General features: G+C 65.6%; 53 protein-coding genes and 1 tRNA gene (2 of these 54 running past the window's edge). 26 read left to right on the forward strand and 28 right to left on the reverse strand.

The annotated features are described in order from the left end of the window. From F467_RS0103755 to F467_RS0103765, 3 genes are all read right to left on the reverse strand, one after another. Positions 1-438, reverse strand: partial view of an ABC transporter ATP-binding protein gene (locus tag F467_RS0103755; protein WP_018139064.1) — the 5' portion only. 678 nt of this gene lie to the left of the window's left edge; 438 of the gene's 1,116 nt are visible here — the first part of the coding sequence; the start codon lies at positions 436-438; its stop codon lies beyond the left edge, outside the window. 1 nt (position 439) lies between these two features. Further along, positions 440-2,119, reverse strand: coding sequence for an ABC transporter permease subunit (locus F467_RS0103760; protein WP_018139065.1), 1,680 nt, complete (start codon positions 2,117-2,119; stop codon positions 440-442). A 217-nt stretch (positions 2,120-2,336) separates the two neighbouring features. After that, positions 2,337-3,374 carry a Fe(3+) ABC transporter substrate-binding protein gene (locus F467_RS0103765; protein ID WP_018139066.1) on the reverse strand — a complete coding sequence of 346 codons (1,038 nt, stop codon included), beginning with the start codon at positions 3,372-3,374 and terminating at the stop codon, positions 2,337-2,339. 418 nt (positions 3,375-3,792) lie between these two features. Between F467_RS0103765 and glnE the strand changes: the two genes are divergently transcribed. The 5 genes from glnE (at position 3,793) to F467_RS0103790 (ending at position 10,500) form a co-directional block, all read left to right on the forward strand. Further along, the gene (glnE, locus tag F467_RS0103770) at positions 3,793-6,720 is read left to right on the forward strand and encodes a bifunctional [glutamate--ammonia ligase]-adenylyl-L-tyrosine phosphorylase/[glutamate--ammonia-ligase] adenylyltransferase (protein ID WP_018139067.1); all 2,928 of its coding nucleotides are present in this window, start codon (positions 3,793-3,795) and stop codon (positions 6,718-6,720) included. 13 nt (positions 6,721-6,733) lie between these two features. Then, entirely contained in the window at positions 6,734-7,654 is a 921-nt protein-coding gene (locus F467_RS0103775; RefSeq protein ID WP_018139068.1) for a branched-chain amino acid transaminase, read from the forward strand. A 302-nt stretch (positions 7,655-7,956) separates the two neighbouring features. Continuing rightward, positions 7,957-8,181 carry a zinc-finger domain-containing protein gene (locus F467_RS0103780; RefSeq protein ID WP_018137983.1) on the forward strand — a complete coding sequence of 75 codons (225 nt, stop codon included), beginning with the start codon at positions 7,957-7,959 and terminating at the stop codon, positions 8,179-8,181. 76 nt (positions 8,182-8,257) lie between these two features. Next, positions 8,258-9,694: a bifunctional D-glycero-beta-D-manno-heptose-7-phosphate kinase/D-glycero-beta-D-manno-heptose 1-phosphate adenylyltransferase HldE gene (gene hldE, locus F467_RS0103785; RefSeq protein WP_018137982.1), complete on the forward strand. Its 1,437-nt coding sequence runs from the start codon at positions 8,258-8,260 to the stop codon at positions 9,692-9,694. Further along, the gene (locus tag F467_RS0103790; RefSeq protein ID WP_018137981.1) at positions 9,691-10,500 is read left to right on the forward strand and encodes a sulfotransferase; all 810 of its coding nucleotides are present in this window, start codon (positions 9,691-9,693) and stop codon (positions 10,498-10,500) included. Before hldE ends, F467_RS0103790 begins: the two co-directional genes overlap by 4 nt. A gap of 12 nt (positions 10,501-10,512) precedes the next feature. On the opposite strand, the gene F467_RS0103795 is transcribed toward F467_RS0103790, so the two are convergent. The 14 genes from F467_RS0103795 to msbA form a co-directional block, all read right to left on the reverse strand. Further along, positions 10,513-11,805: a hypothetical protein gene (locus tag F467_RS0103795; protein ID WP_018137980.1), complete on the reverse strand. Its 1,293-nt coding sequence runs from the start codon at positions 11,803-11,805 to the stop codon at positions 10,513-10,515. Next, complete coding sequence (locus F467_RS0103800; RefSeq protein WP_018137979.1) at positions 11,780-12,460, reverse strand: sulfotransferase family 2 domain-containing protein; 681 nt, start codon at positions 12,458-12,460, stop codon at positions 11,780-11,782. The genes F467_RS0103795 and F467_RS0103800 overlap by 26 nt, the downstream gene beginning before the upstream one ends. Positions 12,461-12,530: 70 nt before the next feature. Beyond that, positions 12,531-13,133 (reverse strand): hypothetical protein, encoded by a 603-nt coding sequence (locus tag F467_RS0103805; protein WP_018137978.1) that lies wholly within the window; start codon positions 13,131-13,133, stop codon positions 12,531-12,533. Continuing rightward, a complete protein-coding gene (locus F467_RS0103810) occupies positions 13,130-14,266 on the reverse strand; it encodes a glycosyltransferase (protein ID WP_018137977.1) in 1,137 nt (378 codons plus the stop codon). Before F467_RS0103810 ends, F467_RS0103805 begins: the two co-directional genes overlap by 4 nt. Beyond that, positions 14,259-15,005 carry a 3-deoxy-D-manno-octulosonic acid kinase gene (locus tag F467_RS13145; protein WP_018137976.1) on the reverse strand — a complete coding sequence of 249 codons (747 nt, stop codon included), beginning with the start codon at positions 15,003-15,005 and terminating at the stop codon, positions 14,259-14,261. Before F467_RS13145 ends, F467_RS0103810 begins: the two co-directional genes overlap by 8 nt. After that, complete coding sequence (locus tag F467_RS0103820) at positions 14,998-16,113, reverse strand: glycosyltransferase (protein ID WP_026182183.1); 1,116 nt, start codon at positions 16,111-16,113, stop codon at positions 14,998-15,000. Before F467_RS0103820 ends, F467_RS13145 begins: the two co-directional genes overlap by 8 nt. A gap of 19 nt (positions 16,114-16,132) precedes the next feature. Continuing rightward, complete coding sequence (locus F467_RS0103825) at positions 16,133-17,035, reverse strand: sulfotransferase (RefSeq protein ID WP_196799684.1); 903 nt, start codon at positions 17,033-17,035, stop codon at positions 16,133-16,135. Then, entirely contained in the window at positions 17,032-18,168 is a 1,137-nt protein-coding gene (locus F467_RS0103830; protein WP_018137973.1) for a glycosyltransferase, read from the reverse strand. Before F467_RS0103830 ends, F467_RS0103825 begins: the two co-directional genes overlap by 4 nt. After that, complete coding sequence (locus tag F467_RS0103835) at positions 18,155-19,546, reverse strand: O-antigen ligase (RefSeq protein WP_018137972.1); 1,392 nt, start codon at positions 19,544-19,546, stop codon at positions 18,155-18,157. Before F467_RS0103835 ends, F467_RS0103830 begins: the two co-directional genes overlap by 14 nt. Further along, a complete protein-coding gene (locus tag F467_RS0103840; RefSeq protein WP_026182181.1) occupies positions 19,543-20,385 on the reverse strand; it encodes a sulfotransferase domain-containing protein in 843 nt (280 codons plus the stop codon). Before F467_RS0103840 ends, F467_RS0103835 begins: the two co-directional genes overlap by 4 nt. A gap of 130 nt (positions 20,386-20,515) precedes the next feature. Beyond that, on the reverse strand, positions 20,516-21,649 hold the full coding sequence (locus F467_RS0103845) for a glycosyltransferase (protein ID WP_018137970.1): 1,134 nt from the start codon (positions 21,647-21,649) through the stop codon (positions 20,516-20,518). Then, complete coding sequence (locus tag F467_RS0103850) at positions 21,642-22,739, reverse strand: glycosyltransferase family 9 protein (RefSeq protein ID WP_018137969.1); 1,098 nt, start codon at positions 22,737-22,739, stop codon at positions 21,642-21,644. Before F467_RS0103850 ends, F467_RS0103845 begins: the two co-directional genes overlap by 8 nt. After that, positions 22,726-23,733: a lysophospholipid acyltransferase family protein gene (locus tag F467_RS0103855; protein ID WP_018137968.1), complete on the reverse strand. Its 1,008-nt coding sequence runs from the start codon at positions 23,731-23,733 to the stop codon at positions 22,726-22,728. The genes F467_RS0103850 and F467_RS0103855 overlap by 14 nt, the downstream gene beginning before the upstream one ends. A gap of 71 nt (positions 23,734-23,804) precedes the next feature. Further along, entirely contained in the window at positions 23,805-25,625 is a 1,821-nt protein-coding gene (msbA, locus tag F467_RS0103860) for a lipid A export permease/ATP-binding protein MsbA (protein ID WP_018137967.1), read from the reverse strand. Between the two features lie 175 nt (positions 25,626-25,800). Here msbA and F467_RS0103865 point away from each other — a divergent pair, with 175 nt between their 5' ends. Genes F467_RS0103865 through waaA form a run of 3 tightly spaced genes read left to right on the forward strand, consistent with a single transcriptional unit; the run spans position 25,801 to position 28,236 of the window. Next, complete coding sequence (locus F467_RS0103865; RefSeq protein WP_018137966.1) at positions 25,801-26,415, forward strand: D-sedoheptulose 7-phosphate isomerase; 615 nt, start codon at positions 25,801-25,803, stop codon at positions 26,413-26,415. After that, entirely contained in the window at positions 26,412-26,957 is a 546-nt protein-coding gene (locus tag F467_RS0103870; protein WP_018137965.1) for a D-glycero-beta-D-manno-heptose 1,7-bisphosphate 7-phosphatase, read from the forward strand. Before F467_RS0103865 ends, F467_RS0103870 begins: the two co-directional genes overlap by 4 nt. A 13-nt stretch (positions 26,958-26,970) precedes the next feature. Next, on the forward strand, positions 26,971-28,236 hold the full coding sequence (waaA, locus tag F467_RS0103875) for a lipid IV(A) 3-deoxy-D-manno-octulosonic acid transferase (protein WP_018137964.1): 1,266 nt from the start codon (positions 26,971-26,973) through the stop codon (positions 28,234-28,236). A 27-nt stretch (positions 28,237-28,263) separates the two neighbouring features. Here the strand turns inward: waaA and F467_RS13350 are convergent, their stop codons facing one another. Next, entirely contained in the window at positions 28,264-28,854 is a 591-nt protein-coding gene (locus tag F467_RS13350) for a SprT-like domain-containing protein (RefSeq protein ID WP_081601194.1), read from the reverse strand. A gap of 28 nt (positions 28,855-28,882) precedes the next feature. On the opposite strand from F467_RS13350, the gene F467_RS0103880 reads away from it, so the two are divergent. Next, complete coding sequence (locus F467_RS0103880) at positions 28,883-29,320, forward strand: hypothetical protein (protein WP_018137963.1); 438 nt, start codon at positions 28,883-28,885, stop codon at positions 29,318-29,320. A 36-nt stretch (positions 29,321-29,356) separates the two neighbouring features. Here the strand turns inward: F467_RS0103880 and rnd are convergent, their stop codons facing one another. From rnd to F467_RS0103905, 5 genes are all read right to left on the reverse strand, one after another. Continuing rightward, complete coding sequence (rnd, locus tag F467_RS0103885) at positions 29,357-30,532, reverse strand: ribonuclease D (RefSeq protein ID WP_018137962.1); 1,176 nt, start codon at positions 30,530-30,532, stop codon at positions 29,357-29,359. Then, a complete protein-coding gene (locus F467_RS0103890) occupies positions 30,525-30,827 on the reverse strand; it encodes a DUF1244 domain-containing protein (protein ID WP_018137961.1) in 303 nt (100 codons plus the stop codon). The genes rnd and F467_RS0103890 overlap by 8 nt, the downstream gene beginning before the upstream one ends. Positions 30,828-30,924: 97 nt before the next feature. Continuing rightward, a complete protein-coding gene (gene mreD, locus F467_RS0103895) occupies positions 30,925-31,416 on the reverse strand; it encodes a rod shape-determining protein MreD (protein ID WP_018137960.1) in 492 nt (163 codons plus the stop codon). Continuing rightward, on the reverse strand, positions 31,413-32,345 hold the full coding sequence (gene mreC, locus F467_RS0103900) for a rod shape-determining protein MreC (protein WP_155987365.1): 933 nt from the start codon (positions 32,343-32,345) through the stop codon (positions 31,413-31,415). Before mreC ends, mreD begins: the two co-directional genes overlap by 4 nt. Before the next feature lie 128 nt (positions 32,346-32,473). Further along, positions 32,474-33,520, reverse strand: coding sequence for a rod shape-determining protein (locus F467_RS0103905; protein WP_018137958.1), 1,047 nt, complete (start codon positions 33,518-33,520; stop codon positions 32,474-32,476). A gap of 143 nt (positions 33,521-33,663) precedes the next feature. Between F467_RS0103905 and gatC the strand changes: the two genes are divergently transcribed. From gatC to F467_RS0103930, 5 genes are all read left to right on the forward strand, one after another. Further along, positions 33,664-33,951: an Asp-tRNA(Asn)/Glu-tRNA(Gln) amidotransferase subunit GatC gene (gatC, locus tag F467_RS0103910; protein ID WP_018137957.1), complete on the forward strand. Its 288-nt coding sequence runs from the start codon at positions 33,664-33,666 to the stop codon at positions 33,949-33,951. Between the two features lie 67 nt (positions 33,952-34,018). After that, the gene (gene gatA / locus F467_RS0103915; RefSeq protein WP_018137956.1) at positions 34,019-35,470 is read left to right on the forward strand and encodes an Asp-tRNA(Asn)/Glu-tRNA(Gln) amidotransferase subunit GatA; all 1,452 of its coding nucleotides are present in this window, start codon (positions 34,019-34,021) and stop codon (positions 35,468-35,470) included. Positions 35,471-35,480: 10 nt separating this feature from the next. Next, on the forward strand, positions 35,481-36,914 hold the full coding sequence (gene gatB / locus F467_RS0103920) for an Asp-tRNA(Asn)/Glu-tRNA(Gln) amidotransferase subunit GatB (RefSeq protein ID WP_018137955.1): 1,434 nt from the start codon (positions 35,481-35,483) through the stop codon (positions 36,912-36,914). An 18-nt stretch (positions 36,915-36,932) separates the two neighbouring features. Then, the gene (gene hslO, locus F467_RS0103925; RefSeq protein ID WP_018137954.1) at positions 36,933-37,829 is read left to right on the forward strand and encodes an Hsp33 family molecular chaperone HslO; all 897 of its coding nucleotides are present in this window, start codon (positions 36,933-36,935) and stop codon (positions 37,827-37,829) included. A 100-nt stretch (positions 37,830-37,929) separates the two neighbouring features. Next, on the forward strand, positions 37,930-38,346 hold the full coding sequence (locus F467_RS0103930) for a hypothetical protein (protein ID WP_018137953.1): 417 nt from the start codon (positions 37,930-37,932) through the stop codon (positions 38,344-38,346). A gap of 13 nt (positions 38,347-38,359) precedes the next feature. Here the strand turns inward: F467_RS0103930 and F467_RS0103935 are convergent, their stop codons facing one another. Beyond that, positions 38,360-39,115 (reverse strand): molybdopterin-synthase adenylyltransferase MoeB, encoded by a 756-nt coding sequence (locus tag F467_RS0103935; RefSeq protein ID WP_018137952.1) that lies wholly within the window; start codon positions 39,113-39,115, stop codon positions 38,360-38,362. A 163-nt stretch (positions 39,116-39,278) separates the two neighbouring features. Between F467_RS0103935 and F467_RS0103940 the strand changes: the two genes are divergently transcribed. Then, the gene (locus F467_RS0103940) at positions 39,279-39,638 is read left to right on the forward strand and encodes a hypothetical protein (protein ID WP_026182178.1); all 360 of its coding nucleotides are present in this window, start codon (positions 39,279-39,281) and stop codon (positions 39,636-39,638) included. A 56-nt stretch (positions 39,639-39,694) separates the two neighbouring features. Here F467_RS0103940 and prmC read toward each other — a convergent pair whose 3' ends face one another. From prmC to hemA, 3 genes are read right to left on the reverse strand one after another with little or no spacing between them, the layout of a single operon-like run. After that, on the reverse strand, positions 39,695-40,552 hold the full coding sequence (gene prmC, locus F467_RS0103945) for a peptide chain release factor N(5)-glutamine methyltransferase (protein WP_018137951.1): 858 nt from the start codon (positions 40,550-40,552) through the stop codon (positions 39,695-39,697). Next, on the reverse strand, positions 40,552-41,637 hold the full coding sequence (gene prfA, locus F467_RS0103950; RefSeq protein WP_018137950.1) for a peptide chain release factor 1: 1,086 nt from the start codon (positions 41,635-41,637) through the stop codon (positions 40,552-40,554). The genes prmC and prfA overlap by 1 nt, the downstream gene beginning before the upstream one ends. Next, positions 41,634-42,932: a glutamyl-tRNA reductase gene (hemA, locus tag F467_RS0103955; protein WP_018137949.1), complete on the reverse strand. Its 1,299-nt coding sequence runs from the start codon at positions 42,930-42,932 to the stop codon at positions 41,634-41,636. Before hemA ends, prfA begins: the two co-directional genes overlap by 4 nt. Before the next feature lie 256 nt (positions 42,933-43,188). Between hemA and F467_RS0103960 the strand changes: the two genes are divergently transcribed. The 9 genes from F467_RS0103960 (at position 43,189) to grxD (ending at position 50,767) form a co-directional block, all read left to right on the forward strand. Continuing rightward, positions 43,189-44,907 (forward strand): tetratricopeptide repeat protein, encoded by a 1,719-nt coding sequence (locus tag F467_RS0103960; RefSeq protein ID WP_018137948.1) that lies wholly within the window; start codon positions 43,189-43,191, stop codon positions 44,905-44,907. A 44-nt stretch (positions 44,908-44,951) separates the two neighbouring features. Beyond that, a complete protein-coding gene (lolB, locus tag F467_RS0103965; protein ID WP_038049499.1) occupies positions 44,952-45,557 on the forward strand; it encodes a lipoprotein insertase outer membrane protein LolB in 606 nt (201 codons plus the stop codon). Continuing rightward, on the forward strand, positions 45,554-46,444 hold the full coding sequence (gene ispE / locus F467_RS0103970) for a 4-(cytidine 5'-diphospho)-2-C-methyl-D-erythritol kinase (protein WP_018137946.1): 891 nt from the start codon (positions 45,554-45,556) through the stop codon (positions 46,442-46,444). The genes lolB and ispE overlap by 4 nt, the downstream gene beginning before the upstream one ends. Positions 46,445-46,649: 205 nt before the next feature. Continuing rightward, a tRNA-Gln gene (locus F467_RS0103975) sits at positions 46,650-46,724 on the forward strand. 130 nt (positions 46,725-46,854) lie between these two features. Then, on the forward strand, positions 46,855-47,811 hold the full coding sequence (locus F467_RS0103980) for a ribose-phosphate diphosphokinase (protein ID WP_026182170.1): 957 nt from the start codon (positions 46,855-46,857) through the stop codon (positions 47,809-47,811). A gap of 107 nt (positions 47,812-47,918) precedes the next feature. Continuing rightward, positions 47,919-48,620, forward strand: coding sequence for a 50S ribosomal protein L25/general stress protein Ctc (locus F467_RS0103985; RefSeq protein ID WP_018137630.1), 702 nt, complete (start codon positions 47,919-47,921; stop codon positions 48,618-48,620). A gap of 32 nt (positions 48,621-48,652) precedes the next feature. Next, the gene (gene pth / locus F467_RS0103990; RefSeq protein WP_018137629.1) at positions 48,653-49,264 is read left to right on the forward strand and encodes an aminoacyl-tRNA hydrolase; all 612 of its coding nucleotides are present in this window, start codon (positions 48,653-48,655) and stop codon (positions 49,262-49,264) included. Next, on the forward strand, positions 49,261-50,355 hold the full coding sequence (gene ychF / locus F467_RS0103995) for a redox-regulated ATPase YchF (RefSeq protein ID WP_018137628.1): 1,095 nt from the start codon (positions 49,261-49,263) through the stop codon (positions 50,353-50,355). The genes pth and ychF overlap by 4 nt, the downstream gene beginning before the upstream one ends. An 82-nt stretch (positions 50,356-50,437) precedes the next feature. Next, complete coding sequence (gene grxD / locus F467_RS0104000) at positions 50,438-50,767, forward strand: Grx4 family monothiol glutaredoxin (RefSeq protein WP_018875229.1); 330 nt, start codon at positions 50,438-50,440, stop codon at positions 50,765-50,767. A 228-nt stretch (positions 50,768-50,995) separates the two neighbouring features. Here grxD and rnt read toward each other — a convergent pair whose 3' ends face one another. Beyond that, a complete protein-coding gene (rnt, locus tag F467_RS0104005; protein ID WP_018137626.1) occupies positions 50,996-51,682 on the reverse strand; it encodes a ribonuclease T in 687 nt (228 codons plus the stop codon). A gap of 274 nt (positions 51,683-51,956) precedes the next feature. Here rnt and aceE point away from each other — a divergent pair, with 274 nt between their 5' ends. Both aceE and aceF read left to right on the forward strand, forming a co-directional pair. After that, positions 51,957-54,620, forward strand: a complete 2,664-nt coding sequence (aceE, locus tag F467_RS0104010) for a pyruvate dehydrogenase (acetyl-transferring), homodimeric type (RefSeq protein WP_018137625.1) — start codon at positions 51,957-51,959, stop codon at positions 54,618-54,620. Then, positions 54,532-55,851 carry the 5' portion of a dihydrolipoyllysine-residue acetyltransferase gene (aceF, locus tag F467_RS0104015; RefSeq protein ID WP_081601186.1) on the forward strand. Its footprint extends 123 nt past the window's final position, so only the first 1,320 of its 1,443 coding nucleotides appear in the window; the start codon lies at positions 54,532-54,534; the stop codon falls past the right edge of the window. The genes aceE and aceF overlap by 89 nt, the downstream gene beginning before the upstream one ends.

The raw sequence follows: 55,851 nt of genomic DNA on the forward strand, positions 1-55,851 counted from the left end.
GGACTCGCCGTATCCGGACAGGCCGACGAGCTTCAGCAGTGTCTGAACGCGATCGGTACGTGCATCGCGGCTCCAGTCGCGGATGCCGAAGGCGATGTTGTCGGCGACACTCAGGTGCGGAAACAGCGCGAAATCCTGGAACACCATGCCGACGCCACGGCGTTCCGGGGGCACCGTGTGTCCGGGCTCGCTGACGGCCCGCCCGCCCAGATGAATGGCCCCGCGCATCACCGGTTCGAAGCCCGCAATCGCGCGCAGCAGGGTGGTCTTGCCGCAGCCGGAGGGGCCCAGCAGGCAGCCGATCTGCCCCTCGGGCAGGGCCAGCGAGACCCCGTGCACCACAGCCTTGCCGTCATAGCCGATGTCGATGCCATCCAGTTCCAGCAGTGGCGTATGGGTGACCTGGATGGCGGCGTTGGAAGTAGCGGCTTGTGTCATGTCAGGTCGTACCGGCGGGCATGGGGAGCGGTTTCTGTGGCGCGTCGGCCTCGGTGTCCGGGCGCTGGTCGGGTGCGCCCTGACCGGGTCGCGAGCGACCGATGGTCATCGACAGCAGGATAACGGGAACCAGCCCGACCAGCACGATGGCCAGTGCGGCACTGGAGGATTCCGCCAGCCGTTCGTCGCCGGCCAGCTCGAAGGCGCGCACCGCGAGGGTGTTGAAATCGAACGGGCGCAGGATCAGCGTCGCAGGCAGCTCCTTGAGTACATCGACAAAGACCAGCAACAGTGCCGTCAGCAGGGTGCCGCGCATGATCGGCAGGTGTACGCGGGTCAGGGTCTGCAGGGGACGCATGCCGAGCGAACGGGCGGCGTCGTCCATGCTTGGCTGGATCTTGCCCAGCCCCGCCTCCACGGTCTGCAGCGAGACCGCGAGAAAGCGCACCGCGTAGGCGAACAGCAGAGCGAACACGGTGCCGGACAGCAGCAGCCCGGTCGACAGCCCGAAGGTGTCGCGCATGAAGCCGTCCAAGGCGTTGTCGAAGGCGGCGAACGGGATCATCACGCCAATCGCGATCACCGTGCCGGGGATCGCGTAGCCCATGCCCGCTACGCGCACGGCGAGGTTGGTAAAGGTCCCGCCTTGCATGCGCTTGGCGTAGGCCAGAACCAGGGCCAGGACTACTGCGATCACGGCAGCGGCCACCGCCAGCCAGAAGGTGTTGAACACCAGCTCGGCGAAGCGGGCGTTCATCCAGTGGTCGGTGGTTTGTGCCGCCCAGATCGTGAGCTGGGCGGCGGGCAGCAGGAACCCGAGCACCACCGGCAGCAGGCAGGCGGTGAACGCCGCCGCGGCCTTCCAGCCCTGCAGGTGATAGCGCGGCAGGGTGGAATAGCGACGGCTGGTGTGATGGAAGCGGGCCTTTGCGCGCGACCAGCGCTCCAGCACGATGAGTATGAAGACGAAGGTCAGCAGCACCGCCGAAAGCTGCGCGGCGGCGGCCGGGTCGCCCAGTCCGTACCAGGTGCGGAACACGCCGGTGGTAAAGGTGCTGATGCCGAAATAGGCGACCGTGCCGTAGTCCGCGAGCACCTCCATTAGCGCAAGGGTCAGCCCGGCGATAATCGCCGGACGGGCCAGCGGCAGGGCCACGCGACGAAATCCGCCGAATGGCCCCTGACCGAGCGTGCGCGAGACCTCCAGCACACAGACCGATTGTTCGAGAAAGGCCGCGCGACTGAGCAGGTACACATACGGATAGAGCACCAGCATCAGCATGACCATCGCCCCGCCGAGCGAGCGGATCTCGGGGAAGAAGTACTCCCCGTAGCCCAGCCCGGTCAGGTCGCGGATCAGGCTCTGCACCGGCCCGGAGAAGTCCAGCATGCCGGTATAGGTGTAGGCGATGATGTAGGCCGGCATCGCCAGCGGCAGCATCAGCGCCCACTGAAAGATGCTGCGTCCGGGGAACTCGCACATGCTCACCAGCCAGGCGACCGGGACGCCGATCAGCAGCACCCCGATGCCGACACCGACCAGCAGGGCCAGGGAGTTGGTGACGTAATCGGCCAGTACCGTCTGGCGCAGGTGTTCCCAGACCTCGCCCGCGGGGATGAACACGTGCCCGAAGATCACCAGCACCGGCAGTGCGAGCACCAGCGCCACCGTAATCGCCACGACCGACCACAGACTGAACGACAGTCGCGGCCGGCCCCGAGAAATGGTTCGCGTAGCGGGCAGGGCTGGGTTGGAGGGCTGGGCGCTCATGGAGTGCGAATAATAAAGGTTCTTGTTTCGAATACCACCAAGACCGCTCCTCCATTAAAGGCTTCGCAGAAACAGTAAGCCCCCGGACGGAGCCGGGGGCTTGCGAAACGCGTGGACCCGAAGGGCATCAGCGCCAGCGTACGCGGTCCATGATTCGCACCGCCTCGCTATTGTTGTCGCCCAGCAGGTGCAGCTCGATGTCGTCGGACTTGAACTCGCCAAAGCCCTGCAGGATCTCGCTGGCCGGCACGTCATCCCGGATCGGGTATTCCTGGTTGGCCTCGGCGTACCACTGTTGCGCCTCCTGCGAGGTCAGGAACTCGATCAGGCGGATGGCGTTGTCGCGGTTCGGGGCATGTGCCGTCACGCCCGCACCACTGATGTTCACGTGTGTGCCGCGGTCGTCCTGGTTGGGCCAGAAGACGCCGATCTGTTCGGCGACATCGCGGTCGCTGCCATCGCCGTCCAGCATCAGCCCCAAGTAGTAGGTGTTGGCGATGGCAACATCACAGACCCCGTCGGCCACTGCGCGAATCTGGTCCCGGTCGCCGCCCTGCGGTCGGCGCGCCATGTTGTTCACGATGCCGGCGGCCCAGGCCTCGGCGGCCTCCGCGCCCTCGGTCGCGATCATCGCGGCCACCAGCGACTGGTTGTAGACGTTGTCGGACGAGCGGATGCAGATACGACCTTCCCATTTCTCGTCGGTCAGGGCCTCGTAGGTGGACAGGTCATCCGGATCGACCCGGTCCTTGTGATAGAGGATTGGGCGCGCGCGCAGCGACAGGCCGTACCACTCGCCTTCCGGATCGCGATAGCGCTCGGGGATGTTTTCGGTCAGCGTGTCGGATTCCACGGCCTGCAGCACGCCCGCCTGCTGGGCGTGGTGCAGGCGCCCGGCGTCCACGGTGATCAGCACGTCCGCGGGCGAGTTGCGTCCCTCGTGGCGCAGGCGTTGCAGCAGGCTGTCCGCGCTGCCGGTGACCAGATTCACCTTGATCCCGGTCTCCTCGGTGAACTGCTCGAGCAGGGGCTGGATCAGATTCTCCTGCCGCGCCGAGTAGAGGTTCACTTCATCTTCGTCGGCCGGGCTGCAGCCGACCAGGGGCATGGAGACGGCCACGGCTGCGGCGGCCATCACCAGCCAGGAAAGGGGGCGAAACGACATACTGAATCTTCCATTGATCAAATTAGACGAGAACGATTGTTATTTGTGTTCTCATCCTTGTCAACGATTTTCTGCTGCCGAGTTGGGGCTTTGCACCTTTCCAAGGGGGTGGCATGCACGTCGGCCGGTGTTTCCTAAGGGAAACACTGATCAATTTACACGCTCGCGCTCGAGTCGCTTTTGCGTGCGAACAAGGCGCGGCGACTGCCGTGCAGTCATTCTGCACAAGGGAGCCGCAACGCCGTTCCCACGCAACAGCGGCCGAGCCCCTTCGGGGTTGGCACCCCAGGTTCCCCGATCCTGCGTTGCGCCGCTTGCGGGTAGAACCACTACCCGCTGAACGACGCGCCTTGTCTCGGAAAACCTGGGGTGCCAACGCGAGTGTGTAAATTGGTCAGTGTTTCCCTAAGCTTGGCCCATGGACAAGCCCCTGCCTGATACCCCCGAAGCCCTGCCCCCCTTCCTGGACGAGGAGGTCGAGCACCTATTGCAGGACCTTGGCGAAAAGGCCGACTGGCCCGGCAGCCTGTCGGGTCAGTCGGCCAGCCCGCTGGCCTTCAGCCATTACCTCGCCCAGACGGTGGGTCGGCATCCGGACTATCTGCTCGACACCCTGGATGACAAGGGGCGGGTGCCCGCGCGGGATGACGACGCCTTTGCCGCGATGCTGGGCGCCGCGCTGGAGAAGGCCGAGGGCGAGGGGCCGCTGAAGCACGCGCTGCGGGAGGTGCGCCATCGCGAGATGATCCGCATCGCCTGGCGGGACCTGGAAGGGCGCGCGGACCTGGACGAGGTCATGCATGACCTCAGTCGTCTTGCCCAGGGCCTGATCCAGGGCGCGCTGGACTGGCTCGACCGCCACTACCAGGGTCGCCACGGGCAGCCGCGTGGGGCCGACGGCGCACCTCAGTCGCTGGTCGTGCTGGGGCTCGGGAAGCTCGGTGGTGGTGAGCTGAATTTTTCCTCCGATATCGACCTGATCTTCGCCTACGCCCAGTCCGGCGAGACTGATGGCGAGCGGGTCCTGGATAACGGTGCGTACTTTCAGAAGCTGGGGCGTGCCCTGATCGCGGCGCTGTCCGAGGTGACCGCCGACGGTTTTTGCTATCGCGTGGACATGCGCCTGCGCCCGTTCGGCGACTCGGGCCCGCTGGTAATGCACTTCGATGCGATGGAGGACTACTACCAGGCGCATGGCCGCGAGTGGGAGCGCTACGCCCTGATCAAGGCGCGTCCGCTGGCGGGCGATGCGGCCGCGGGGGATGCGCTGATGAAGCGTCTGCGTCCGTTCATCTACCGCCGCTATCTGGACTACGGCACGCTCGCGAACCTGCGCGAACTCAAGCAGATGATCAACGACGAGTCCGCCCGGCGGGGGCGCTACGAGGACGTCAAGCATGGCGAGGGCGGGATCCGCGAGATCGAGTTCATCGCCCAGTCGTTCCAGTTGATTCGCGGCGGGCGCGACCAGGCCCTCCAACGGCGAGACCTGCTGGGCGTGATGGAGGTGCTGCGAGCGCGCGACCTGCTGCCGGGCTACGCGGTCGACCAACTGGAGCGCAGTTATCGCTTTCTGCGCCGGGTCGAAAACCGCCTGCAGATGCTCAACGATCAGCAGACCCACCGTCTGCCGCGCTCTGCCGGCGACCGGACCCGCCTGGCCCTGTCGCTGGGATTCGACAGCGAGGTGACCTTCGAGGCGGCGCTGGTGCGCGAGCAGCGCCGGGTGCATGCGCACTTCGAACAGGTGTTTACCGCCCCGCAGCGCGACGATGCCGAGTCCATGGACAGCTCGCCCGAGGCGGACCGCGAACAGCAGTTGCATCGCCTGTGGCAAGGCTCGCTGGATGACGATGTGGCACGGGAGGCCTTGTCCTCCCTCGGCTTCGACGACCCCGGAGCGGCCCTGGAGGGGCTCGTGGATTTGCGCGAGAGCCCCGGCGTGCGCGCGATGAGCACCACGGGACGCCAACGGCTGGATCGTCTGATGCCGCTGCTGATCGGGGCCCTGGCCGAGATGGATGCCCCGGACGCAGTGCTGCCCCGCGCCCTTCAGATGGTACGTACCATCGCCCGCCGCTCGGTGTATCTGTCGCTGCTGGTCGAGAATCCGCTGGCGCTGTCGCAGCTGGTCAAGCTGGTCGCGGCCAGCCCCTGGATCAGCGAGCAGCTGACGCGCTTCCCCGTCCTGCTGGACGAGTTGCTCGACCCGCGTGCCCTGTATGCCCCGCCGGACCGGGACGGGATGCGCGAGGAACTGGAGGCGGAGCTCGCGCAGTTCCCGGGTGAGGACCACGAGCAGATGCTGGACCGCCTGCGCCAGTTCAAGCAGGTGCAGACGCTGCGCGTGGCGGCGGCCGACATCATGGGCTTTCTGCCGTTGATGAAGGTCTCCGACCACCTGACCTGGCTGGCGGAGGTGATGCTCGAGCGTGTGCTCAAGCTCGCCTGGGACAAGCTGGTCGAGCGTCACGGCGCGCCGCGCTGCGGCGAGGGCGACGACCTGCGCCCGGCGCGCTTCGCGGTGATCGGCTACGGCAAGCTGGGCGGCTTCGAGCTCGGATATGGCTCCGATCTGGACGTCGTATTCCTGCATGATTCCGAGGGCGAGGACGCGCAGACCGCCGGGCCGAAGGTGATCGACAACACCGAGTTCTTTGCCCGGGTCGCGCAGCGCGTGGTCCATCTGCTGGGGGCCTTTACCGCGGCCGGCAGGCTGTACGAGGTGGATACGCGGCTGCGCCCGAGCGGCACCTCCGGTCTGCTGGTCAGCGGGCTGCAGGCCTTCCGGCGTTATCAGGACGAATCCGCCTGGACCTGGGAACATCAGGCACTGGTGCGCGCCCGCTTCGTCGCCGGTGATCCTGAGCTGGGCAAGCGGTTCGATGCCCTGCGCCGCGAGGTGCTGACCCGCGAACGCGACACCGATGCCCTGCGGGCGGAGGTCGTCGAGATGCGCCAGCGCATGCTGGCCGAGCACGCCTCGAAAAAGGGCCAGGGCTTCCATCTCAAGCGCGATCGGGGCGGTATCACTGATATCGAATTCATGGTTCAATACTGGGTTTTGGTATCCGCCCACGACCATCCCGCCGTCTGCAACTGGCCGGACAAGATCCGCACGCTGGAGACCCTCGGGCGCGAGGGCGTGATCGGCGAGGACCTGAGCGAGGTGCTGGCGGATGCCTATCGGGATTTGCGCAACCGCATCCATCGCCTGACGCTGGCGGGCCGGGAGGCCCGGGTCGAGGAGCCGGACGACGAGCTGCTGGCGGTGCGCGACCGCATAATCGAAACTTGGAATGACCTGTTCGGCGCGCCGGATCCGGTCGCCAACAAGAACGCCTAGAGGGATACAAGACATGTCGATGGCCGACCGCGACGGGGTGATCTGGCTGGACGGGCAGATGGTGCCCTGGCGCGAGGCGCAGACCCACGTGCTGACCCACACCCTGCATTACGGCATGGGCGTGTTCGAGGGCGTGCGCGCCTACAAGACCGAGCGCGGCCCGGCGATCTTTCGCCTGCAGGACCACACCCGGCGCCTGTTCAACTCCGCCAAGATCCTCGGCATGACCATCCCGTACTCGGCCGACGACCTGAACGAGGCACAGATCGCCTCGGTCCGCGACAACGGCCTGGAGAGCGCCTACCTGCGCCCGATGTGCTTCCTCGGTTCCGAGGGCATGGGCCTGCGCGCGGACAACCTCAATGTGCACGCGATGGTCGCGGCCTGGCACTGGGGCGCCTATCTGGGCGACGAGGGCATGGAGAAGGGCATCCGCATCCGCACCTCGTCCTACAGCCGGCACCACGTGAATGTGACGATGTGCAAGGCCAAGGCCAACGGCAACTACATGAACTCGATGCTGGCCCTGCAGGAGGCGACCCGCTGCGGCTACGACGAGGCCATGCTGCTGGATACCGAGGGCTACGTGGCCGAGGGCAGTGGCGAGAACATCTTCCTGGTGCGCGATGGCGTGCTGGTCACCCCGGACCTGACCTCCGCGCTGGACGGCATCACCCGCCGCACGGTGATCACCCTGGCCGAGGAGGAAGGCCTGCGCGTGGTGGAGAAGCGCATCACCCGCGACGAGGTGTACATTGCCGACGAGGCCTTCTTTACCGGGACCGCCGCCGAGGTGACCCCGATCCGCGAGGTCGACGACCGGCCGATCGGCTCCGGCACCCGCGGGCCGATTACCGAACGCCTGCAATCGCGCTATTTTGATGTCGTACAGGGCCGCGACCGTCAGCACGACGGCTGGCTGACCTACCTCTAGGGAAACACTGATTAATGCACACGCTCGCGTTGGCACCCCAGGTTTTCCGAGACAAGGCGCGTCGTGCAGCGGGTAGTGGTTCTACCCGCAAGCGGCGCAACGCAGGATCGGGGAACCTGGGGTGCCAACCCCCACAAGCTATTGAAAGACGGGGCTCGGCCGCTTTTGCGCGGGAACGGCGTTGCGGTTCCCTTGTGCAGAATGACTGCACGGCAGTCACCGCGCCTTGTTCGCACGCAAAAGCGACTCGAGCGCGAGCGCGTGCATTAATCAGTGTTTCCCCAACACGCGAGACGAAAACCATGGTCAATCCCGATACCGCTCATCACCAGGACCAGTACGAGACCGCGAACGCGCAGCCGGAGATCACGGTCACCAAGAAAGACCTGCCGCTGCACTGCCCGACGCCGAAGATGGCGCTATGGGCCTCGCACCCGCGCGTCTACCTGCCGATCGACGAGACCCCGGACGGCCGCTACCAGTGCCCCTACTGCGGCACCCAGTTTATCCTGAAGGACGACGCCTGATCATCGTGGGCCCGCGCCCTGGCATCTGCGCCGGGGTGAATCGTGCCCGCCCCGGGCGTTCCCGCGCACGCATCCGATGAAGCTCTCCCTGCCCCCGTTTGATCAGGCCCGTGTGCTGGTGGTCGGCGACCTGATGCTGGATCGCTACTGGCACGGCGGCACCGATCGTATCTCGCCCGAGGCCCCAGTCCCGGTGGTCCACGTGAGCGAGATCGAGCAGCGCCCGGGCGGGGCCGGCAACGTCGCACTGAACCTTGCCGCCCTGGGTGGTCATGCCGATCTGGTCGGTGTGACCGGCGAGGACGAGGCCGCGGCCGAACTGTCCGGTCTGCTCGAGGGCGCGGGAGTGGCCTGCCACTTCCGCCGCCAGCCCGGGGCGGCCACCATCACCAAACTGCGCGTAATCAGCCGCCACCAGCAGCTGATCCGCCTCGACTTCGAGGACGGTTTCCCCGGCACCCGCGCCGCCGACCTGCTGCCACAGGTCGAGCCCCTGCTGGCCAACTGCGGCGCCGTCGTCCTGTCCGACTACGCCAAGGGCGCGCTGCGCGATCCCCAACCCCTGATTCAGGCCGCCCGCGCCGCCGGGGTCCCCGTACTGGTCGACCCCAAGGGCCGCGACTTCTCCCTCTACCGTGGAGCGGACCTGATTACCCCCAACCTCGCCGAACTGGAGGGTGTGGCAGGCCCCTGTCCGGACGATGAAAGCCTGGAACGGGCGGCCCGGGACGTGATGGAGCGCTGCGGGATCCCGGCGCTCCTGGTCACGCGCGGCGCGGCCGGGATGACGCTGTTCCGCGAAGGGCAGGCAGCCGTGCATCAGCCGGCTCGAGCACGCGAGGTGTTCGACGTGACCGGGGCGGGTGACACGGTGATCGCCACTCTGGCCGCCGCCCTGGCGGCCAGCGCGACGATCGAGGACGCGATGCAGCTGGCCAACCTGGCGGCCGGCATCGTGGTCGGCAAGCTGGGTACCGCCACCGTCTCGCTGCCCGAGATCGAGCGCGAGATCTACGCCCCCCGGGCGGCCGGCCAGAGCATGCTGTCCCGAGCCGAGCTGGCGGATGTGCTGCGCCGGGCTCGCGCAGCGGGCGAGCGGGTCGTGATGACCAATGGCTGTTTCGACATCCTGCACGCCGGCCATGTCGCCTACCTCGCCCAGGCCCGTGCCCTGGGGGACCGGCTGCTGGTCGCGGTGAACGACGATGCCTCCGTGCGTCGCCTGAAGGGAGAGGGACGCCCGGTGAATCCGCTGGATCAGCGCATGGCCGTGCTGGCGGCCCTGGGCGCCGTGGACTGGGTGGTCCCGTTCTCCGAGGACACCCCGGCCGACCTGATTGCGGAGGCCCTGCCGGACGTACTGGTCAAGGGTGGCGACTATCGACCCGAGGCCATCGCCGGACACGATGCGGTGGTGGCGAACGGAGGCGAGGTGCGAGTGCTGGATTTCGTGGACGCCTGTTCCACCAGTGCCGTGGTGGAACGCATACGAGCGAGTCAGGAACAACGATGAAAGTACTCTACCTTGTGGGGATGGGCCGCAGTGGCTCGACGCTGACGGATATCCTGCTGGATGCCCACAGCCAGATCCGGGCGCTGGGCGGGGTGCGGCGGCTGGCGCACTATGCGCGCAAGCATCCCTGCCCCTGTGGTGCCCCCAGTTTCTGGGAGTGCGAGTTCTGGTCGGCCGTCAACGCCCGTCTGGAGGAACGCCTTGGCTGCACCCTGGAGACGCTCGATGTGCACGCCCGCGATCCGGCGCGTTTCAACGAGCACAACCGCACGCTGTTCGAGGTGGTCTCCGAGGTCAGCGGCGTCCCGTTCGTGACCGACAACTCCAAGTCGGTGCAGCGCCTGCGTCGGCTGATGGCCGCGCCCGACATCGACGTCATTCCGATCCATGTCCTGCGTGACCCGCGTGGTAGGGCCCAGTCGTTGCGCAAGCGCAAACAGCAGAACTACATCCCCACCTTTTCGTATTCGCATCGCTCGCTGCGGCTCTACTACCTCCTGCGCAACGAACCGCACATCGTGCTGAACTACGAAAAACTGGCGTACGACCCGGAAGATCAGCTGCCGAAGCTGATGGCCCGGCTGGGTCTGGAGTTCGAGCGCCCGCAGCTGGACGCCTGGGCGGAGATGCCGCACCACAACATCGGTTCCGCGGATGTCTTTCGCAAGACCGAGGGCAGTCAGATCCGGCCCGACGATGCCTGGAAACAGGTGATCCCGCCCTACATGCAGCGCATCCAGAACCTGATTGCCTGGCCGGGTCGGGTCGCCAACGACGCCAAGGAGCGTCGCTGGGGAATCGACTGAGCCCCAGCTGGATCAGCGCGGCTCGCTAACCCGTTCCAGCCATGCCCGGTCGCCCTCCGCGGCCCGCAGAAACCCCCGCGACTCCGGACGTCCGAAGGCCAGCGGCAGGGGATCCAGGATCCACAGCGCCTGGCCATCGCTGCCCAGCATGCGCGGGTCCCGCCCCCGAAAGCGGATCCCGTAATCCCGCAGCCCGGCCCACAGGGTCTCGGCCGCCGCCGCTCCCGGGGGCTCGCTGGCGGCATCCAGCGGGCGCAATTCCGGGTCCGTCTCCCAGACCAGCCAGACCAGGCCGCGATCGGCGGCGATGATCGCTACCGGCCGGGGCACCGAGAGTCCCAGACGCCGCAGCGTGAGAGCATGGCTCCAGGCCCGCCGGGCCGTCTGACGCGTGAGTGCAGGGCGCAACAAGCCGGGCAGAGTCTGCCAGGGGGCCTCGATTCGCTGGGCCTGATATGGCCGTTCGGCATGCCCGGAGAACCCATCCGGCAATTCGCCGGTTTCGTACAGCTGGAGGGCGAGGTGTTCGGCCTGTCCACGGGAGAGGGCCCGGCGGTCATGAATCACCCGGAGGTCGTCCATACGGAATCGGGGGTAGTGTTTCCACCCCCGGCACGCCCGCCGGGCGACGCGGCGAGCGTGCCGGAGACGAGCGCGGCGCAGGTCGCGCAGGAAGCGTGGCAACCCGGCTTCCGTCACTCCCCAGCCCCTCAGTTCGTGATACTGCCGGAAGCCCTCCCGTATTAGTGTCTCGGGCAGGCGGGTCTTGGAGGCGTACAGCCGTTGCAGGTGGTCGAGGGCCGCTCGGCGGCCGAGCGGCCCGTTGCGGCGACGCACGCGATCTCCGTCGATGGCGAACAGACGCCCCTCGCGGGGGATGAAGTTCAGCCAGTTGAGATCGTTCTGGACGATTCCGGCGCGATGGTGGTCGGCCAGTGTGGCCAGCAGGCGTGCATGGGCCTGGTCTCCCGGGTCGTCTCCCGACGGTGGCCAGGGTTCGTCCGCCTCGACGAGACCCAGGACCAGCAGCCAGGCACGATACCGGGGGCAATAAGCGGCGTGGTGTACGGCTGGCGCGGCGACGCCGGCGGCTTCCAGCAGGCGCGCTCCACGCGTCCCGCGCCGCCATTCGGCCCACTGGCTGATGCGTCCAAGGTAGAACTTGGCGACCACCGGCTGCCCGCTGGCAAGCCGGGCGCGGAAGATCCGGCGTTTGCCCGGGTACTCGTGAATGCACTGTTCCAGTGCGAGTGGTCCAAGCCCGGGGATATCCGGGCGGTCACCCGCTTCCGGTGTTCGGCGCATCGAACTGGTAGCCCAGCAGGTCCAGGTCGCGGCGATAATGCTGCGCGACCAGCTCCACGAGGGCATCGTCATAGTAGGTCCGGTAGTCGTCGCGCTCGGTGGCGCGGCGCAGATGCGGCAGCTCCGGCGCAGGTATCCCGATGCGGTCGCAGATGGTGCGGAAATCCTCCTGCAGGTTCTCGTAGCGGCCGATGAAGTCGACGATCACCCGGCCCTGCAGATCCACGATGTACTCGTGTTGCAACTCCGCCGAGGTGTCCAGCATGTAGTCGTATGGGCGCTCGGGATCGAACTTCAGGCGCAGGAAATCTCCGAAGGATTTGACCCCTTTCAGGACCTCCGGCTTCTCCCGCTGGATGTGGTGCCAGGAACTCACCTGAAGATCCCATGGGTTGCGCACGATCGCGCACTTGAACAGCTCGCGGTAGACCGGCTCCGGCAGCATCTCCTTCGCCGCGATCGCCTTCGCGTGGCGGGGAAACTTCAGCCCCAGCTTGTGCCGGGGGCGGGTCAGTTGGCTGACCTGGCTCGCCGCCCACAGCGGAATGCTGTACCACCCGCCCCAGCGATACGGCCGCAGGGCCGCCCGGATGCTGGTCCCGCCCGTCTTGGCGATGTGCACGAACAGGAAATTCTTGCGGTAGGAGATCAGCATGGTGTCTTCGTTATCGGAGCCCCGGCTCGGGGCGCCATTCTAGCGCTGGCGAGCTTGACGCGCCTGGCGTCTAGTCTGCGCCGGCCCGGCGCGGATTAAAGTCGGTGAGTGCGGCCTCGATTCGCTGTCCAGACGTTCCGGGACCGCGGGCGTGATGGCGGAGCCACGCACTATGGACAAACCGCAGCTCCGCGACCACCTGATCGACGCCAGCCAGCCTTGCCGCCGCCAGTCGATGATTGCCGTTGGCGACCTTGATGAACTCCCCATCCGGACCGATCGCAACACCGATCTCGTCCTTTCCGGCGCCGGCGATGTAGCCGTGAGTGCGCAGGCTTTCCCATAGTGCCCGGTACTCGCGCACGTAGTCCTCGCGTATGTGCTGCGCCTTTTCAGCGGCGTGCGCCGGCGACTTTCCACGCGCCTCATAGTAGGTGCGCAGAGCGTTTTCCTGTTGATCGGCCGTTGATTCTGGATCCAGCAGTGCACGCATCATCGGAACCACCGGGTGATCCTCAAAAGGGATCGCATCCCGGTGCCATCGACCGCGCCGCACGCCCTGCGGAAGGAGAAGTCCCTCGACAGCGAACAAAGCCTTGTCGATGGCCCCGCGCTTGACCAGGCAGCGCTGCAGGCTTTCGGTGGGCAGGTCGATCAGGAGGGGGGAGGTCATGTTTGCTCGTCTGCTGGGTGGTCGCGCGGAGCCAGCCGCAAGACACGCAGATACTCCCGGCTGCTGCGGGATATGGTGTAAGGGGCGACCGCATCCCGCAGCCGTGAGGCAGGAACCGGCGCATCAAGGGCCTGCAGGATGCCCCGCGCGAGTTCGCCCGGGTCTCCAGGTCGCACCAGAGGACCCAGTGCCCCATGTTCCAGGATGTCGCGCGGCCCGCTGGGGCAGTCGGTTGCGACGACAGAAGTGCCAAGCGCCATCGCTTCGATCAGCACATTGGGAGCACCCTCGAACCTCGAGGAGAGTACGAACAGGTCGGCGGCCCGCATGATGGAATAGGGGTTGGGCAGGAATCCGACGAAATCCACGGACGGACCGATGCCCAGTTCCGCTGCCTGGTTTTCCAGGGCTTTGCGGTCCGGTCCTTCGCCCAGGATGAGCAGACGCACGTCGCGTTGTCGGGTCACCTCGGCCAGGGCTTCCAGCAACAGATCGAACCCCTTTTGCGGTCGCAGCCTGCCAGCCGCCACCAGTACCGGTGTCTTGCGTGGTGATTCGTTCAGCCACGGATGGTCCACAGGTGCCGCAGCGAGTTCGTCTAGCCAGGGGGGAACGACGGGGTTGGCAATCACATGGAATCGGGATTCCGGTATCCGCCCAATCGCGGCGAGGTCCTCGGCTACGGGCCGGGCCACGGTGATGATCGCATCCGCATGGGGGTACAACCATCGCACAGGGATGTGGCGTGCCAGTCTTTGCAGCCGGGTTTTCCCGGCCAGGGAACCCGAAAGGTGCATGCCCATGCGCAGGACCACGCGGGTCGACACACCGGCAAGTGCGCGGGCGAGAACTGCGACCCGCCCCGCTCGGTCCTTGGCAGCCAGGAGCGCCGCAGGCCGATGGTCCCGGAGGTAGCGTGCAACAGCGGGCAGTGCGAGGAGTGACGTGCGGACGTTCAGGCGGATCACGTTAACGCTCGCGGGGATCTCTTCAACGTGACGACCACGAGCCTTGAGCAGGAGAAGGTCTACGGTGACGCCCGCATCCACGAAGCCTCGCAGCAGGTGGTTCATCATCTTCTCCACTCCGCCGTCGCCGCTATAGGCGATGAGGATTGCCAGCCGGTCAGCCATCCTGGCCTCCCTGCGCCTTGCGGTAAGCGCGCATCAAGTCTGGCCAGCCAGCGCGACCCCGTTCGCGGGTTTCGGGCCATTTTTCGAGCGAGCGTTGCAGTCGGCTAAGGTTGCGCTTCAATCCTCTGGTGGTGTTCATTCGGCCCCGGTCCCAGTCGATCAGCCACACCGCATTATTTGGCTGGACCAGGATGTTGCGTACGTTGAGGTCCGCGTGCCAGGCACCCGCCTGGTGAAAGCGGGCCAGCGTTCTGCCGACCGCCTCCCATATCGCGGGCGGGTCATTACATTGCTGGATGAGCTCGAACAGGGTGCACGCGTGCGGTATGACCTCCGTGATGAGATCTCCCTTCCAAGTCAGACCAGAATATCGAACCCGCGCGGCGATCGGCCGCGGAACCGGCAGGCCGCGCTGGTAGAGCGTGCTGAGCAGGCGCCATTCACGGATGGGACGAGCGCGCTGCACTCCGGTTCTCAGGTAGGCGTCGCTGGATAGCCGGGCCATGAGCCCGCCCCGCCAGTAGTGTCGAAGCACCCAGTGTTCGTCCTCATGGCGGATAAAGTGCACGGGTCGCCGACCGGTTCCGGATCCGGTCAGGAGTCCGCGAGCAGCCAGTAGATCCGGGGTGAACCACACAACGTCGCAGCGTTGCAGGCGGGTGGTGTCGACCAGGCAGGTTTCTTCCGGGGTGTGCGTGAAGCGCTCAGTGATGGGGTCCGTGGTTGCAGAGTCATTCATCACGCCACAACCCCATGGTGCGCAGATATTGTTCGGCGACGGCCTTGCTTTCGAATCGATCAAGCCGGGCCTCGGCGTGGCGGGTGGTGCGATCCCCGCGCAGGCAGGCGATCATCTCTTCGGCCATCGCATCCGCATCGCCTATCGGCACGAGTGGGGCGACGTCACCATCGCGGAGGATTTCGCGCGGGCCGCTGGGGCAATCCGTGGACAGCACATTGGTCCCCGCGGCCAGGGCCTCCACGAGTACATTGGCCAGCCCCTCGTAGCGGGACGAGAGCACGAAAAGCCGGGACCGCGCCAACCATGGAAGCGGGTCGGGTACATAGCCCGGCAGGTCCACGTCCGAAGCAATTCCGAGTTCCGCTGCCAGAGACTCGAGGCGTACCCGTTCGGGGCCCTCTCCGGCGATTACGAGACGGGCGGGGACATGGGCGCGAACCCTGGAGAAGGCATGTAGCAGGGTCGCGAAATCCTTCTGCGGGGTCAGGCGTCCCAGCCCCATGATCACCGGGCGGTTCTCGGTCGTGCCCAGCCATCGGTGATCCACTGAGTGCTGTGTGCGCTCGGCCATATCGGCCGTGATGACCGGGTTATAGATGACGGATACCCGGTCCGGGGGAATCGCAAAATGCTCGACCAGGTCATTGCGCACGCCCTGCGATATTGCGATCAGTCGATCTGCCCGGCGATAGAGCCGCCGGGCCCAGCGCCGTTTGGAGGGACGGCGCAGAAATTCGCTGGGGGTATTGGTGACCTTCGCGAACACGGGTATGTCTAGGCGAAACAGGTCCCGCGCCAGAACGGCGACCTTGGCGCCATGGTCCTTCGCGGTAAGCAGCGCATCCGGTTGGCTGCGCCGAAGGTGCTTCTGCAGGCGCAGTACACTGTCCCACTTGTGGCGGCTGCTCAAATCCACGATGTCCACGGCCGCCGGGAATTGATCGGGATACGGAACCTCGCCGCCCCGGGTCAAGATGAACTCCACGCGGATGCTCTTGGCGAGAAACTCCCGGCAAAGGGTCAGCATCTTTCGTTCAATGCCGCCCCACGCCTTGAGGGGTGCGAGGATCGCCAGTTTGCGCTGTTGACCGGGGGGGCTTCCCATCCTGTTGACCAAGTGCGGCTCAGGGCCGGCCACTGTAGCCTCGTTGCTGAAGGAGTTCGTGGTGACTTGCCGCGAGACTTTTCAGTTCCTCGTCGCGGGTCCAGGCCCCGGCGCGGTCTGCACGAAAACCCGCTGCAGTGTCATTCACCTGTTCGGAGTCGGGGGCGCAACCACAGAATTCCAGGCCCCGGGCGAGTGTTTCGTGCGGATGGTTCAGCAGATCCTCGTAGCGTAGTTCAAGGGCGCGTTCGGGACCGATTTCTTGCAGGTGCCCGCGAGCCCTGTCCATGTATTCGGCCCACAAGTCCAGTCCGGCTTCCAGCCGTCGACAGAGGGGTTGCGGACCGAATCCCCTTCGTTTGGGCGCGAGCGGGTTCAGCCGGTAAACCCACCGGTGTCGATGGTAGCGTTCGAGACGGGTCTGCACGACCTGTCGACGACGGGACCGCAAGCTGGCCGCGACATCGACGCCATGACGAACGATATGCAGAACCCGGGCGTCCGGAAAAAGTTCCAGCCACAACGGAAGCGTCCAGGTGTTGCGCGGATCCTTCCAGCCCCACGCCTGGCGTTGGCCGAACATGCCCCGGCCTCGGGCGCCCAGCCAGCGTCCTGGCCCGAGGAAGCGTGCACTTGCGGGGCCTCGCACGATCCCTTCCAGGTAGTCCACCAGCTCCGGGCGCAGGTCCGTGTCGGCCAGCAGCTCGTCCATCGACTGCGGGCGTTCCCATGTGGCGGATGCCTGGCGAAACAACCAGGCATTGATTGCGTTGGTGAACGCCGCTTCCTCGTTCCGGCTCGCGTCGCGACCCATGAAGAAACCAGCCTGCTGCAGCACACGTGTCAGCAGACTGGTGCCGGAGCGGTGCATCCCGATAATGATGACCGGTGGCCTTGTCATGGCTCGAGCTCGACTATTCATGACGGGGATACTGGCGGCGTGATGCCCATGAAATCCAGATAGGCGCGCGCGGCACGCTCCGCCCGGAAACGGTCGACTGCCTCCGCAGGGTCGTATTCGGGTGTCTCCCCGCGCAGTCCTTTCAGGATGCCTTCGGCCAGCGCGTCAGGGTCGCGCGGGGGTACGAGAATCCCGTATCGCCCGTCCTCCAGAATCTCGCGCGGTCCGCTCGGGCAGTCCGTCGAGACGACAGGTGTTCCGAGGGCCAGGGCTTCGATCACGACATTTACTAATCCCTCCCAGCGTGATGACAGTACGAAGAGATCCGCCTGGGCCATGTAGGGGTAGGGGTTGTCCACATGTCCGCATAAATCCACGCGCTCGCCAATCCCTAGCTCGTTTGCCAGACTTTGGAGCTCATAGCGTTGCTCTCCCTCTCCGAGAATGATCAACCGTGCAGGAATGGCCTCGCAGGCACGAGCGAACGCATGGAGAAGGTTCGGGTAATCCTTCTGGGGTGCAAGCCTGCCGGCAGCCACCAATACGGGCTCGGCATGGTTCGAACCCAGCCAGCGGTGGTTGGCAGGGAGTCGAGCACGATCATATGTATGGCGCGTTATTGTCCCACTGTAGATCTTTCTTGTTTCCAAGTTGCGCAGGCCGATCTGCTTGAGGTCGTCCTGGACGCCCTGGGAAATCGCAATCAGGCCGTCCGCCAGTGGATAAACCTTCTGGATTTCTCGGAATTTCCGGTCTCTCTTTTTGGGAGATTCTGCCTGTTTTTCCGAAGCGCCAAAGGTATTGGGGACACTCAGGATTCGTCGTGAATGGATGCCCGGAAAGTAAGCGGTTCGAGCGAGTATGGTGTTGCTTGCGTGAGTGATCGACAGGACCGCCTGGGGCTGGTAGCGATACAGAAAGGCTGCGAGAGCCAATGTGGTCGCGGGACGGCTTCGCGTTTTCAGATCATGGAAACTCACAGACTCTGGCATTTCTTCCGGGAAGAATTGAACGCCCTTGCGGAACGTGACGAGCGCAGTACGCATACCCAGTCGATGCCAGACCTGGATCTGATTGGTCAAGCGCCGATAGATTCCTCCAGCGGGCTTGAACGAGCCAAATATGGCGATGTCGACATCGTCATTCATCCTCATGAGAGCGCTCGTCTGGATAGGAGGTCAGCCTGGCAAAATGGGATGCGGCCATTAGTGCCAGGACCAGACCGTAAAAGTGTTCTACGGAAAAGCGTTGAATGATTTGTGCGTTCATGGCCCAGAAGGCCATTGCAGGCACGAAACCGAGCGTAAAAAGGGCGATGGTTCGCGCTGCTCCTGGTGTTTGCAGTCGCCGCCACGCTTCAAGGAGGATCAGGAGTATTGTGGCAGCGAACAACAGATATCCGACAAGGCCGAAGCGAAGCAGGATGTCGATGTGCGAGTTGTGATACGTGTCGGTGCGTCCCTCCAGTTGGGGAGGAATCGGATACTCATCGGTCAGGTGTCTTTGATCGGCGGCGCCGCGGCCAACCAGGGGTCGATCAAGAAAGCGCTCCCAGCCAAAGGCCCAGTATGCGACACGAATGCCAACGGGGTCTTCGGCCAGGTCTTCGACTCGGCCGCCAAACGGCAATGCCATCGTCTGCTGCACGGTTTCTGCCGTCTCGCTCCAGCGCTCGCCGATCGCGCTCCATGCATACGTTGTGATCGCCCCTGTTCCGAGCATGATGGTCAGGGCACCTGCGAGTAGCGGGACGCGCATTTGCCAGAGTCTCGAGCGAAAAACCCACAGGGCAAAGACAGCGGAAACCGACAGGAGGATGATCAAGGTCAGCCAGGAATTCCGACTCTTGGATGCGACCATGATCGCGACGAAAAAGCAGAAGAACAGGGCCAGGAGTACTCCGGTCACAATGCGGGTGCCGCGCCGATCCTGTGGCCCGGAGATGCCGGAGAACATATGGATGGTTGCGAAGAGTGCCCCGGCAGCCAGACCTGGCAACACAAGGGCCGCGGTGCGAAAACCGAGATCGGGTTCCTGACGGGCGGAGGTGTGCAGCGCTTCCAGTGTTCCGCTCCAGGAGGTGGTGGCCACGAAGAAGATCATGTAGCCGACCAGCAATAGCCCGAGTACCACGATACCGTGGCGGAGCCAGCGCCCGGTCGCGGCGAGTGCAAGCCCGTAGATCAGCACGGGAACGGCGGCCGATTTGAACCAGGTGGTCATTTCGTCCCAGTGTTCCGCGGCGCGCGCAGGGTCCTCCCAGAGCGCGGCCATGGCGGTCCGGATAATCACCCACAGGGCAAACCCGACCGGCAGCCACAATAGTGGGCTGTTGCGCAACGCCGACCAGTGGCGTCGAACAAACAGGATGCCCACGATCAGCGCCGCAAACTGGAAAAGCTGCCCCAGGGACGTTGATACAGGGGAAAAGAATGCCCCGAGATACAGGACGACGACCGCCGACAGTGCGAGACGATCATCCGCCAGACGGGATGGTACAGAAGCGTAGGCTGAAGGGGGGTAGTGGCTCATGAGCGTGAGGTGACAGGGCTGCGATAATCGGAATAGGATTCATCAAGCTGCTCGTCGATAACCCGGTTGACCTTCTCCAGCGCGCTGCCCCGGAGGTGTTCGCGGTAGCCTCCGACCTCTCCTTTTCGAGTCTTGAAGCTGGCCTCGTCATTCCGGTCGCGCGCGGCCAGGGCGCTGGTGCCCAGGGCATTGCTGGACTCCAGCTTGCGCATATTGTCGAACCGGGCATATTCCGCGGCTTCAGCGATGACTGGGTCCGGGATGTGTCCGAGCCCACTGAAATCGAGCACTCGTCGCAGTTCGGCCGAGGGGTTGGCATGCAGATCCTCGTACCGAACCATAAGAAACTTGTCGGGAACGTCTCGGTTGCTGGCCCATATGTTGTAGAACTCGGTAATCGTTTCGATCCCGCCTCGACGTTGACGGACGTAATCCTCGAGTGTGCCTTCGTAGTTGAGGTTGCGCCGGGTCTTCTGGAAATAGGATGACACCAGCACGTCGCGCGGGTCTCGTACCATGAAGATCACCTTGCGTCCGCGATATTCCGATTTGTCGCGCGGAAGCTCTTCCGGTAGCAGGAACTCCGGGCCGCCATCATGGTGCTGGAGGATATACGGGATGTTGCGCCATGGGCGTACACAGGCGCGCAATTTGAGCAGATTGCGGTTACGCAATCCGTAGTGTTGCTGGATGGCGCGGCCGATCATCAAGACGAGCCAGGTTCGGCCGCATTTGGGATAGGAAATCAGGTGAACGTCTGCGCGCCATCGGCGCCAGGCGCGGCGGGCTTTTTGAACGGATCGGCGAAAAGGTCCGCGTTTTCGAACGATGGCGCCCATGGGGCTAATAGTTTCCTGAATCCTGAGTCGGCGGCCAATAGCGGTCCTCGCGGGCCGGGCCGATTAGATCACAGAGGCCCACGGACAGGCCAGTGCCGCGGATGTCGCCAGACTGTCCGGGACAGACTCGTCACTCGGTTTCCGAGTGCGAGAGGTCCAGGGCCTTCAGGTAGCTCACGGCCGACAGGGATGCGTCGAACGGTGCTACGGCTTGTCTCAGGCTCGTTGGGGATGGCGGTGCGTCGAGTAACTGCACGAGCCCGCGGGCCACGCCTTCGGGATCCGCTACCCCCACGACCGGTCCGAGGCGGCCGTTGTCCAGGATTTCAGCGGGGCCGGTGGGGCAGTTTGCGGTCAGGGCTGGCGTACCGCAGGCCAGCGCCTCGACCAAAACTGCGCCGGAGCCTTCGCGGCGGGACGTCATGGCAAATACGTCGGCCCGGGACATCCAGGCATAAGGGTTGGAGCGGAATCCTGGCAGGCGCAGGTGTTGCTGTACGCCCAGCTCCCGGGCAAGTCGCTCCAGCGCTTCGCGCTCGCGACCTTCGCCGAGGATGATCAATCGCGCCGCTCGCTGTCGGCGCACTTCCGCGAAGGCCCGGATCAGGGTGGCGAAATCCTTGCGTGGTTCGAGCGATCCCGCACCGAGGATGACTGGGACTTCCCGGCTCTCGTCATCCAGCCAGGGTTCCCCGGTGGGCTCTCTGGCCTGTTCGTGCAGGCGCGTGGTTACGATCGGGTTGGGGATCACATGGAGCAGATCATCAGGCACGCCCACGAGGGTGCGCAGGTCGTGTCCAACTCCCTCCGAGGGTGCGATGACGGCGTTCGCTTGCGGATACCAGCGCTGCATTGAGCGCTGGAGGCGTCGAGCGCGGTGGGGCTTCATCTCGGCGAGGGTGGCGCTGATGGACATGCCCATGCGGATCGCCACCGGCATGCCGGGCCGGGCCAGGCGGCGTGCCAGGAGTGCGGTGCGGTTCAGCCGATGGCTGGCGGTATATAGCGCCTGTGGTCGATGGCGCAGCAGGTAGGCGATCAGGGCGGGCAGAGCCGTGTTGCGATGGGCGGCGCGCAGCGGTACCCGACGCACGTTGGGGGGCAGGTCGTCGATATAGGGGCCATGTCCGCGCAGGGTCAGCAGATCGAACTCCAAAGAGTAGTGGCCAAATTCCCGGACGAGGTTGGTGACCACTCGATCGACCCCGCTATGCCCCGAGGTGGCAAACAGCAGGGCGACCCGGGGCGACGGGGTTTCAGGCATTGGTTGCCTTCGCCTCCATCAGCTCATCCAGTTTCGCGGTGACGTCTGCGACGTTGATGCGGTCCATCACGGCGGGATCGCGGACTCGCTGTCCCCAGCGCAACGCCCCCGGTGGCTTGCCGAAGGCCGCCTGGCAGGCCTCGGGGTATGCGTTGACGACCCACTGGCGGCTGCAGTACGGCCCCGTACGTTCGGGATTGGAGCCGGCATAGAGTCCGATCACGGGTGTGCCGACTGCGTTGGCCATGTGGGCCGGGCCCGAGTCGGGTGAGACCACCGCGTCAGCTCGTTCGAGCACCGCCAGTAGCTGTTTGAGGCTGGTCGTCCCGATCAGGTTGATCAGCGAGTGGTGGCAGCCGGAGGCGATCGCTTCGCCATAGTCCCGCTCCAGTTCGGTGGGGCCGCCGGTGAGCACAACGGTCATGCCGTGGTGCTCCACCGCATGTTCGGCGACGGCCGCGTAGTGTTCTGCGGCCCAGTTACGAAAGTTGCGAAAGCGGGCGCTGGAACACGCGTTGATGACAAGGACGGGGCGGTCGGTGGGCAGGTGCCGATCGGCCCACTCCCTCGCGCTATCCGGGATCGGGATGTCCCAGCGCAGTTCGCGCTCCTGTACGCCCAGCGACTCGGCAAAGCCGAAGAAGGAGTCCAGGACGTGCTGGCGCGGCCGGGCGGCGATGCGTTCCTGGGTGAACAGCCACTGGAAGTCGCGTGCACGCTCACGGTCGAACCCGATCTTGCGCCGTGCCGGAACCTGCATTCCCATCAGGCTGGCGCGCAGGGAGACCTGCATCTGCAGGAGGACATCGAACTGGCGGCCCTTCAGGGCGCGCCGGAGGTCTGTGTAGGCGCGTAGCCCCCGCGCCTTGTCGACCACGACGAACTCCACATCGGGCAGGTCTCCCAGCAACTGGTATTCGAGGCGCCCGATGATCCAGGTGATGCGGGTGCGCGGCCAGGCCTTTTGCAGCGAGCGCACCACGGGGACTACATGGGTGGTATCGCCCAGCGCCGAGAGTCGCAGCAGGGCGATCTCCCGGGGCGGCCCCGGGGTTGCTGAGGCTGTGGTTGGCTGGTCAGGCGCCGTCACCGGGCGTCTTCCGCTTGTTCTTCTTTTTGAGCTTGTTTTTCTGCCACGGCAGGCGGCCGATGTGTTTGCTGCGAATGGCCGGATAGGGGTCCGGGGATCCCTCGGGCTGGGTCTTGAAGCGTCGATGCGCCCAGAAATACTGCTGTGGATAGGCCCGTACGGCATCTTCCAGTACCTGGTTCATGCGCGCCGCATCCGCAGCGCGGTCGCCGGAGGGATAGTTCTCCAGGGGCGGTCCGATCACGATCTCGTAGCCATCGTCCTGCGAGTCCACGTGATAGAACAATGGCAGTACGCGTGCCTTGCCCATGCTGGCGAGACGGGAAAGGCCGGTGGTGGTGGCCGCCGGCTGCCCAAAAAACGGGGCGAACACCAGCTCCGCCTGGCGAATGTTCTGATCGCCGGCATACCAGACCGGGACCCCGGCCTTGAGTGTGCGAAGAATGCCGCGAATGTCGTCCTTGGAAATCGCTCGGCTCAGGCTATTCTCGCGCCCCTGCTTCATGGCGCGTTCGAGCACAGGCTTTTTCTCCATGGGTTTGTAGATCACGGCCATTTCGGCCCGCTGCCCGAACAATCTTCCGGCGAGTTCGATGCAGGTGAAATGCCCGGACAGCAGGATCACAGGGCTGCCTTCCTCGGCGGCGTTATGCAGGTGATGAAGGCCATCGACTCGGCAGGGAATCCGGTCGACGGCCTTGCCGCCGAACCAGCCGAGGGCGACTTCGGCCATGCCACGCCCGGTATAGCGGAAGTTGGCGCGCACCCATTCCTCGCGCTGGGTCTCCGTCAGGTTCGGGAAGCACAGTTCGAGATTGCGGCGCACGATGTAGCGGCGTGATTTCGCCACGTGGTAAAGGGCGCCACCCAGTCTTTCGCCGAGGCCGACCGCCCAGCGCCACGGTAGTCGCGCAATGAGCCACAGCGCTACGATTGCGGTGGTCTGTCCCCAGTTGGATGGGTGCAGGGCGTTGTTGCTACGCGGGCCTTTCATCGCGCGGAGGAGATCCTGTCAGGCAAGGGCCGGAGGCCGCTTATTGTACATCGCATACCCGGCTGCCCGGCTCAGGGTGCGGGGGTGTCGTCATCCGCGTGTTCAGGCGGCTCGGGCGTTTCCTCGAACTGGGCCATTTGCAGTGCGGCGTAGTGGCCGTTGCGCTCGAGCAGTTCCGCGTGGGTGCCGGCTTCGATGATGCGGCCCTGATCCAGCACCACGATGCGGTCGGCATTCTCGATGGTGGAGAGCCGGTGGGCGATGACCAGCGTGGTGCGGTTCTCCATCAGCCGTTCCAGCGCATTCTGGATCTTCTGCTCGGATTCCGTGTCCAGTGCCGAGGTGGCCTCGTCCAGAATCAGGATCGGGGCGTCCTTCAGGATTGCGCGGGCGATGGCAACCCGCTGGCGCTGCCCGCCAGAGAGCATGATCCCGTTCTCGCCGACGATGGTGTCAAAGCCGTCCGGCAGTTCGTCGATGAAATCCATGGCGTTGGCGGCGCGTGCCGCCTCGCGCAACTCGTCCAGCGAGGGTTCGCGATTGAGCCCGTAGGCAATGTTGTGGCCAAGGGTGTCGTTGAACAGCACGACATGCTGGCTCACCAGGGCCATCTGTGCCCGCAGGTCGCGCAGGCGGTATTCCTGGATCGGGTGACCGTCCAGCCGGATTTCGCCTTCCTCGATCTCGTAGAAGCGGGGCAGCAGCCGGGCGAGGCTGGTTTTGCCACTACCGGAGCGACCGACGAGTGCCACCGTCTGACCGGGCTCCACGGTCAGGTTGATATCTTTCAGCACCCGTTCGTGGCTGGTGGGGTAGCGGAAGCCCACGTGCCTGAATTCGATGTGCCCTTTGGCGCGATCCAGCGGTCGTTGACCGTGGTCGGGCTCCGCGGGCGTGTCGAGCACCTCGAATACGCTTTCCCCTGCGGCCAGGGCCTTCTGAATTTCGGCATTCACCCCTACGATTCGTTTGAGGGGAGGGAGCATCAGTACCATGGCCACGATGAATGAAACCATCCCGCCAGGAGTGATGGTCTGGAGAACCAGATCCATGGTTGCCAGATATACGATCACGGCCAGCGCGATGATGGCTCCCAATTGCGAAAGGGGTTGTGCGGCGGCCTGGACCGCTTTGTGGCGCATGGCTTGGCGGTGGAATTTTTCGTTGGTCTCTTCGAACCGGCGGGCCTCGTAATCCGTGGCGCCGAAAATCTTGACCTCGGCCTGCCCGCGAATGCCGTCCTCCGCGATCTGGGCATAGTCTCCGGTTGAGCGTTGCATGCGCCGGCTGATCTTCCGGAATTTTCGATTGGCGCTAGCGATTACGACCCCAACGATCGGCGCGAGGGTGAACACGATTAGTACGAGCCACCCGCTGAGATACGTCATGTATGCCAGCAGGAACAGCACCGTGAACGAGTCGCGGATCAGCACGACGATTGCCTTGGACGCCGCTGCGCTGATCTGGGTGACGTTGTACGTCAGCTTGGCAAGCAGAGTCCCCGGTGAGTTCCGGTCAAAGAAAGACGAGGGAAGGTGTAGATACTGTTCGAATACCGCCTGACGGATATCTTTCACGACCTTCCGGCCGATCCAGGCAACGCTGTAGTCAGAGGCAAAAGTAGTCAGCCCATGAAACAGAAAGATCCCGATGAGTGCCGCTGGTACCCAGATGCGTGCATCCGGGTCTTGCTCGATGAATGTCCCGTCAACAAGGGGCTGAATGACCCAGGCGAACGCAGTCTGTCCCAGTGCTGCCAGGATCATCGCGGCAATCGCCAGTACACCCAGGCGCCAGTACGGTTTGACGAACGCAAAAATGCGCTTGTACAGCGTCCAGGATTCGCCGGCCGTTGGCTGGGCCAGTTGAGGATGTTTCGGCTTGGCGTTCATCCAAGAGATCCTTCAAGGGAGCTGCGTCGATCAGGGGGCAAGTGTCGTCGTAAAGCTTCGGACTTTGGCAACGAGAGCGCGCCATGCTACCAGAGGCTTGTGTTGCCTGGTGGCGCGTTTGCGCCCGTCGTTCGTCAGGTTTTGTACTTGCGGCGTTATACTCCGGGGTTTGCGGATGCGGGGAACGATCTTGCAGAACAGGGTAGCAACGGAGCTTTCTGCGGCCAGCCGGCTGTTCGGGCGGCTGGCTGAAGACCGGGCGTTTGTAGCCGAGGTCGAGACGGTCGGGCGGCGCTGGCTGCAGTGCATTCGCGACGGGGGCAAGATCCTGCTGGCGGGCAATGGCGGCAGCGCGGCGGATGCGCAGCACATTGCGGCGGAGATTGTCTGTCGTTATCGGGCGGTGCGTCCGGGCGCGGCGGCGATCGCGTTGACCACCGATACTTCGGTGCTTACGGCGATCGGCAACGATTTTGGATACGAGCATGTGTTCTCGCGTCAGGTCGAGGCGCTGGGGCAGCCGGGTGATGTATTCGTCGGGATCAGCACATCCGGGCATTCGCCCAATGTGCTCGAGGCCATCGGGATGGCGCGCAAGCGTGGGCTGGTTACGGTTGCCCTGACCGGCGAGAAGGGGCTGCCGGAGACGCATCCCGCAGATCATGTGCTGCGGGTGCCCGATGCCGCTACCGCGCGAGTTCAGGAGGTCCACGGGCTGATCGGGCATCTGTTGTGCGGGATCGTCGAGGATGCGCTGGTGGCCGATCAGGAACGTTCGGGGTCGGCGTGAGTGCGCGCGCCCTGTTTCTCGACCGCGACGGGGTGATCAATGTCGACCATGGCTACGTGCATCGCCCTGACCAGGTCGAGTTCGTCCCCGGCATCTTCGAACTGGTGGCGGCCGCCACTTCCCGGCACTGGCCGGTGGTGGTCGTCACCAACCAGTCCGGGATTGGCCGCGGCTATTACGGCGACAGCGATTTCCGGCAGCTGACGGACTGGATGCGCGAGCGCTTTGCCGAGCGCGGTGGCCGCATCGAGGCCGTCTACCACTGCCCTCATCATCCCCATGATGCGCAGCCCGACTATCGTCGGGCCTGTCCGGATCGCAAGCCGGAGCCGGGCATGCTGTTGCGGGCGCGGGATGACCTGGATCTGGATCTCCCGGGTTCGGTGCTCGTCGGGGATCGCGCGTCCGATCTCGAGGCCGCGCGGCGCGCCGGGGTCGGCGCCCGATTGCTGTTTGATCCCTCGGGCGCGGAACCGCTGCCCACTGAAGACGGAGACATCCGTATCCGCACCCTGCCCGAGGCCATTGCGTGGCTCGACTGAGCCGCTAGCCGCGATGCGCCACATCTTCTATACGGCCCTCCTGCGACTGACTTCTCCGGCCTTGCTGGCGCGGCTGGTGCGCCGCGCTCGGACAAACGCGGTACCAGTGGCCCGCTGGCGCGAATGGCTGGGAGCCGGGGAGCCGCTAACATCCGGCACCATCTGGCTCCATGCCGCCTCGGTGGGCGAGGTGGAGGCGGCGGTACCGCTCGCACGTGCCTTGCGTAGCCGCTATCCGGAGCATGCGCTCCTGATGACGACCACGACACCGGAGGGGGCCGCCCGGGTGGAAGCGGCTCTCGGGAGGGATGTCCAGCACGCCTATCTGCCGCTGGACCTGCCCGGGGCCGTTCGCCGATTCTTGCGGCGCACCCGTCCGGCCGTCGCGCTGATCGTCGAGACCGAGCTTTGGCCCAATCTCTATCGTGCCTGCGAACAGGCCGGTATTCCGCTCTGGGTGGTGAGTGCGCGGCTATCACCACGCTCAATCAAGCGGTACCGGCGTCTGCAGCCTCTGGTGCGGGAAACCCTTGCGCGTGCCGAGAAGATCCTGGCCCAGGACGAGTCGGCCGCCCGGGGCTTTCGCGAGCTGGGGGCGCCGAACGCGCGTGTCCAGGTGGTGGGGAACCTGAAGTTCGATCGCACATTGCCGCCCGGCCATGAGCAGGCGGCGGATCTGCGTGCGACTGTTGCGCCTGAAGGCGTGCCGGTCTGGGTGGCGGTCAGTACGCGGGAAGGCGAGGAAGAGGCCGTGCTCGAGGCCCATCGCGCGGTGCGCGAATCCCATCCCGACGCCCTATTGCTCTGGGTGCCGCGCCATCGCGATCGCTTTGACGTGGCTTTCGAGGCGGCCCGGCAAGCCGGGTTTTCTGTCGGGAGGCGCACGCAATGTCCGGGGCCGCCGCTGGATGTGCTGGTGGGCGATACGATCGGCGAGATTGGGGCCTACCTTGGTGCTGCGGATGCCGCTTTTGTCGGGGGCAGCCTGGTTCCCCTGGGAGGGCAAAATGTACTCGAGCCCGCCGCACTCGGACGGCCGGTGCTTGTGGGGCCCAGCACCGAGCATTTTACATTCGCAGTCGAGCGCCTCGAGGAGCGAGGCGCTTTGTGGCGTGTGCAGGATGCCGAGGCGCTGGGCCGCGCCGTCGCGGATTTGCTGGGAGATTCCGAGTGTCGGAAAACCATGGGTGATGCGGCGCGCACGGTGATCGAGGAGGGGCGTGGCGCAGTGGAGCGCGTATTGGCCGAGTTGGAAAGCCGGTTGCATGATCTGCATTGACCGCCCCGCCAGGTTTTCTAATGATCTTTATTTCTCCTGCTGTAGTCGCTGTCCGCACTCTCGGCATTCATAGCGGTATCGGCGCCGCTGAATCAGATAATGCCGACGCGCACTCAGCGCGTGGGTCTGGCAGGCGCAACGGTAGGTATAGGTCCTGACGTTTCTGCCTTTCAGGGGGGTGTTGTGCGTAACGCGTGGCTGGCAGCCGAACGTTTCCATCCAGGCCCGCCATTCCGGGCCGTGAGGGCGTACGCGGCGTAACCCGGACGTCCGGTACACGAGCGAGTGTGCCACCTCGTGGGCGACGGTATCCGGGAAGTGTGAATCCCAGTCCTGACAGAACGCCTCGGGGTTGAACCGTAGCTGCTCGTGCCCGTTGCGCAGTCGCCATTGTCCGGCGGCTTTGCCCCGCAGGTTAAAAAGAACTTCTGGAATCGTGTTCGACTGTTCCGGATGCGCCTTAATGTAAAAGCCGCACACCTTTTGTCGGATTTTCGATTCCTCTTCGGGTGTTAATTTATTTCTCGGCTCTTGTAATTTACTTCCATTTTTATCATATTCACCCGTGCGATATGTGCCGTCCAGGGCGTGCGAGGAGTTGGAAGCCGTTCTGGTCATTGAGAAGTTCCGAACGAGGAGACGAGTAATGAGTCTGGATAGCAAGAAGGCCTCCGAACTTTCCGCCGAAGAGCTGTATGCACTGGCCCGTCAGCGGGAAAAGGAAGAAGCCGAGCGCCAGGACGCCGAGCGCCGCAAGAAGCGCGAAAAGCTGATGGAAAAGCGCAAAGAGATGATCGCGCGTCATCGCAAAGAACTCAACGAGCTTGAGCGCCAGATCCGTGAACTGGGCGGCCGTGTCGGTCGTGCTGGTGGTGGTCGCCGTGGTGGCCGGGGCGGCAGCTCGGTCAGTCAGCAGTTGGTCGAGATCGTGGCGGAGAAATCCGAGATGGCGACCAAGGAGATCAAGGAGCGTGCCGAGAAGGCCGGCCTGGATACCAAGAACATCTCGCAGACGCTTGCCTACCTCAAGCGCCAGGGCCGTCTGAAGTCCCCGCGCCGTGGTGTGTACAAATCCGCGGCCTGAGCAGGTTGCATCTGCATCTTGCGACGATTGCGGCGGCTATTCCGTCGCAATCGTTTCGCTAACGGGTTCCATATCAAGCTCACCACTGGGCTTGCAGGCCAGGCGGCTCTCGCCGCTGAACCAGTGCTGGATGGTCTGACCTGCAATCTCCCGGCGCCAGCCACTAGCCAGGCGGCCTTCCGTGCCGTCGCTCTTCAGTAGTTCGATCACATCCTTGCGTTGCGCGATCGCCGCGGCGCTGATCTGGTGTTCGCGGGCACACTCGCGCAGCAGCGCCATGCCGATATCGACCAGCACCTCGTCACGCTCACTCAGGCGCGGCTTCTCCGGCAAATGCGGCCATTGCTCGCGTGGCAGGGCCTGGCCTTCCCGGATGGCGGCCAGAAGCGATTCGATGTGGTCGGGCTTCATGCCGCCGGGGAACTGGCGCAGTTCGCGCAAAGCCTGGGTATCAGCCGGTGTGCGGCGTGCGATGTCCAGCAGGAGGTCGTCGGACAGCACCCAGCGCCGGGGACGATTGCTGCTTTGCGCGGTACGCTCGCGCCAGGCCGCGACGCATTTGAGTACCGCGCGTTCTTTGGGCTTCAGCCGCTTGACCCCCGATACGCGCTGCCAGCTTTGTTCCGGGTCCGGTTCGTACAGGGCCGGATTGCTGAGCGCCTCCATCTCCGGGCGCAGCCAGTGCATGCGGTCGTGGGTATCCAGCTCGTGCAGCAGGCGGTTGAACAGTGTCGCGAGGTGGCGGACGTCGTCGGCGGCATAGCGGATCTGGTCCGCGCTCAGCGGACGCCGGGACCAGTCGGTCCGGGTCTGGCTCTTGTCGAGATCGCGATCGAGCACGTTCTTGACCAGGTTGGCATAGCCGACCTGCTCGCCGTAGCCGAGCATGCTGGCCGCAATCTGGGTATCGAACACGGGGCTGGGCACAAAGCCCAGCTCGCGATACAGCAACTCCATGTCCTGCGAGGCGGCGTGGAAGACCTTGGTGATGCGCGCGTCCCGGAACAGCGGGGCGAGCTGCTGGATGTCGAGGCGCAGCGGGTCGATGCAGGCGAGCTGATCCAGCGTGGCGGCCTGTACCAGGCAGAGCTGCGGATAGTAGGTCTTCTCGCGCAGGAACTCCGTGTCCAGCGCGATCCAGTCCGTCCCGGTGATCGAATCGAGAAACGCCTGCAGGGCCTCGGGCGTCTCGATCAGTCCGTGGTCATGCATGGGTCGATTTCTGGCTCGCCTCGAAAGCCGCCTTCTGCTCGGCGGTCGCCTCCTTCTGGTAGCGCTCCTTCCATTCGCTGTAGGGCATGCCGTAGACGATCTCGCGGGCCCCCTCGTAATCGATCGACTCGCCGCGTTCCTCGGCGGCGGCGACGTACCACTTGGACAGGCAGTTGCGGCAGAAACCGGCGAGATTCATCAGGTCGATGTTCTGCACATCCTTGCGTTCATCAAGATGCTGCAAGAGGCGCTGGAATACAGCGGCCTCGATTTCGGTGCGGGTCTTCGGGTCCATCGTGTCTCTCTCCATTCGTCAGGGGACTAGTGATCAACGTACACGCTCGCGCATGAGTCGCTTTTGGGGGCGTTCGACCAGAACGGGTGGCCCGTGTTCAGCTCAGGTGGAGCAGCCAGCGCCGCCGCATGTCCCTTAGCAGCACGAAGATCAACGGCCAGACCAGTGCGCTGGTCGCCACCGGCGCCCAATACCAGGCGCTGTCGGGCGGCAGTCCAATCGCGCCCTGTGGCCACAGGGCCAGGAGCTTGTAAAGCGCCGTGAGGACGGCCACCACGATGGCCTGCTGCCAGACGGGGTAAACACGCAGGCGTGGATGAATCTGCAGCACGATGTACGCCACCACCGCCAGGGCGATGGCGTTCTGCCCGAGCAACTGGCCGTACAGGGCATCCAGTAGCAACCCCATGACAAAGGCCGTCAGCACCCCGAAGCGCTGAGGGAAGGCCATGATCCAGTACACCAGCGCCAGCAGGAGCCATTCAGGTCGGGCTGGGGGCAGCGCATCGGGTATGGGCACGATGGCCAGGGCCAGCGCGACGACCAGGGTCAGGGCGATTAGCCAGGGGATGCCCAGCGTGTGGTTCATGGGTTCTCAGCCGCCCCCGGAATGTCGGCCTCGCCCTCCGGTTCTGCTTCCCGTTCGGTCGTTTCCCCTTCTTCTTCCGGGCGGGTATCGGTGTCCGCGTCCGGACGTTCGCTGGTCCACAGCAGCAGGACCTCGCGCGAGCGGTCCAGGGCCGCCAGAGGCTCGGCCTGGATATCAAGAAAGGGTTGTCCCGGCTGGCGTTCGACCGAGGTCACTCGGGCGACCGGGTAGTCCGGCGGGAAGCGCCCGCCGAGCCCGGAGGTCAGCAGCAGGTCGCCCTCCTCGATGTCCTCCTGGGGCGGTACGTGCCGCATTTCGAGGCGCCGCGGGTTGCCGGTGCCGACGACAATGCCGCGCAGGCCGGTACGGGCACTGAGCACAGGCAAGGCGTGGCCGGGGTCGGAGATCAGCAGCGCGGTGGAGCTGGTCATTTGGGTGGACAGGACCTGTCCGATCACGCCATCGGGGTGGATGACAGGCTGCCCCGGGTAGACACCGTGCCGGTTGCCCTTGCTGAGCACGATCTGCTGGCGGAAGGGGTCCAGGTCCACGGCCAGGAGCTTGGCGATCTCGACGCGCTCTTGTGCCCGTTCGGCGGTGTTCAGGAGTGCGCGCAGGCGGTCGTTTTCCATCTGCAGCGCATCGAAGCGCAACTGGCGGGCCCGCAGCTCAGCGTTCTCTTCGCGCAGGATGCGGTTCTCGGTAATCAGGTCTTCGCGGCTGGTAAAGGACTCGAGCAGCCGGCTGCCCGCCCGGATCGGTGCATCGACCGCGACCTGCAGGGGGTAGGCCACCGTGGACAGCGCATTGCGCACCGTCTGCAGCTCGTTCAGTCGGTGATCCAGCGCCATCAGCGCGACACCCAGCAGGATCACCGCGAGCAGGCGCAGAGTGGGCGATACACCCAGTCTGAACAGCGGCTTGCTGATGGCTTAACCTCCGGTTGCGGGTCGTGATTGGGTCAGGGCGGCACCGCGGTTGGCAGGTGCGATGGGAAGAGCCCCACCAATTTCCCAGGATGCGGGGCGACACCCCATCCCCCGATCCAGCCCGGAGTCTACTCCATGGACAGGAAGTCCACCTGTTTCTCGTCGAGCATCTCCAGCACACGCCCGCCGCCACGCGCCACACAGGTCAGCGGGTCGTCGGCGATGACCACCGGGATGCCGGTCTCTTCCATCAGCAGGCGGTCGATCTGCTGCAGCAGGGCGCCGCCGCCGGTCAGCACGATGCCACGCTCGGCGACATCGGAGCCCAGTTCCGGCGGGGTCTGTTCCAGCGCGGTGCGCACGGCGGAGACGATTCCGTACAGCGGATCCTGCAGGGCCTCGAGGATCTCGTTGGAGTTCAGGGTGAACGAACGCGGCACGCCTTCAGCCAGGTTGCGGCCCTTGACCTCGATCTCCAGCAGCTCCTTGCCTGGATAGGCCGAGCCGACCGCATGCTTGATACGCTCGGCGGTGGCCTCGCCAATCAGCACGCCGTAGTTCCGGCGCACATACGACATGATCGCCTCGTCGAAGGTGTCACCGCCGATGCGCACGGACTCGGAGTAGACGATGCCGTTCATCGACAGCACCGCGACCTCGGAGGTCCCGCCACCGATGTCCAGCACCATGGAGCCCACGGCCTCATCCAGCGGGATGCCGGCGCCGATGGCCGCGGCCACCGGTTCCTGCAGCAGGTAGACCTTGCGCGCCCCGGCGCCGAACGCGGATTCGCGGATCGCGCGGCGCTCCACCTGGGTCGCGCCGCAGGGCACGCAGACCAGTACCCGCGGGCTGGGCCGGAAGATCCGCCGCTCGTGCACCTTCTTGATGAAGTACTGCAGCATCTTCTCGGTGGTGGTGAAGTCGGCGATCACGCCGTCCTTCATCGGGCGTATGGTCACCACGTGCTCCGGCGTGCGCCCCAGCATCTTCTTCGCCTCGATCCCCACGGCTTCGATGGAGCGCGGGCCGCCCGGGCCTCGGTCCTGCCGGATCGCGACCACGGACGGCTCGTTCAGGACGATCCCCTGGCCGCGCATATAGATAAGGGTGTTGGCAGTGCCGAGGTCGATGGAGATGTCGTTGGAGAACAACCCCAGGAGGCGTTTGAGCATGAAGAAGAAACCTGCGTTGGTGGTCGGGCGGGAAAGCCCGAGACTCTAGCAACTGCCCGGGGTTTGGGCAATAACGGCTTTGTGGTAAGTTTGCCGGCCGCATTCCGCATCACCATCGACTGATACAGGGGCCCTTGCCGATCATGTCTGTAGAAGCCTCCGAAGTTCAGCGCATCGCGCACCTCGCTCGTCTGGCGATGAGCGACGAAAAGGCCCGCGAATTTGCCGGCGGTCTGAGCGATATCTTCGATTTTGTCGAGCAGCTCGACGGCGCCCCCATCGAGGGCGTGGAACCCATGGCCCACCCGCTGGATGCCGAGCAGCGCCTGCGCCCGGACGCGGTCACGGAGACCGACAATCGCGAGGGTTTTCAGGCGATTGCGCCGGCCGTCGAGGGTGGGCTTTACCTGGTGCCACGCGTGATCGAGTAAGCCGCGGGCACCGCTGGCCGATTTCGCCGATTTCATCACGCTTTATTAGACAAGAGTTCCCGAAACCATGTCCCAGGAAACCCTGTCCGGCTGGGCGCGCAAGCTCCAGGCCCGCGAGATCAGCTCGCGCGAGCTGACCCAGCTGTATCTGGACCGGATCGAGCGCCTCGATCCGCAGCTCAACAGCTTTATTACCGTGACCGCCGAGTCCGCGCTGGCGCAGGCCGAAGCGGCCGATGCCCGCCTGGCCAATGGTGAGCAGACCCCGCTTCTGGGCGTGCCGGTCGCCCAGAAAGACATCTTCTGCACCGAAGGCGTGCGGACCTCCTGCGGCTCGCGCATGCTTGATCCGTTCGTCTCGCCGTACAACGCCACCGTCGTCGAGCGCATGAACGCCGCCGGGGCGGTGATGCTCGGCAAGACGAATATGGACGAGTTTGCGATGGGTTCGTCCAATGAGACCAGTTTCTATGGCCCGGTGCGCAATCCCTGGGATACCGAGCGCGTCCCCGGCGGTTCCTCCGGTGGCTCCGCCGCGGCGGTGGGTGCGCGCCTGGTGCCGGGGGCGACCGGCACCGACACCGGCGGCTCGATCCGTCAGCCGGCCGCGTTCTGCGGCATTACCGGGCTCAAGCCGACCTACGGGCGCGTGTCGCGCTACGGCATGATCGCCTTTGCCTCCAGCCTCGATCAGGGTGGGCCGATGGCCGCGACCGCCGAGGACTGCGGCCTGATGCTGAACGCCATGGCCGGTTTCGACGAGCGCGACTCCACCAGCGTCGAGCGCCCGGCCGAGGACTTCACCGCCGGTTTGAGCCAGGACCTGAAGGGTCTGCGCATTGGCCTGCCGAAGGAGTTTTTCGGCGAGGGCCTGGACGAGAAGGTACGCGGCGTGATCGACGCGGCCGTCGAGGTGCTCAAGGGCCGCGGCGCCGAGATCCGCGAGGTGAGCCTGCCGAACAGCCACCTGTCGGTGCCGGCCTACTACGTGGTCGCTCCGGCCGAGTGCTCCTCGAACCTCGCGCGCTTCGACGGCGTGCGTTATGGCCACCGCTGCGACAACCCCGCGGACCTGATGGACCTCTACACCCGCTCGCGCGGGGAGGGCTTCGGCGACGAGGTGAAGCGCCGCATCATGGTCGGTACCTACGTGCTGTCCGCCGGCTACTACGACGCCTACTACCTGAAGGCGCAGAAGGTCCGCCGCATCATCGCCGACGACTTCCGCAGCGCATTCGCGGACGTCGACGTCCTGCTCGGCCCGACCACGCCGGAGCTGCCGTTCGCCCTGGGCGCCAAGGCCGATCCGGTCAGCATGTACCTGTCGGACATCTACACCATCGCCGCGAACCTCGCGGGCCTGCCGGCGATGTCGCTGCCGGCCGGCGAGATCGACGGCCTGCCGGTGGGCCTGCAGTTGATCGGCAACTACTTCGACGAGGCGCGCCTGCTCGGCGTTGCCCACCAGTACCAGCAAGAAACCGACTGGCACACCCGTGTGCCGGCGGCCTTCGCCTGAGGATCGCCGCATGGAATGGGAAACCGTCATCGGGCTGGAGATTCACGCCCAGCTCAACACCGTCTCCAAGATCTTCTCCGGGGCGCCGACCGCCTACGGCGCCGAGCCCAACCGCCAGGCCTGCGCGGTGGACCTGGGCATGCCCGGCGTGCTGCCGGTGCTGAACCAGGGCGCGGTCGAGCGGGCCGTGATGCTGGGGCTGGCGATTGACGCCGAGATCGCGCCGCGGTCGGTGTTTGCGCGCAAGAACTACTTCTACCCGGATCTTCCCAAGGGCTACCAGATCTCGCAGTTCGAACTGCCGATCGTCGGGCTGGGGCATCTGGATATCGAGCTGGAGGACGGCACGATCAAGCGCATCGGGGTAACCCGCGCGCACCTGGAGGAAGACGCCGGCAAGAGCCTGCACGAGGGCTTCGAGTCGATGACCGGCATCGACCTCAACCGCGCCGGTACGCCGCTGATCGAGATTGTCTCCGAGCCGGAACTGCGTTCGGCGAAAGAGGCTGTCGCCTACATGAAGAAACTGCACTCGCTGGTGCGCTATCTCGATATCTGCGACGGCAACATGCAGGAAGGCAGCTTCCGCTGCGATGCGAATGTCTCGATCCGGCCGAAGGGCCAGACCGAGTTTGGCACTCGTGCGGAGCTGAAGAACCTGAACTCCTTCCGTTTCGTCGAGCGCGCGATCAATCACGAGATCGAGCGCCAGATCGACGTGATCGAGGGTGGTGGCAGCGTGGTCCAGGAGACCCGCCTGTACGACCCGGATCGTGACGAGACGCGCTCCATGCGCAGCAAGGAAGAGGCCAACGACTACCGCTACTTCCCCGACCCGGACCTGTTGCCGCTGGTCGTGGACCAGGCCTTCATCGAGTCCGTGCGTGCCAGGCTGCCTGAGCTGCCGGATGCCAAGCGCGCCCGCTTCGTCGAACAGTACGGCCTGTCCGACTACGACGCCGGTGTACTGACCGCCGCGCGCGAGATGGGCGACTTCTACGAGGCCGTGGCCGCCGGCTGTGGCGCGCCGAAGATCGCCGCCAACTGGGTGATGGGCGAATTCTCCGCCGCGATGAACCGCTCCGAGGTCGAGCTGGCCGACGCCCCGGTGAACGCCGAGGGCCTCGCCGGGCTGCTGGCGCGCATCCAGGACGAGACCATCTCCGGCAAGATCGCCAAGGAGGTCTTCGAGGCGATGTGGAACGGCGAGGGCGATGCCGACACCGTGATCGAGGCCAAGGGGCTCAAGCAGATCACCGATACCGGCGCGATCGACGCGATCATCGACGAGGTGATGGCCAACAATCCGCAGCAGCTGGAGCAGTACCGTGGTGGCAAGGACAAGCTGTTTGGCTTCTTTGTCGGCCAAGTGATGAAGGCCACCCAGGGCAAGGCCAACCCGGCTCAGGTGAACGAGCGCCTGAAGGCCAAGCTGGACGGATGATGCAGGGCTGCGGACTTCATGCTTGAAACCGACACCCTGCACCGCTTCATGCTGGAAGAAGCCGGGGTGCGTGGCGAATGGGTACACCTGGACGCGGCCTGGCAGGCCCTGCTGGAACGCCACGAGTATCCGCCGGTGGTGCGCGACCTCCTGGGGCAGGCCTATGCGGCCGTGGCGCTGACGGCCGCCACGCTCAAGTTCGATGGTTCACTGATCCTGCAAATCACCGGCACTGGTCCCGTGCACATGATCGTGGCCCAGGCCGATGGCCAGGGTCGGCTGCGCGGCCTGGCGCGCTTTCGCGAGACGCCCCCCGAGGATGCGACGCTGGCCCAGTGTGCCGGCGACAACGCCCGGTTGATGCTGACGCTGGACCCGGGCGATGGCGGCGAGCGCTACCAGGGGGTGGTCGAGCTGGAGGGCGAGACCCTGGCGGATGCGATGAATGTCTACTTCGAACGTTCCGAGCAGCTGCCCACCCGGCTGTGGCTGGCGGCCAACGGTCAGTCCGCGGCCGGGATGCTCCTGCAGGCGGTACCGGGTGAGGGTGGTCATGCAGTCACGCGTGACTCCGAGGACTGGAACCGCGCGAACATCCTGGCCGACACCACCACCCCCGAGGAGATGCTGAAGCTGGATGCCGGCACGCTGCTCGGCCGGCTGTTCGCCGAGGAGCGCGTGCGCCTGTTCGACGGGACCCCGGTCCAGTTCCACTGCCCCTGCTCGCGCGAGCGGGTTGCCGAGACCCTGCGCGGCCTCGGGCAGGACGAGATCCGCGGCATCATCGAGGAGCAGGGCAAGATCGAGGTGACTTGCGAGTTCTGCAACGCGCAATACCACTTCGACCCGGTGGATGCCGAGGCCCTCTGCGCCACCCAGACAGCCCAGCCGCCAACCCCCGACACGCGCCAGTAGCCGGGTGCAAATAAACCGGACACGGAATCTTCCCGCCGAGAGACAGTCTTTGCTATAGAGATAGTAATGGCATCAGTGTTTCCCTGGCGGGGGGCTGGTCATGTATTCCCGGCATACCGAGATTCCCACCCTGGATACCCGACCCGGATGGCAGGTCGAGGCCCGCTATTACAACCAGGTGGCCCTGGCCCTGCGGCGGCTGGGCCCCGAGATCCGTCTGCCCCTGCCAATCCTCAAACACCTGGACCTGATCCTGCAGCCGGATGCCTGGGTTGTGGTCGATCGTGTGCTCAACGATATGCCGGTGGTGGCCTGGACGGCCTTCCGCGCCGCCCACCGGTACAACCTGCATCGCCCGGTGGCCTGCGAGCTGCGTCTTTACCACTCCATGGCGCCCATGGTTACCAATCGCGCCCTGAACTGTATGGCCGACCGCCTGACCGCCGCCCTGGCCCAGGAGGATCAGCGTATCCCGCGTGGCCAGGTGGTCGCCTTCCGACCCCGTTCCAGCGCCTGACTCAGCGTGCCGCTCAGGCCCGGGCCGCGCGCTGTGCGCAGACCGGGCAATCCGGGTCGCGGCGCAGACCAATCTCGCGAAACTGCATGCCGGCCGCATCCACGATCAGTAGCCGCCCGCTCAGGGTTGGGAGCCCGATCAGCAGCTTGAGCGCCTCGGTGGCCTGCAGGCTGCCGATCACCCCCGGCAGACTGGCCAGCACGCCATTGGCCGCACAGGTGTCCTCGTCCCCGCCGCCCTCGCCATACAGGCAGTGGTAGCAGGCGGCTTCCGGGTCGCGGTAGTCGAAGGTGGTGAGCTGTCCCTCGAAGCGGATCACCGCGCCGGAGACCAGCGGTGTGCCGCTGGCTACGGCCGCGCGGTTGATCGCGCCCCGACTGGCGAAGTTGTCGGTGCCGTCCAGGACCACGTCGGCCTTTGCAAACAGGGTGGCCATGGCATCCACATCCAGGCGTTCGGCGCGGGTCTCGACGTGGCAGTTCGGATTCATCGCCGCCAGGCGCCGCGCCGCGGACTCCACCTTGTCGCGACCGATATCCGCATCGGTATGCAGGATCTGCCGCTGCAGGTTGGTGACCTCGACATGATCCGGATCGACCAGCGTGAGTCGCCCGACCCCGGCGGCCGCGAGGTAGGCGGCCACCGGCGAACCCAGTCCGCCCAGGCCCATGATGACCGCATGTGCTTCCTGCAGGCGCTGCTGCCCCTCGACTCCGACGCCGGGCAGCATGATCTGGCGGCTGTAGCGCAGCAGTTCCGGGTCATCCACGGGGCGTTCTCCAGTGTGAATCGCGTCAAGGCTTAGTCACGTAGTACGGCAAAGTGTAACCGGCGTCACGCTCCTGGGGCGGCTCGGTTAGGAACCGTTCAGGAAGACCCCGTAATTTGGACCTTGGCAATTCTGCCAGTTGCGCAGTTCAAGGAGGTACACGATGAAACGCATGATGATCGCCCTGGCGCCGGCGGCGTTGCTGGCGTTTGCCCTGGCGGCCCCGGCGCATGCGGCCCAGCCGGTCTCCGGCTTTGTGCACACCGGTGCCGCGGCCTTCGACCCTGATGCTCTGCAGCATGTGCATCATCGCCCGGGCCATTATGGTGGCCCGCCGCATGCCCGCAGCCATCCCGGCTATCGTGGCTACAAGCATTCCAAGCGCTCGCATAAGCGCGGGCGTGGCCATCAGCACCGGCACTACCACAGCTACCAGCAGCACCATCATCACCACTACCACAGCCGTCCGCGGCACCGTTCGCCCAGTGGCTCGATGAACCTGCACCTGCATCTGCCGTTCTAGGCGCCTGTCCGTACCCGCATCACACGGTTGGCCCCGGCGCACGCGCCGGGGCTTTTTTATGGGCGGATGCCGATGGTGATGCGCTCGTGCCCGGCCGGGTCACGCAGACTCTGCACATCCTGATAACCGGCCTGTGCCATGCGGGCGCGAACGTCAGGGGCCTGATCGAACCCGTGCTCCAGCAGCAGCGGGGCACCCGGGAGCAGGTGGTCGGGCGCGGTATCGATGAGGGTGCACAGGTCGCCGAGCCCGCCCTCCGGCGCGGCCAGCGCCTCCCGCGGCTCGAAGCGCAGGTCGCCGCGGGTCAGATGCGGGTCATCCGGGGCGATGTAGGGCGGGTTGCTGACGATCACGTCGAAGGTGTCCCCGGACCTGAACGGGTCGAGCCACGTCCCCAGCAGGAAGGTCACGTCCAGCCCCAGGGTGTCGGCGTTCGCACGGGCCTGGCGCAGGGCGTCCGCGCTGCGGTCGGTGGCGACGGCCTCGATGGCCGGGCGTTCCGCCTTCAGCGCGAGGATGATCGCGCCGCTACCGGTGCCCAGGTCCAGCACCCGGGGATGCGCGCGGTCGCAGGCGTCAATGGCCGCGAGGGCCTGTTCCACCAGCAACTCGGTCTCCGGGCGCGGGATCAGGCAGGCGGGGGAGACCTCAAGATCGAGGGTCCAGAAGGCGCGGCGGCCGAGGATGTGGGCGATCGGTTCGCCCGCCTCGCGGCGGCGGCACAGGGCTTCGGCGCGTTCGTGCTGCGCCGCGGTGGGGGCGTCGAGCCCGCGGGCGATCAGGGCGCTGGTGTCGAGGCCGGTCGCCGCGCCGAGCAGCAGGCGGGCCTCGAGCCCCGGCTCTTCCAATCCGGCCGCCTGCAGGCGGCGGCGAAGTTCGCGCAGCAGGGCATCCAGCGTCGCGGGCGTTTCCATTACGCCTCCGCGAGAGTCGCGAGCTGTTCGGCCTGGTATTCGTGGATCAGCGGGTCGATCACCGGGTCGAGGTCGCCAGCCATCACCTGCTCCAGCTTGTACAGGGTCAGGTTGATGCGGTGGTCGGTCACTCGGCCCTGCGGGAAGTTGTAGGTGCGGATGCGCTCGGAGCGGTCGCCGCTGCCGACCAGACTCTTGCGCTCGGCGCTCTGCGCGGCGGCCTGGGCCTCGCGCTCGGCCTCGAACAGGCGCGCGGCGAGGTAGGTCATCGCCTTGGCGCGGTTCTTGTGCTGCGAGCGTTCTTCCTGGCACTCGACCACGATGCCGGTGGGCAGGTGGGTCAGGCGGATCGCGGAGTCGGTCTTGTTCACGTGCTGGCCGCCGGCCCCGGAGGCGCGGAAGGTGTCCACGCGCAGGTCGGCCGGGTTGATATCCGGCATCTCGACCTCGTCCAGCTCCGGCAGGATGGCGACGGTGGCCGCGGAGGTGTGGATGCGGCCCTGGGACTCGGTCTCCGGCACGCGCTGCACGCGGTGGGCGCCGGACTCGAACTTGAGTCGCGAGAAGGCGCCCTGGCCGGCCAGGCGCCCGATCACCTCGCGGTAGCCGCCGTGTTCGCCCTCGCTGGCGCTGAGGATCTCCAGCTTCCAGCCCTGTTGTTCGGCGTAGCGGGTATACATGCGCAGCAGGTCGCCGGCGAAGATCGCGGCCTCGTCGCCGCCGGTGCCGGCGCGGATCTCGAGGAACACGTTGGCGTTGTCGTGCGGGTCCTTCGGGATCAGGTGACGATGGAGCTCGGCCTCCAGCGCCTCGGCCTGTTCCTCCAGGGTCGCGATCTCGGCCTCGGCCATTTCGCGCAGTTCGGGGTCGTCCTCCGCGAGCATCGCGCGGGCCTCTTCCAGTGCGCCCTGGTTGTCGTGCCAGGCCTTCCAGGCCGCGGCGACCGGCTCGAGCTGGCTGTATTCCTGCGACAGGCGGCGCAGCTGGTCGGCGTCCTCGGCGGCGTCCGGCGTGGCCAGCAGCTGTGCGATCTCGGCATGGCGCTCGGCCAGGCCCTCGAGCTTGGTGCGGAACGAGGCCTTCACGAACGGGTGCCGGACTCGGGGTCGTGGCCGGGGTCGTCTTCCGGGCTGGGAAGCTGGAACAGCCGATGGGCGGCATTGAGCAGGCGCGCGTCGCCCTCGTGGGCGGCGGTGTTCAGTGACTTGCAGGGGGCGTGCATCAGCTTGTTGGTCAGGCTGTGGGCCAGCAGTTGCATGGCCTCTTCCGGCGACTTGCCGGCGCGCAGCATCGCCTCTGCCCTGGCCAGGGATTCGGCCTTGACGGTCTCGGCGCGCTGACGCAGCTGGCGGATGCTGTCCACGGAGTCACGGGCGCGCAGCCAGCGCATGAATTCGCTGGCGCGCTGGGTGATGATCTCCTCGGCCTGTGCGGCGGCGGCCTGGCGCGAGGCCATGTTCTCGTCGATCACTTCCTGGAGGTCATCCACCGTGTAGAGGTAGACGTCCTCGAGCTGGCCAACCTCGGGCTCGATGTCGCGCGGGACGGCGATGTCGACCATGAAGATCGGCTTGTGACGGCGCTTGCGCAGGGTGCGTTCCACCGCCCCCTTGCCGAGGATCGGCAGCGGGGCAGCGGTGGACGAGATGACGATGTCGGCCTCGGCCAGGCGATCCGGTAACTGGTTCAGGCTGATCGCTTCGCCATCGAAGCGCTCGGCTACGGCCTGGGCGCGCTCCTCGGTGCGGTTGGCGACGATCACTTTGCCGATCCCGTGGCCGGATAGGTGCTGCAGCGCCAGTTCGATCGTCTCTCCGGCGCCGATTACCAGCGCGGTCAGCGGCTTCAGGTCGCCAAAGATCTGGCGCGCCAGCGAGACCGCGGCAAAGGCCACTGAGACGGCGCTCTGCCCGATCGCTGTCTGGGTACGCACATCCTTGGCGGTGGCAAAGGCGTGCTGGAACAGTCGCTCCAGTGAGCGGCCCAGCGTGCCGGCGTCATGGGCATGCTGGTAGGCCGTCTTCATCTGCCCGAGGATCTGGGGCTCGCCGAGGACCAGCGAATCCAGGCCGCTCGCCACGCGCAGGGTGTGGCGCACCGCGGAGCCGTCGTGGTGCAGGTAGAGGTAGGGCCTGAGTTCGTCGCGGTCGATGCCGTGGTAGCCGCCCAGCCAGTCCAGCACGCGATGTTCCGACTGCTTGCCGCCCTCGCGGAAGTACACCTCGGTGCGGTTGCAGGTCGACAGGATCGCGGTTTCCGGCAACAGGACGCCCGAGCGCAGCGAGTGCAGGGCCTCGCCGAGCTGGCTTTCATTCACCGACAGCCGTTCGCGGATCGCGACCGGGGCGGTTTTGTGATTGATACCAAGAGTGAACAGCATGCTGACGCTATTGTGCCGCAAATACCCGGAAAAGGCCCCCAAAACATACAAGTCACCCAGGATACTTGTGCTTCCCCAAGGGCGACGCGCGTAGTGTAACGACCCGTGCCGTCCGTTACAGTGTCCAGCCGGTGTGCCGCACGGTTGCCGGTTTGGAACCGTGGCACGGGATGGGCGTCCCATTAGTGATGCAACTAAGTGATGCACTTATCCGAGTCTCCCCAGAATGCAACGGAGTAATCCGATCGGACCCGAAATGATTCGACCCCTTTTTGCGGCGCTGGCCGCGCTCGTGCTGGTGGGCTGCGCCCACATGCCTCTGGGCGCCTCGGAGGGCGAGGCCCCGGAGGTGGATCGCCCCGTGATCCTCCCGATCATGCCGGCGCAGGACCCGGAAGCGGCCCTGATGCTGGGTGTGCTGGTCGGCGAGATTGCTGTGCGCTCCGGGCAGTACGAAGAGGCCGCGCGCTACTACGGCGCCGCGGCCCTGCTCAGCGACGACCCGGCTATCGCCGAACGGGCCACCCGCATTGCGCTGTTCGCCCAGGACCGCAACCAGGCCCTGCAGTCTTCCGAGCGCTGGCGCCAGCTGGCACCGGAGAGCCTGGATGCCCTGCAGCTGTCCACGGTGCTGCGTCTGGACCTCGGGCAGCCGGACCCCGCTGCCGAGCAGATGGGCACGGTGATTGACCTGCAGACCGTGCAGGGTGGAGATCCCTACGCGGCGCTGGGGGCGGTGGTCGGTCAGACACGCAACCGCGAGGCCGCGCTGGAGGCCCTGGAGAGCCTGACGGATCAGCGTCAGGACGACGTCGGTGTCCATCGCGTATTTGCAGAGGCCGCACTGCGCTTCGCGCCCGGCGAGCCGGCGCTGGAGGCGACCGCTCGGGGTGTGGAGCGCTTCCCGGAATCCGTGTCTTTGCGTCTGTTGCGCGCCCGTGCCCTGGACGAGGTGGGGCAGTCCGACGAGGCACTGGAAGAGCTGCGCACGACGGTGGCCAGCCACCCCGAGAGCCGAGAGGCCCGTTTTGGCTATGCCCGCATGCTGGCGGAGCACGATGATCGCGAAATGGCACGCGAAGAGATGGACCGCCTGGTCGAGCAGGACCCGGAGGATGTGCAGCTGCTGCTGGCCCTGGCGCTGATGAACCTCGAGGCCGAACAGCTGGGACCGGCCCGGACCTATCTGGAGCGACTGGACGCCCTGGGCGAGCGCGAGGACGACATCGCCTACTACCTGGGGCGGCTGCACGAGATGGAAGACGACCCGGAGGGGGCGCGCCAGGCGTACGAGCGGGTCGGGGGCGGCAGCCACGCCGATGATGCCCGCCTGCGTGCGGCGCGCATGACGCTGGAGGTCGAGGGCGAGTCGGCTGCGCGCGAGCGTTTCGAACAGATGCAGCAGGGCCCGGATACGGAGCTTGCCCGACGCGCCTATCTCGGCGAGGCGAACCTGCTGCGTGAAAAGGGCGAGTACACGGCTGCGCGCGAACGCCTGAACCGGGGGCTGGTGCAGTTCCCCGGCGATACCCGGTTGCTGTATATGCGCGGCCTGGTGCACGAGCGCCAGGATGAAATCGAGGCCGCCGAGGCGGATTTCCGCGCGATCCTGGACAACGATCCGGAGAACGTCGCCGCGCTGAATGCGCTCGGCTATACCCTGGCTGATCGCACCGACCGCTATGAGGAGGCGCTGGACCTGATCGAGCGGGCCTACGCGCAGGAGCCCGACGACGCGGCGATCATCGACAGTTATGGCTGGGTCCTCTATCGCCTCGGACGGCTGGACGAGGCCGAGGATTTCCTGCGCCGCGCCTACGATCTCTCCGACGACGGGGAGATCGCGAGCAACCTCGCCGTGGTGCTCTGGGAGCGGGGCGAACGCGACGAGGCCCGCTCCATTCTGGAGGCGGCACTGGAGCGCGAGCCGGATCACGAGCGCCTGCTGCGGGTGCGTGACGAACTTCTCGAGTGATGTTGTCTGGATCCCCAGAGTCCCGTGCGCCCTCGTGGGCGGGAGTGACCCGTTGGGTGTCAGGTGTCGTCGTGGCGCTGGTGCTGATCGGTTGTACGGCCCCAATGCCTCGTACCGAAGACCCCGCTGCACGACAGGCCTTCGACGAGCGCGCCGAGGTCGTGAAGGCCTTTGATGAGTGGCGCCTGGCGGCCCGTCTGGGGCTCTCCACCGAGACGGAATACTGGTCCGCGCAGCTGAATTGGCGCGTGCAGCAGGAGCGCCATGTCCTCGACTTGTCTGGTCCCATGGGGCGTGGGGGTGGCCGTCTGACGCTGGCCCCGGATCAACCCGCGGTGCTGATCACGCGAGCCGGCGAGCAGTATCAGGCCGAGGACCCGGATGCTCTGGTCGCCTACCTGACGAACGAGTCGATACCGGTGTCCGGCATGCGCTACTGGGTGCGGGGTCTGCTCGCGCCGGGCGCCGAGTACGATCTCGAGGTGGACGAGGACGGCTTGCCCCGGCGCATCGAGCAGTCCGGCTGGGTGATCGAATTCGGCGAGTTCGATGAGGTTGACGGCATGGCGCTCCCGGTGCGCATGGACCTCGAGCGCGAGGGCGTGGAGCTGCGTGTGCGCATCGCTAACTGGCACATGGCGACGCGATGAGCGGCGATTTCGATGTGGCCTTCCCCGCGCCGGCCAAGATCAACCGATTTCTGCATATCACGGGGCGGCGCGCCGATGGTTACCATGAGCTGCAGAGCGTGTTTCAGTTCGTCGGGCTGGCGGATTCGCTGCGCTTCGAACCGCTGGAGCGGGGGCGATTCGAGATGTCGGCCGGGGCGCTCGATGGAGGTCACAACCTGTGCCTGCGGGCCGCGCGGGCGCTGGCGGAGGCCAGCGGTTCATCCTTTGGGGTGCGGGTGCATCTCGACAAGCGCATCCCGATTGGAGGTGGCCTGGGTGGGGGCAGTTCCGACGCCGCAACCACGCTGGTCGTACTGAACCGACTATTCGATCTCGGGCTGTTGGAGGATGACCTGGCCGCGATTGGATTGGGCCTGGGGGCTGATGTGCCGGTTTTTGTGCGCGGCCGGGCGGCCTGGGCCGAAGGCGTCGGGGATCGCCTGGTTCCTCTGGAGCCGGATCTGGCCTGGTTGCTGCTGGTGGACCCCGGCGTTTCGGTGGCGACAGGGCCCATGTTTGGCTCAGCGGAATTGACACGCGACTGTCCCGCCGAGACAATTTCGCCCGAAATTGATGCCGCGCGCTTTCGTAATGTGTTCGAGCCGCTGGTTCGCCGGCAGTATCCACTCGTTGCCGAGGCACTGGACTGGATGGGCGGGCAAACGGAGCGCGCGCGGCTGAGCGGCACTGGGGGCTGTATCTTCGGGATGTTCCCGAACGAGCAGGCTGCCCGCCAGGCGCAGGCCGCACAGCCCCGTCCCTGGCGGAGCTGGGTGACGCCGCTGACGAACGTGTCGCCCCTGCGGCAGTGGCTCCCGGGCAGCGCCGCCGCCGAGGGTGCCGAACAACAAGTAATTGGGCCGTAGCCAAGCGGTAAGGCAACGGGTTTTGATCCCGTCATGCGCAGGTTCGACCCGAGCGGCGCAGCCGCGAGAGCACGCCACCGCAGGTGGCGCCCGAAGGGTGGCGCGCAGCGCCATCATCCTGCCGGCCCGGATCGGCGGCAGCCGATCCGCCATCGGTTCCGGAAGCGGAACCTGGACAGGGTTGGGGCAGGCAACAACGAGTAATTGGGCCGTAGCCAAGCGGTAAGGCAACGGGTTTTGATCCCGTCATGCGCAGGTTCGAATCCTGCCGGCCCAGCCATACAACGCGGGTGGTGATGCTGGATATCGCCACCGCGCCACACACCACCGGCCCCGGCGCCACGCCGGGGTCTATTTTGGAGCCAGGTGACCCGTTCACCCGCTCCGCACCACCCAGACCGGAAAAAACCGTGGTCGACAAGAGCCGAATGATGGTCTTCGCGGGGAACGCGAACCCCCGCCTGGCACAGAGCGTTGCCGAGCACCTGGGCCTGCCGATGGGCAAGGCGATTGTGGGCCGCTTCAGCGACGGCGAGGTGCAGGTCGAGATCCTGGAGAACGTGCGCGGTCGCGACGTTTTCCTGATCCAGCCGACCGGGCAGCCGACCAACGAGAACATCATGGAGCTGGTCATCATGGTGGACGCGCTGCGGCGCGCCTCGGCCGGTCGCATTACCACCGTGATCCCGTACTTCGGCTACGCCCGCCAGGACCGCCGGGTGCGCTCGGCGCGGGTGCCGATTTCGGCCAAGGTGGTCGCGAACATGATCGAGGCGGTCGGTGCCGATCGCGTGCTGACTATCGATGTGCACGCGGATCAGGTGCAGGGTTTCTTCAACGTCCCGGTGGACAACATCTACGCCTCGCCGGTGCTGCTGGGCGATGTCTGGCGGCATGTCTCCGGCAATCTGACCGTGGTTTCGCCGGATGTTGGCGGTGTGGTGCGTGCCCGCGCGATTGCCAAGCGCCTGGATGATGCCGATCTGGCGATCATCGACAAGCGCCGTCCGCGTGCGAACGAGTCCGAGGTGATGCATATCATCGGTGATGTGCGCGACAAGTCCTGCATCATCATCGACGACCTGGTGGATACCGCCGGCACGCTGTGTCAGGCGGCCAAGGCCCTGAAGGCGCACGGTGCGGCGTCGGTGAGCGCCTACGCCACGCACCCCGTGCTTTCTGGTGCAGCAATTGATAATATTAACGGTTCGGCGCTGGACGAGCTGGTGGTGACCGACACTCTGGCCCTGCAGCCGAATGCCCAGGCCTGTGCAAAGATCCGGCAGCTGTCGGTCGCGGAGATGCTGGCCGAGACCATTCGTCGGATTAATCTCGAGGAATCGGTCAGTTCGCTGTTTGTGGACTGAAGCCTCGGGCGCAAGGCGCTACTGGCGCCACGATTTCGGGGGATTGTCCCCCAACTTCACGCCTCATCTGGTCGCGGATGAGGCGTGTTCATTTGGAGAAAGCAACGATGAGCATGAGTTTTACCATTGAAGCCGAGAAGCGGGACGAGCAGGGATCGAGTGCGAGCCGCCGCCTGCGTCGCGCCGGCAAGCTGCCCGCCATCCTGTACGGTGGCGAGAATGACGCGCAGCCGATCACCCTCGACCACAACGCGATGGTGCACAACCTGAAGCATGATGCGTTCTACTCGCACATCCTGACGGTCAAGCTGGATGGCAAGAGCGAGAAGGCGATTCTGCGCGACGTGCAGCGTCATCCGTTCAAGCCGACCATCTACCACGTGGATCTGCTGCGTGTGTCGGCGAACCAGCCGATCCGTGTGCACGTGCCGCTGCACTTCCACAATGAGGAAGAATGCAAGGGCGTGAAGCTGGGTGGTGGCATGGTCAGCCGCATGCTGAACGACATCGAAGTCGAGTGCCTGCCGGGCGACCTGCCCGAGTCCATCGACATCGATGTGGCCGAGATGGACGTCGGTGACACCATCCACATCTCCGAGCTGACCCTGCCGAAGGGTGTGGAGAGCGTGGCCCTGATGCACGGCGAGGACTACGACTACGCCGTGGTCAGTGTCCTGCTCCCGCGCGCCGCGAAGGCCGAAGAGGAAGAGGGCGAGGAAGCCGAAGCCGCCGAGGCCGAAGGTGCCGAGGCCGAGGGTGGCGAAGAGGCGGCCTCCGGCGACGAAGGCGAGTCCGAGGACAAGGAATAAGCCTCACGGCCATTCCTGAGCCCTTCTGACCCATGGCTATTCGCCTGATCGTCGGGCTGGGCAATCCGGGCCCGCGTTATGCCGAGACCCGGCATAACGCGGGCTTCTGGTTTGTGGATGCCCTGGCCCGTCGTCACGCCACCGAGTTCCGCAGCGAGAGCCGCTTCGATGGCGAGGCGGCGCGGCTGACCCTGCCCGAGGGCGACTGCTGGCTGCTCAAACCCATGAGCTTCATGAACAAGAGCGGCCTCCCGGTGCGCAAGTGCTCGGATTTCTATCGCATTGCCCCGGAAGAGATTCTCGTGGTGCATGACGAGCTCGACCTGGACCCCGGTGTCGCGCGCCTGAAGATGGGCGGCGGGCACGGCGGCCACAATGGTCTGCGCGACCTGCATCGCCATATGGGCGGGCCGAACTATGCCCGGCTGCGGCTGGGTATCGGTCACCCCGGGCACCGCGACGACGTCGTCCCGTTCGTGCTGGACCGGCCTGGCCGGGACGATGCGCGTGCGATCGAGGATGCCATCGATGCCGCGCTGGATCAGGTGCCGGCGCTGATTGCCGGCCGCTGGGACGAGGCCGTACGTAATCTGCATGGCGGCGGGTCGAAGGCGGCCCGCGCAACATCCGAGGAAACCCCATGAGTCTGAAGTGCGGGATCGTCGGCCTGCCGAACGTCGGCAAGTCGACCCTGTTCAATGCCCTGACCCGCGCGGAGATCGCCGCGGAGAACTACCCGTTCTGCACCATCGACCCGAACGTGGGTGTGGTGGAGGTGCCGGATCCGCGCCTGGCGCGGCTCACCGAGATCGTGAAGCCCGAGCGTACGCTGGCCACCACGGTGGAGTTCGTTGATATCGCGGGTCTGGTGGCCGGTGCCGCGCAGGGCGAGGGGCTGGGCAACAAGTTCCTGGCCCATATCCGCGAGACGGATGCGATCGCCCAGGTGGTGCGCTGTTTCGAGGACGACGACATCGTGCACGTGGCCGGCAAGGTTGATCCACTGGCCGATATCGAGACGATCAGCACCGAACTGATGCTGGCGGACCTCGAGACCGCCAGCAAGGCGCTGACCCGACTGGCGCGAGCGGCGAAGTCGCAGGACAAGACGGCCATCGCGCAGCTGAAGGCGGCCGAAAAAGTCGCGGCCGGCCTGGATCAGGGGATTCCGGCGCGGGCCCAGGACCTGGACGAGGACGAGCGGCGCCTGCTCTATGACCTGCATCTGCTGACGATCAAGCCGCTGATGTATATCGCCAACGTCGACGAGGCCTCGCTGGCCGGCGGCAACGCGATGGTCGAGGCGGTGCAGGCCAGGGCGGCCGAGGAGGGCGCCGAGGTGGTCAGCGTCTGTGCGGCCATCGAGGCCGAGATCGCCGTGCTGGATCCGGAGGAGCGGGCCGAATTCCTGGCCGATCTCGGGCTCGAGGAGCCGGGGCTGGATCGGGTGATCCGTACCGCCTACCGGCTTCTGGACCTGCAGACCTTCTTTACCGCCGGCGAGAAAGAAGTGCGAGCCTGGACCGTGCGTCGGGGTTCCACTGCGCCGCAGGCCGCGGGTGCGATCCACACCGATTTCGAGCGCGGTTTCATCCGTGCCGAAGTGGTGGGGTATGACGACTTCGTCGCGAACAATGGCGAGCAGGGTGCGAAGGACGCCGGGAAATGGCGCCTGGAAGGCAAGGAATACCTAATGCACGAAGGCGACGTGGTACATTTCCGCTTCAATGTCTGAGCGTTACACTGCGAATTGATTATCGGGTGTGGTGCCGCTGGTGCCTCGCCCTGTTTTGCACCGAATCTTTGGGAGTACTTCGATGGACGTAATGGACCGCATCCGCCAGCAGGTGGAAGACAATCCGGTGGTGATCTTCATGAAGGGCACCCCGCAGTTCCCGATGTGTGGCTTCTCCAGCCGCGCGGTCGAGGCGCTCAAGCGCTGCGAGCAGGAGTTCGCCTACGTAAACGTGATCGCTGACCAGGAGGTCATGCAGAACCTGCCGCGCTTCGCCGACTGGCCGACCTTCCCGCAGGTCTATGTGGATGGCGAGCTGATCGGTGGCTGCGACATCACCCTTGAGATGTTCGAAAGCGGTGAGCTGAAGAAGGCGGTCGAAGAGGCCCACGCCAAGCGCGCGGCGAGTTAGAACTCCTGGTGCGTCAGCCCGAAGGGCTGTCGCACACCCCGAAACCGTCATCGCGAGGCCCCGCCAGGGGCCGTGGCGATCTCCTGACGTAGCCCCCGGGCCCTGCCGCCGCCGAAATGTCGGGCGATTGCTTCACCCCCTGCGGGGTTCGCAATGACGGGGTTGCGGTTGTGTCATCGCGAGCCCCGCAGGGGCATGGCGATCTGTGGGTGTTACCCCGGGTCGGGGTCAGCTCCCCGGCGGCAGCTCTTCCGGGTCGGGCAGGCGCAGGGCGTTCTGCGGGACCCCGACCCCGTCCTGCCAGCGGTTCGCGATCTGGCAGAAAATATCCGCTGTCTTTTCCGCATCAAATGCCGCGCTGTGAGCGGCTTCCGTATCCCATCCCAGCCCCGCGGCATCGGCCGCCCGTGCCAGCACCGTCTGGCCGAACGCCAGTGCGGCCAGGGACACGGTATCCAGGCTGGAAAACGGGTGGAACGGGTTGCGCTTGATCCCGCAGCGCTCGGCGGCGGTATGCACGAAGCCGAGATCAAAGTGTGCGTTGTGCCCGACCAGGATCGCCCGCTTGCAGTGGTTGATCTTCACCTCCCGTCGGACCTCGCTGAACAGCCGGCCCATGGCCTGATCTTCGGGGTAGGCCGCGCGCAGCGGGTGGTAGGGGTCGATCCCGTTCACCTCCAGCGACTTTGGATCCATCTCCGACCCCTCATAGGGGCGCACGTGCAGGCTCACGGTGCGGTCGCGCACCAGATGGTCGTTTTCGTCGCGGCGCAGGAACACGGCCGCGACCTGCAAAAGGGCATGTCGCCGACAATCGAAGCCTCCCGTCTCGACATCTACCACAACGGGCAGGAAGCCGCGAAATCGGTTTGCCATGGGGCGGTGTTGCGGGTCCAGCTGGACGGGTTCGGCCATCGGTGTGCTCGGTCCTGAATGGGGTCGGCGGGCGGTATTCGCGGGTGTTGGCGGCGAGAGCGTGGGCTTTCGTGATGTTTGCGGCTTTTCCCGCAGATTTTCCCGAAGATCGGCGCCATAGGCGGCTTTCGCTTGACCTGTTGGCGGCTCAGTCGGGATACTTGCGCCTTTTATGCCCGCCCAACACCGGCGCATGGTAGCAAATGCCCGCCCGCCCGGTGGCCTGGAGCCGTGATGGCATCCTGATTCCCAACCCGTTTTCAGGGGTAGACGCATGGACCCGAACGCGACCGAACACGATATCGACCCGCAGGAGACCCAGGAGTGGATTGACGCCCTGGCCTCCGTGCTGGAGACCGACGGCCCCGAACGGGCGCACGCCCTGCTGGAGCGCCTGGTCGACAAGGCGCGCCGCAGCGGGGCCTATCTCCCGTATTCGGCCAACACGGCCTACGTGAACACCATCCCCACGCACCTGGAGCCGGAGTATCCGGGCGACGGTGCGGTGGAGCACCGCATCCGCTCCTATATCCGCTGGAATGCGATGGCGATGGTGGTCAAGGCCAACCGCGTATCGGCCGAGCTGGGCGGGCATATCGCGACCTTCGCATCTGCCGCTACGCTCTATGATGTCGGCTTTAATCACTTCTGGCACGCCCCGTCGCACGATCATGGCGGCGACCTGCTGTTTGCCCAGGGGCACTCCTCGCCGGGGATCTATGCCCGCGCGTTCATGGAAGGCCGCCTGACCGAGGAGCAGCTGGACCACTTCCGCCGCGAGGTGGACGGCAAGGGCCTGTCCTCCTACCCGCATCCCTGGCTGATGCCGGACTTCTGGCAGTTCCCGACCGTGTCCATGGGTCTGGGCCCGATCATGAGCATCTACCAGGCGCGTTTCATGCGCTATCTGCAGGATCGCGGCCTGGCGCAGACCGAGAACCGCCGCGTCTGGAGCTTTGTCGGTGACGGCGAGGTGGACGAGCCGGAGACCCTGGGGGCAATCACGCTGGCCTCGCGCGAGAAGCTGGACAACCTGACCTGGGTGGTGAACTGCAACCTGCAGCGCCTGGACGGCCCGGTCCGCGGCAACGGCAAGATCGTCCAGGAGCTGGAGGCGATCTTCCGCGGCGCCGGGTGGAACGTGGTCAAGGTGCTGTGGGGCCGCTACTGGGACCCGCTGCTGGCGAAGGACACTGACGGCCTGCTGCAGAAACGCATGATGGAGGCGGTCGACGGCGACTACCAGAACTACAAGTCGCGCGATGGCGCCTACGTCCGCGAGCACTTCTTCGGCAAGTACCCCGAGCTCAAGCGCATGGTGGCCAATATGTCCGACGAGGACATCTGGCGCCTGAATCGCGGTGGCCATGACCCGGTCAAGGTCTATGCAGCCTACAAGGAGGCCGCGGAGCACAAGGGGCAGCCGACCGTGATCCTCGCGCACACCGTGAAGGGCTACGGCATGGGGTCGGCGGGCGAGGCCCAGAACCGTACCCACAGCCAGAAGAAGATGGACGCGGACGACATGAAGCAGTTCCGCGACCGCTTCAACATCCCGCTGTCCGACGAGCAGGTGGAGAAGGCCGAGTACATCAAGCCGGACCCCGACTCCGAAGAAATGAAGTACATGCACGAGCGGCGCAAGGACCTGGGCGGCTATTTGCCGGTGCGCCGCCCGCTGGCCACCCCGCTGGAGATCCCGGGGCTGGACGCCTTCAACGGCCTGCTGGAGGCCTCCGGCGAGCGCGAGATGTCCACCACCATGGCCTTCGTGCGTCTGCTGACCCTGCTTGCCCGCGACAAGAAGATCGGCAAGAACATCGTCCCGATCGTGCCCGACGAGGCGCGTACCTTCGGCATGGAAGGGCTGTTCCGCCAGCTGGGAATCTACTCCTCGGTCGGTCAGCTCTACGAGCCGCAGGACAAGGACCAGGTGATGTATTACAAGGAGGACAAGAAGGGCCAGATTCTCGAAGAGGGGATCAACGAGGCCGGTTCCATGTCCTCCTGGATCGCGGCGGCCACCTCCTACTCCACCCATGGCGTGGCGATGGTGCCGTTCTACATCTTCTATTCGATGTTCGGCTTCCAGCGCATTGGCGACCTGATCTGGGCCGCTGGCGACATGCGTGCCCGTGGCTTCCTGATGGGGGCGACCGCCGGGCGTACCACCCTGGCCGGTGAGGGCCTGCAGCACGACGACGGCCACAGTCTGATGATGGCCGCCAACGTGCCCAACTGCATCGCCTACGACCCGACCTTCGCCTTTGAGCTGGCGGTGATCGTGCAGGACGGCATGCGCCGTATGTACGCGGAGCAGGAGAGCGTCTTCTACTACATCACCGTAATGAACGAGAACTACCCGCAGCCGGCCATGCCGAAGGGCGCCGAGGAAGGCATCCGCCGCGGCCTGTACCGGCTGCAGGCGGGTGGGCGCAAGAAAAAGAAGGTGCGCCTGCTGGGTTCCGGCACCATCCTGCGCGAGGCCATTGCCGCCGCCGAACTGCTGGATAAGGACTTCGGCGTCGCCGCCGAGGTCTGGAGCGCGACCAGCTTCAACGAGCTGGCCCGCGACGGCCGCGATGTCGAGCGCCATGCGCGGCTGCATCCGGAGGCCAAGCCGCGCAAGTCCTGGGTGGAGGAATGTCTGGGTGGCTCGGAGGATCCGGTAATCGCCGCGACCGACTACGTGCAGGCCTATGCCGACCAGATCCGTGCCTTCGTGCCGGCCGAATACCGCGTGCTGGGGACCGACGGCTTCGGTCGCTCGGATACCCGTGCCGCGCTGCGACGCCACTTCGAGGTGGATCGTTACCACATCGCGGTCACGGCCCTGAAGGCCTTGGCCGATAACGGGACCGTCGAGGTCAAGACCGTCTCCGACGCGATCAAGAAGTACAAGATCGACGTCGAACGGCCCAACCCCTTGCAGGCCTGAGGCCGCCGGACCCGAGGCAGGAGCAGACATGAGCAACACGACTACTGTGCACGTCCCGGATATCGGCGACTTCAAGGACGTCGAGATCATCGAGGTCATCGTCAGCCCCGGCGACACCGTGGCCCCCGAGGATCCGCTGATCACGCTGGAGTCCGACAAGGCCTCCATCGAGATCCCGGCCCCGCAGGGCGGCACCGTGAAGGCGCTGAAGGTGAAGGCCGGCGACCGCGTCAACCAGGGCGACCCGATCCTGGAGCTGGAGCCCTCCGACAAGGGCGCGGCCGAGGACACCTCAGCCAACGACGAGGCGCCGAAGCAGGAAGCGCCGTCTCCCTCGGGTGGGCAGGCCGAGTCGGCCCCCGAGGCCGAGCAGCCGAAGCCGTCCGAGGCGCCGAAAGCGGCCGGTCGGGCCGATCCGCGGCCGTCGCCGACCGAGCACATCCGCGACGAATCGGCCTTCCGCAAGGCCCACGCCTCGCCGGTGGTGCGCAAGTTCGCGCGCGAACTGGGCGTGGACCTGAGCAAGGTCGAGGGTTCCGGGCGCAAGGGGCGCATCCTGCGCGAGGACGTGCAGGGCTTCGTCAAGCGCGCGCTGAGTCAGGGCGCCGGCGGCGGCCTGGGGGTCGAGCCGATGCCGGAGATCGACTTCTCCGAGTTCGGTCCGATCGAGACCCAGCCGCTGTCGAAGATCAACAAGCTCACCGGCAAGAACCTGCATCGCAACTGGGTCACTGTCCCGCACGTGACCCAGTTCGACGAGGCCGACATCACCGAGCTCGAGGACTTCCGAAAGTCGCTGAAGGCCGAGTACGAGAAGAAGGGCGTGAAGGTTACCTTCCTGCCGTTCCTGATGAAGGCGGTGGTCTCCGCGCTCAAGCAGTACCCGCGCTTCAATGCCTCGCTGGATGCGACCGGCGAGAACCTGATCCTGAAGCAGTACTACAACCTCGGTATCGCGGTCGATACGCCGGACGGCCTGGTCGTCCCGGTGGTGCGCGACGTCGATCGCAAGAGCCTGGTCGACATCGCCTCCGAGCTGATGGACCTGTCCCAGCGCGCTCGCGACAAGAAGCTCAAGCCCGCGGACATGCAGGGCGGCTGCCTGACCATCTCCAGCCTCGGCGGGATCGGCGGGACGCAGTTCACGCCGATCGTGAATGCCCCCGAGGTGGCGATCCTGGGCGTGTCGCGCTCCAGCATGAAGCCGGTCTGGAACGGCAAGGAGTTCGAG

The organism is Thioalkalivibrio sp. ALJ12 (genome assembly GCF_000378305.1).
GTDB lineage: Bacteria > Pseudomonadota > Gammaproteobacteria > Ectothiorhodospirales > Ectothiorhodospiraceae > Thioalkalivibrio.

Excerpts from the sequence above, each read along its gene's own strand:
- F467_RS0103820 (WP_026182183.1), bottom strand. The coding sequence starts at position 16,113 with ATGGGAAGCCCCCCCGGTCAACAGCGCAAACTGGCGATCCTCGCACCC.
- hemA (WP_018137949.1), bottom strand. The coding sequence starts at position 42,932 with ATGCTGTTCACTCTTGGTATCAATCACAAAACCGCCCCGGTCGCGATC.
- F467_RS0103800 (WP_018137979.1), bottom strand. The coding sequence starts at position 12,460 with ATGCTGATCTCCTACCGCAAGAATTTCCTGTTCGTGCACATCGCCAAG.
- F467_RS13350 (WP_081601194.1), bottom strand. The coding sequence starts at position 28,854 with ATGACCAGAACGGCTTCCAACTCCTCGCACGCCCTGGACGGCACATAT.
- F467_RS0103840 (WP_026182181.1), bottom strand. The coding sequence starts at position 20,385 with ATGGGCGCCATCGTTCGAAAACGCGGACCTTTTCGCCGATCCGTTCAA.
- gatC (WP_018137957.1), top strand. The coding sequence starts at position 33,664 with ATGTCTGTAGAAGCCTCCGAAGTTCAGCGCATCGCGCACCTCGCTCGT.
- F467_RS0103855 (WP_018137968.1), bottom strand. The coding sequence starts at position 23,733 with ATGAAAGGCCCGCGTAGCAACAACGCCCTGCACCCATCCAACTGGGGA.
- F467_RS13145 (WP_018137976.1), bottom strand. The coding sequence starts at position 15,005 with ATGAATGACTCTGCAACCACGGACCCCATCACTGAGCGCTTCACGCAC.
- F467_RS0103905 (WP_018137958.1), bottom strand. The coding sequence starts at position 33,520 with ATGCTCAAACGCCTCCTGGGGTTGTTCTCCAACGACATCTCCATCGAC.
- F467_RS0103825 (WP_196799684.1), bottom strand. The coding sequence starts at position 17,035 with ATGAATAGTCGAGCTCGAGCCATGACAAGGCCACCGGTCATCATTATC.
- prmC (WP_018137951.1), bottom strand. The coding sequence starts at position 40,552 with ATGGAAACGCCCGCGACGCTGGATGCCCTGCTGCGCGAACTTCGCCGC.
- waaA (WP_018137964.1), top strand. The coding sequence starts at position 26,971 with ATGCGCCACATCTTCTATACGGCCCTCCTGCGACTGACTTCTCCGGCC.
- F467_RS0103985 (WP_018137630.1), top strand. The coding sequence starts at position 47,919 with ATGAGCATGAGTTTTACCATTGAAGCCGAGAAGCGGGACGAGCAGGGA.
- F467_RS0103835 (WP_018137972.1), bottom strand. The coding sequence starts at position 19,546 with ATGAGCCACTACCCCCCTTCAGCCTACGCTTCTGTACCATCCCGTCTG.
- mreD (WP_018137960.1), bottom strand. The coding sequence starts at position 31,416 with ATGAACCACACGCTGGGCATCCCCTGGCTAATCGCCCTGACCCTGGTC.
- hslO (WP_018137954.1), top strand. The coding sequence starts at position 36,933 with ATGCTTGAAACCGACACCCTGCACCGCTTCATGCTGGAAGAAGCCGGG.
- gatB (WP_018137955.1), top strand. The coding sequence starts at position 35,481 with ATGGAATGGGAAACCGTCATCGGGCTGGAGATTCACGCCCAGCTCAAC.
- ychF (WP_018137628.1), top strand. The coding sequence starts at position 49,261 with ATGAGTCTGAAGTGCGGGATCGTCGGCCTGCCGAACGTCGGCAAGTCG.
- grxD (WP_018875229.1), top strand. The coding sequence starts at position 50,438 with ATGGACGTAATGGACCGCATCCGCCAGCAGGTGGAAGACAATCCGGTG.
- F467_RS0103780 (WP_018137983.1), top strand. The coding sequence starts at position 7,957 with ATGGTCAATCCCGATACCGCTCATCACCAGGACCAGTACGAGACCGCG.
- F467_RS0103805 (WP_018137978.1), bottom strand. The coding sequence starts at position 13,133 with ATGACCTCCCCCCTCCTGATCGACCTGCCCACCGAAAGCCTGCAGCGC.
- F467_RS0103810 (WP_018137977.1), bottom strand. The coding sequence starts at position 14,266 with ATGGCTGACCGGCTGGCAATCCTCATCGCCTATAGCGGCGACGGCGGA.
- glnE (WP_018139067.1), top strand. The coding sequence starts at position 3,793 with ATGGACAAGCCCCTGCCTGATACCCCCGAAGCCCTGCCCCCCTTCCTG.
- F467_RS0103830 (WP_018137973.1), bottom strand. The coding sequence starts at position 18,168 with ATGAGGATGAATGACGATGTCGACATCGCCATATTTGGCTCGTTCAAG.
- rnt (WP_018137626.1), bottom strand. The coding sequence starts at position 51,682 with ATGGCCGAACCCGTCCAGCTGGACCCGCAACACCGCCCCATGGCAAAC.
- aceE (WP_018137625.1), top strand. The coding sequence starts at position 51,957 with ATGGACCCGAACGCGACCGAACACGATATCGACCCGCAGGAGACCCAG.
- gatA (WP_018137956.1), top strand. The coding sequence starts at position 34,019 with ATGTCCCAGGAAACCCTGTCCGGCTGGGCGCGCAAGCTCCAGGCCCGC.
- msbA (WP_018137967.1), bottom strand. The coding sequence starts at position 25,625 with ATGAACGCCAAGCCGAAACATCCTCAACTGGCCCAGCCAACGGCCGGC.
- F467_RS0103845 (WP_018137970.1), bottom strand. The coding sequence starts at position 21,649 with ATGCCTGAAACCCCGTCGCCCCGGGTCGCCCTGCTGTTTGCCACCTCG.
- hldE (WP_018137982.1), top strand. The coding sequence starts at position 8,258 with ATGAAGCTCTCCCTGCCCCCGTTTGATCAGGCCCGTGTGCTGGTGGTC.
- F467_RS0103865 (WP_018137966.1), top strand. The coding sequence starts at position 25,801 with ATGCGGGGAACGATCTTGCAGAACAGGGTAGCAACGGAGCTTTCTGCG.
- F467_RS0103790 (WP_018137981.1), top strand. The coding sequence starts at position 9,691 with ATGAAAGTACTCTACCTTGTGGGGATGGGCCGCAGTGGCTCGACGCTG.
- F467_RS0103775 (WP_018139068.1), top strand. The coding sequence starts at position 6,734 with ATGTCGATGGCCGACCGCGACGGGGTGATCTGGCTGGACGGGCAGATG.
- F467_RS0103890 (WP_018137961.1), bottom strand. The coding sequence starts at position 30,827 with ATGGACCCGAAGACCCGCACCGAAATCGAGGCCGCTGTATTCCAGCGC.
- F467_RS0103940 (WP_026182178.1), top strand. The coding sequence starts at position 39,279 with ATGAAACGCATGATGATCGCCCTGGCGCCGGCGGCGTTGCTGGCGTTT.
- pth (WP_018137629.1), top strand. The coding sequence starts at position 48,653 with ATGGCTATTCGCCTGATCGTCGGGCTGGGCAATCCGGGCCCGCGTTAT.
- F467_RS0103765 (WP_018139066.1), bottom strand. The coding sequence starts at position 3,374 with ATGTCGTTTCGCCCCCTTTCCTGGCTGGTGATGGCCGCCGCAGCCGTG.
- ispE (WP_018137946.1), top strand. The coding sequence starts at position 45,554 with ATGAGCGGCGATTTCGATGTGGCCTTCCCCGCGCCGGCCAAGATCAAC.
- rnd (WP_018137962.1), bottom strand. The coding sequence starts at position 30,532 with ATGCATGACCACGGACTGATCGAGACGCCCGAGGCCCTGCAGGCGTTT.
- F467_RS0103880 (WP_018137963.1), top strand. The coding sequence starts at position 28,883 with ATGAGTCTGGATAGCAAGAAGGCCTCCGAACTTTCCGCCGAAGAGCTG.
- F467_RS0103960 (WP_018137948.1), top strand. The coding sequence starts at position 43,189 with ATGATTCGACCCCTTTTTGCGGCGCTGGCCGCGCTCGTGCTGGTGGGC.
- F467_RS0103795 (WP_018137980.1), bottom strand. The coding sequence starts at position 11,805 with ATGCGCCGAACACCGGAAGCGGGTGACCGCCCGGATATCCCCGGGCTT.
- F467_RS0103930 (WP_018137953.1), top strand. The coding sequence starts at position 37,930 with ATGTATTCCCGGCATACCGAGATTCCCACCCTGGATACCCGACCCGGA.